This is a genomic window from Ideonella lacteola (assembly GCF_038066555.1).
GTDB classification, from domain to species: domain Bacteria; phylum Pseudomonadota; class Gammaproteobacteria; order Burkholderiales; family Burkholderiaceae_C; genus Ideonella; species Ideonella lacteola.
On the sequence record NZ_JBBUTG010000032.1, the window covers coordinates 1 to 56,133 of the forward strand.

General features: G+C 66.9%; 56 protein-coding genes (1 of these 56 only partly in view). 14 read left to right on the forward strand and 42 right to left on the reverse strand.

Annotated features, from left to right (window positions below; all coding sequences use genetic code 11):
• Positions 1-1,191: diguanylate cyclase domain-containing protein (locus tag AACH06_RS27700; protein ID WP_341429047.1), on the reverse strand; the 1,191-nt coding region annotated here is incomplete at its 3' end.
• A 47-nt stretch (positions 1,192-1,238) separates the two neighbouring features.
• Positions 1,239-1,697 (reverse strand): Hpt domain-containing protein, encoded by a 459-nt coding sequence (locus AACH06_RS27705; protein ID WP_341429048.1) that lies wholly within the window; start codon positions 1,695-1,697, stop codon positions 1,239-1,241.
• Positions 1,698-1,959: 262 nt separating this feature from the next.
• On the opposite strand from AACH06_RS27705, the gene AACH06_RS27710 reads away from it, so the two are divergent.
• On the forward strand, positions 1,960-3,567 hold the full coding sequence (locus tag AACH06_RS27710; RefSeq protein ID WP_341429049.1) for a PAS domain-containing sensor histidine kinase: 1,608 nt from the start codon (positions 1,960-1,962) through the stop codon (positions 3,565-3,567).
• Positions 3,568-3,630: 63 nt separating this feature from the next.
• Here the strand turns inward: AACH06_RS27710 and AACH06_RS27715 are convergent, their stop codons facing one another.
• The 13 genes from AACH06_RS27715 to flgA form a co-directional block, all read right to left on the reverse strand.
• The gene (locus tag AACH06_RS27715; RefSeq protein ID WP_341429050.1) at positions 3,631-4,272 is read right to left on the reverse strand and encodes a response regulator; all 642 of its coding nucleotides are present in this window, start codon (positions 4,270-4,272) and stop codon (positions 3,631-3,633) included.
• A gap of 55 nt (positions 4,273-4,327) precedes the next feature.
• Positions 4,328-6,571: a PAS domain-containing sensor histidine kinase gene (locus AACH06_RS27720; RefSeq protein ID WP_341429051.1), complete on the reverse strand. Its 2,244-nt coding sequence runs from the start codon at positions 6,569-6,571 to the stop codon at positions 4,328-4,330.
• Positions 6,572-6,694: 123 nt separating this feature from the next.
• On the reverse strand, positions 6,695-7,909 hold the full coding sequence (locus AACH06_RS27725) for an HDOD domain-containing protein (protein ID WP_341429052.1): 1,215 nt from the start codon (positions 7,907-7,909) through the stop codon (positions 6,695-6,697).
• A gap of 8 nt (positions 7,910-7,917) precedes the next feature.
• Positions 7,918-9,114, reverse strand: coding sequence for a flagellar hook-associated protein FlgL (gene flgL, locus AACH06_RS27730; protein WP_341429053.1), 1,197 nt, complete (start codon positions 9,112-9,114; stop codon positions 7,918-7,920).
• A 15-nt stretch (positions 9,115-9,129) separates the two neighbouring features.
• Entirely contained in the window at positions 9,130-11,091 is a 1,962-nt protein-coding gene (gene flgK, locus AACH06_RS27735) for a flagellar hook-associated protein FlgK (protein ID WP_341429054.1), read from the reverse strand.
• Between the two features lie 30 nt (positions 11,092-11,121).
• On the reverse strand, positions 11,122-12,000 hold the full coding sequence (gene flgJ, locus AACH06_RS27740; RefSeq protein ID WP_341429055.1) for a flagellar assembly peptidoglycan hydrolase FlgJ: 879 nt from the start codon (positions 11,998-12,000) through the stop codon (positions 11,122-11,124).
• A 16-nt stretch (positions 12,001-12,016) separates the two neighbouring features.
• Complete coding sequence (locus AACH06_RS27745) at positions 12,017-13,159, reverse strand: flagellar basal body P-ring protein FlgI (protein ID WP_423222092.1); 1,143 nt, start codon at positions 13,157-13,159, stop codon at positions 12,017-12,019.
• Positions 13,160-13,282: 123 nt separating this feature from the next.
• On the reverse strand, positions 13,283-14,014 hold the full coding sequence (locus AACH06_RS27750; protein ID WP_341429056.1) for a flagellar basal body L-ring protein FlgH: 732 nt from the start codon (positions 14,012-14,014) through the stop codon (positions 13,283-13,285).
• A 20-nt stretch (positions 14,015-14,034) separates the two neighbouring features.
• Entirely contained in the window at positions 14,035-14,817 is a 783-nt protein-coding gene (flgG, locus tag AACH06_RS27755; protein WP_341429057.1) for a flagellar basal-body rod protein FlgG, read from the reverse strand.
• 114 nt (positions 14,818-14,931) lie between these two features.
• Positions 14,932-15,876, reverse strand: a complete 945-nt coding sequence (locus AACH06_RS27760; RefSeq protein ID WP_341429058.1) for an AraC family transcriptional regulator — start codon at positions 15,874-15,876, stop codon at positions 14,932-14,934.
• 179 nt (positions 15,877-16,055) lie between these two features.
• Positions 16,056-16,466, reverse strand: coding sequence for a hypothetical protein (locus AACH06_RS27765; RefSeq protein WP_341429059.1), 411 nt, complete (start codon positions 16,464-16,466; stop codon positions 16,056-16,058).
• A 128-nt stretch (positions 16,467-16,594) separates the two neighbouring features.
• Positions 16,595-16,900, reverse strand: coding sequence for a flagellar biosynthesis anti-sigma factor FlgM (gene flgM / locus AACH06_RS27770; protein ID WP_341429060.1), 306 nt, complete (start codon positions 16,898-16,900; stop codon positions 16,595-16,597).
• A 121-nt stretch (positions 16,901-17,021) separates the two neighbouring features.
• Positions 17,022-17,774: a flagellar basal body P-ring formation chaperone FlgA gene (gene flgA / locus AACH06_RS27775; protein WP_341429061.1), complete on the reverse strand. Its 753-nt coding sequence runs from the start codon at positions 17,772-17,774 to the stop codon at positions 17,022-17,024.
• A gap of 162 nt (positions 17,775-17,936) precedes the next feature.
• Between flgA and flgB the strand changes: the two genes are divergently transcribed.
• The 5 genes from flgB to flgF all read left to right on the forward strand — a co-directional run bounded on the left by flgB (position 17,937) and on the right by flgF (position 21,672).
• Complete coding sequence (gene flgB, locus AACH06_RS27780; protein ID WP_341429062.1) at positions 17,937-18,356, forward strand: flagellar basal body rod protein FlgB; 420 nt, start codon at positions 17,937-17,939, stop codon at positions 18,354-18,356.
• An 11-nt stretch (positions 18,357-18,367) separates the two neighbouring features.
• Positions 18,368-18,814 carry a flagellar basal body rod protein FlgC gene (gene flgC, locus AACH06_RS27785; protein ID WP_341429063.1) on the forward strand — a complete coding sequence of 149 codons (447 nt, stop codon included), beginning with the start codon at positions 18,368-18,370 and terminating at the stop codon, positions 18,812-18,814.
• 45 nt (positions 18,815-18,859) lie between these two features.
• Entirely contained in the window at positions 18,860-19,510 is a 651-nt protein-coding gene (locus AACH06_RS27790) for a flagellar hook assembly protein FlgD (protein ID WP_341429064.1), read from the forward strand.
• Between the two features lie 78 nt (positions 19,511-19,588).
• A complete protein-coding gene (gene flgE, locus AACH06_RS27795) occupies positions 19,589-20,842 on the forward strand; it encodes a flagellar hook protein FlgE (RefSeq protein WP_341429065.1) in 1,254 nt (417 codons plus the stop codon).
• Positions 20,843-20,931: 89 nt separating this feature from the next.
• Complete coding sequence (gene flgF, locus AACH06_RS27800) at positions 20,932-21,672, forward strand: flagellar basal-body rod protein FlgF (protein WP_341429066.1); 741 nt, start codon at positions 20,932-20,934, stop codon at positions 21,670-21,672.
• A gap of 37 nt (positions 21,673-21,709) precedes the next feature.
• Here the strand turns inward: flgF and AACH06_RS27805 are convergent, their stop codons facing one another.
• The 14 genes from AACH06_RS27805 to fliF all read right to left on the reverse strand — a co-directional run bounded on the left by AACH06_RS27805 (position 21,710) and on the right by fliF (position 34,450).
• Positions 21,710-22,624 carry a hypothetical protein gene (locus tag AACH06_RS27805; protein ID WP_341429067.1) on the reverse strand — a complete coding sequence of 305 codons (915 nt, stop codon included), beginning with the start codon at positions 22,622-22,624 and terminating at the stop codon, positions 21,710-21,712.
• Positions 22,625-23,012: 388 nt separating this feature from the next.
• Positions 23,013-23,774, reverse strand: coding sequence for a flagellar biosynthetic protein FliR (gene fliR, locus AACH06_RS27810; RefSeq protein WP_341429068.1), 762 nt, complete (start codon positions 23,772-23,774; stop codon positions 23,013-23,015).
• 50 nt (positions 23,775-23,824) lie between these two features.
• Positions 23,825-24,094 carry a flagellar biosynthesis protein FliQ gene (gene fliQ, locus AACH06_RS27815; RefSeq protein ID WP_341429069.1) on the reverse strand — a complete coding sequence of 90 codons (270 nt, stop codon included), beginning with the start codon at positions 24,092-24,094 and terminating at the stop codon, positions 23,825-23,827.
• A gap of 2 nt (positions 24,095-24,096) precedes the next feature.
• Positions 24,097-24,828 carry a flagellar type III secretion system pore protein FliP gene (gene fliP / locus AACH06_RS27820; protein ID WP_341429106.1) on the reverse strand — a complete coding sequence of 244 codons (732 nt, stop codon included), beginning with the start codon at positions 24,826-24,828 and terminating at the stop codon, positions 24,097-24,099.
• Positions 24,829-24,868: 40 nt separating this feature from the next.
• Positions 24,869-25,234 carry a flagellar biosynthetic protein FliO gene (gene fliO / locus AACH06_RS27825; protein WP_341429070.1) on the reverse strand — a complete coding sequence of 122 codons (366 nt, stop codon included), beginning with the start codon at positions 25,232-25,234 and terminating at the stop codon, positions 24,869-24,871.
• A gap of 95 nt (positions 25,235-25,329) precedes the next feature.
• Entirely contained in the window at positions 25,330-25,755 is a 426-nt protein-coding gene (fliN, locus tag AACH06_RS27830; RefSeq protein WP_341429071.1) for a flagellar motor switch protein FliN, read from the reverse strand.
• Positions 25,756-25,766: 11 nt separating this feature from the next.
• Positions 25,767-26,771: a flagellar motor switch protein FliM gene (gene fliM, locus AACH06_RS27835; protein WP_341429072.1), complete on the reverse strand. Its 1,005-nt coding sequence runs from the start codon at positions 26,769-26,771 to the stop codon at positions 25,767-25,769.
• Positions 26,772-26,875: 104 nt separating this feature from the next.
• Positions 26,876-27,505, reverse strand: coding sequence for a flagellar basal body-associated FliL family protein (locus AACH06_RS27840; protein WP_341429073.1), 630 nt, complete (start codon positions 27,503-27,505; stop codon positions 26,876-26,878).
• Between the two features lie 250 nt (positions 27,506-27,755).
• Positions 27,756-28,916 carry a flagellar hook-length control protein FliK gene (locus AACH06_RS27845; protein ID WP_341429074.1) on the reverse strand — a complete coding sequence of 387 codons (1,161 nt, stop codon included), beginning with the start codon at positions 28,914-28,916 and terminating at the stop codon, positions 27,756-27,758.
• A 71-nt stretch (positions 28,917-28,987) separates the two neighbouring features.
• Complete coding sequence (gene fliJ, locus AACH06_RS27850; protein ID WP_341429075.1) at positions 28,988-29,449, reverse strand: flagellar export protein FliJ; 462 nt, start codon at positions 29,447-29,449, stop codon at positions 28,988-28,990.
• A gap of 56 nt (positions 29,450-29,505) precedes the next feature.
• Entirely contained in the window at positions 29,506-30,909 is a 1,404-nt protein-coding gene (gene fliI / locus AACH06_RS27855) for a flagellar protein export ATPase FliI (RefSeq protein WP_341429076.1), read from the reverse strand.
• Complete coding sequence (locus tag AACH06_RS27860) at positions 30,906-31,703, reverse strand: FliH/SctL family protein (protein ID WP_341429077.1); 798 nt, start codon at positions 31,701-31,703, stop codon at positions 30,906-30,908. The genes fliI and AACH06_RS27860 overlap by 4 nt, the downstream gene beginning before the upstream one ends.
• Before the next feature lie 35 nt (positions 31,704-31,738).
• Positions 31,739-32,749 carry a flagellar motor switch protein FliG gene (gene fliG, locus AACH06_RS27865; protein ID WP_341429078.1) on the reverse strand — a complete coding sequence of 337 codons (1,011 nt, stop codon included), beginning with the start codon at positions 32,747-32,749 and terminating at the stop codon, positions 31,739-31,741.
• A 24-nt stretch (positions 32,750-32,773) separates the two neighbouring features.
• Positions 32,774-34,450 carry a flagellar basal-body MS-ring/collar protein FliF gene (gene fliF, locus AACH06_RS27870; RefSeq protein WP_341429079.1) on the reverse strand — a complete coding sequence of 559 codons (1,677 nt, stop codon included), beginning with the start codon at positions 34,448-34,450 and terminating at the stop codon, positions 32,774-32,776.
• 185 nt (positions 34,451-34,635) lie between these two features.
• Between fliF and fliE the strand changes: the two genes are divergently transcribed.
• Positions 34,636-34,968, forward strand: coding sequence for a flagellar hook-basal body complex protein FliE (fliE, locus tag AACH06_RS27875; protein WP_341429080.1), 333 nt, complete (start codon positions 34,636-34,638; stop codon positions 34,966-34,968).
• A 144-nt stretch (positions 34,969-35,112) separates the two neighbouring features.
• Here fliE and AACH06_RS27880 read toward each other — a convergent pair whose 3' ends face one another.
• The 7 genes from AACH06_RS27880 to AACH06_RS27910 all read right to left on the reverse strand — a co-directional run bounded on the left by AACH06_RS27880 (position 35,113) and on the right by AACH06_RS27910 (position 41,710).
• A complete protein-coding gene (locus AACH06_RS27880; protein WP_341429081.1) occupies positions 35,113-35,868 on the reverse strand; it encodes a flagellar brake protein in 756 nt (251 codons plus the stop codon).
• A gap of 45 nt (positions 35,869-35,913) precedes the next feature.
• Positions 35,914-36,213, reverse strand: coding sequence for a flagellar protein FliT (locus tag AACH06_RS27885; protein WP_341429082.1), 300 nt, complete (start codon positions 36,211-36,213; stop codon positions 35,914-35,916).
• Positions 36,214-36,249: 36 nt separating this feature from the next.
• Positions 36,250-36,681: a flagellar export chaperone FliS gene (fliS, locus tag AACH06_RS27890; protein ID WP_341429083.1), complete on the reverse strand. Its 432-nt coding sequence runs from the start codon at positions 36,679-36,681 to the stop codon at positions 36,250-36,252.
• Positions 36,682-36,874: 193 nt separating this feature from the next.
• Complete coding sequence (gene fliD, locus AACH06_RS27895) at positions 36,875-38,293, reverse strand: flagellar filament capping protein FliD (protein WP_341429084.1); 1,419 nt, start codon at positions 38,291-38,293, stop codon at positions 36,875-36,877.
• A 178-nt stretch (positions 38,294-38,471) separates the two neighbouring features.
• The gene (locus AACH06_RS27900; RefSeq protein WP_341429085.1) at positions 38,472-39,320 is read right to left on the reverse strand and encodes a flagellin N-terminal helical domain-containing protein; all 849 of its coding nucleotides are present in this window, start codon (positions 39,318-39,320) and stop codon (positions 38,472-38,474) included.
• A gap of 346 nt (positions 39,321-39,666) precedes the next feature.
• Complete coding sequence (locus tag AACH06_RS27905) at positions 39,667-40,512, reverse strand: flagellin domain-containing protein (RefSeq protein ID WP_341429086.1); 846 nt, start codon at positions 40,510-40,512, stop codon at positions 39,667-39,669.
• 352 nt (positions 40,513-40,864) lie between these two features.
• Positions 40,865-41,710 (reverse strand): flagellin N-terminal helical domain-containing protein, encoded by an 846-nt coding sequence (locus AACH06_RS27910; RefSeq protein ID WP_341429087.1) that lies wholly within the window; start codon positions 41,708-41,710, stop codon positions 40,865-40,867.
• A 264-nt stretch (positions 41,711-41,974) separates the two neighbouring features.
• On the opposite strand from AACH06_RS27910, the gene AACH06_RS27915 reads away from it, so the two are divergent.
• From AACH06_RS27915 to rfbD, 4 genes are all read left to right on the forward strand, one after another.
• Complete coding sequence (locus AACH06_RS27915) at positions 41,975-43,078, forward strand: glycosyltransferase (RefSeq protein WP_341429088.1); 1,104 nt, start codon at positions 41,975-41,977, stop codon at positions 43,076-43,078.
• A gap of 78 nt (positions 43,079-43,156) precedes the next feature.
• Positions 43,157-45,061: an O-linked N-acetylglucosamine transferase, SPINDLY family protein gene (locus tag AACH06_RS27920; protein ID WP_341429089.1), complete on the forward strand. Its 1,905-nt coding sequence runs from the start codon at positions 43,157-43,159 to the stop codon at positions 45,059-45,061.
• A 37-nt stretch (positions 45,062-45,098) separates the two neighbouring features.
• The gene (locus tag AACH06_RS27925) at positions 45,099-46,364 is read left to right on the forward strand and encodes a CDP-glycerol glycerophosphotransferase family protein (RefSeq protein ID WP_341429090.1); all 1,266 of its coding nucleotides are present in this window, start codon (positions 45,099-45,101) and stop codon (positions 46,362-46,364) included.
• Between the two features lie 140 nt (positions 46,365-46,504).
• On the forward strand, positions 46,505-47,401 hold the full coding sequence (gene rfbD, locus AACH06_RS27930) for a dTDP-4-dehydrorhamnose reductase (protein WP_341429091.1): 897 nt from the start codon (positions 46,505-46,507) through the stop codon (positions 47,399-47,401).
• A 6-nt stretch (positions 47,402-47,407) separates the two neighbouring features.
• Here rfbD and AACH06_RS27935 read toward each other — a convergent pair whose 3' ends face one another.
• Positions 47,408-48,409: a sulfotransferase gene (locus AACH06_RS27935; RefSeq protein WP_341429092.1), complete on the reverse strand. Its 1,002-nt coding sequence runs from the start codon at positions 48,407-48,409 to the stop codon at positions 47,408-47,410.
• A gap of 169 nt (positions 48,410-48,578) precedes the next feature.
• On the opposite strand from AACH06_RS27935, the gene AACH06_RS27940 reads away from it, so the two are divergent.
• Genes AACH06_RS27940 through AACH06_RS27950 form a run of 3 tightly spaced genes read left to right on the forward strand, consistent with a single transcriptional unit; the run spans position 48,579 to position 52,076 of the window.
• Positions 48,579-50,144 carry a glycosyltransferase gene (locus AACH06_RS27940; RefSeq protein ID WP_341429093.1) on the forward strand — a complete coding sequence of 522 codons (1,566 nt, stop codon included), beginning with the start codon at positions 48,579-48,581 and terminating at the stop codon, positions 50,142-50,144.
• Between the two features lie 2 nt (positions 50,145-50,146).
• Complete coding sequence (locus AACH06_RS27945; protein WP_341429094.1) at positions 50,147-51,280, forward strand: DegT/DnrJ/EryC1/StrS family aminotransferase; 1,134 nt, start codon at positions 50,147-50,149, stop codon at positions 51,278-51,280.
• 10 nt (positions 51,281-51,290) lie between these two features.
• Positions 51,291-52,076 carry a sulfotransferase gene (locus tag AACH06_RS27950; protein WP_341429095.1) on the forward strand — a complete coding sequence of 262 codons (786 nt, stop codon included), beginning with the start codon at positions 51,291-51,293 and terminating at the stop codon, positions 52,074-52,076.
• Between the two features lie 14 nt (positions 52,077-52,090).
• Here the strand turns inward: AACH06_RS27950 and AACH06_RS27955 are convergent, their stop codons facing one another.
• From AACH06_RS27955 to AACH06_RS27975, 5 genes are all read right to left on the reverse strand, one after another.
• Positions 52,091-53,359 (reverse strand): putative Na+/H+ antiporter, encoded by a 1,269-nt coding sequence (locus tag AACH06_RS27955; protein ID WP_341429096.1) that lies wholly within the window; start codon positions 53,357-53,359, stop codon positions 52,091-52,093.
• A gap of 138 nt (positions 53,360-53,497) precedes the next feature.
• On the reverse strand, positions 53,498-54,325 hold the full coding sequence (locus AACH06_RS27960) for an NHL repeat-containing protein (RefSeq protein ID WP_341429097.1): 828 nt from the start codon (positions 54,323-54,325) through the stop codon (positions 53,498-53,500).
• The gene (locus AACH06_RS27965; protein ID WP_341429098.1) at positions 54,322-55,059 is read right to left on the reverse strand and encodes an HAD family hydrolase; all 738 of its coding nucleotides are present in this window, start codon (positions 55,057-55,059) and stop codon (positions 54,322-54,324) included. The genes AACH06_RS27960 and AACH06_RS27965 overlap by 4 nt, the downstream gene beginning before the upstream one ends.
• A gap of 59 nt (positions 55,060-55,118) precedes the next feature.
• The gene (locus AACH06_RS27970) at positions 55,119-55,340 is read right to left on the reverse strand and encodes a tautomerase family protein (protein WP_341429099.1); all 222 of its coding nucleotides are present in this window, start codon (positions 55,338-55,340) and stop codon (positions 55,119-55,121) included.
• Positions 55,341-55,366: 26 nt separating this feature from the next.
• A protein-coding gene (locus AACH06_RS27975) for a hypothetical protein (RefSeq protein WP_341429100.1) crosses the window boundary here: on the reverse strand, positions 55,367-56,133 show its 3' portion. It continues 79 nt past the right edge of the window; the window shows 767 of its 846 coding nt (coding positions 80-846); the start codon falls outside the window, past its right edge — the gene reads right to left on this strand; the stop codon is at positions 55,367-55,369.

Genomic DNA, 56,133 nt, shown 5'->3' on the forward strand with positions numbered 1-56,133 from the left:
TTCCTGGCCGCCGGCGTACACCGGCTCGCGCAGCACGTCGAGGATGCGCTGGCCGACGCGCTCCGCGTCGTGCTCGTCGCCCACCTCGGGCAGCAGGGCAATGAACTCGTCGCCGCCCACCCGGCCCACCGCTTCGAGCGAACGGTGGGTGCGGGTGCCGGCGGATTCGACCACGCCCTCGACGATCTGGTCGGAATGCCGCACGCAGCTGCGCAGCCGCGCCGCCACCTCGATCAGCAGTTCGTCACCCGCCGAGTGGCCCAGCGTGTCGTTGATGTTCTTGAATCGATCCAGGTCGATCATCAACAGCGCCACCTGGTGGCCCAGGCGACGCGCGTACTCCAGCGCCCTTTCGGTGCGCCAGACCAGCTGACGTCGATTGGGCAGGCTGGTCAACGCATCGTTGTTCGCCAGGCGGCGCACGGTGTCTTCGGCCTGCCGGCGGTCGGTCACGTCCTGAACGATGCCGGTGTAGCCGATGCAGTGCCCATGCTCAGCAAACTCGGGCTCGGCTTCCACATGCAGGATGCGGAACCGCCCGTCCGGGAGGTTCATCGGTACATCGGTGGCGAACACCGACACCTGCTGCAGCACCTCACGCGCCGAACGCAGCAATGCCCGCCGATCGGACGGCGGGATCGAGCGCATCAGGTAGTTCAACCCCGGCTGGTCGTCCGGCCCGAAACCGAACACCCGCAGCGCCTCTTCAGACAGATCGAGCCCGTGGCTCAGCGGCAGATGCGGGTCGTACCACCAGTCAAAGCTGCCCATGCGGGCCAGGTCTTGGGCGCGGGCGAGCTTCGACTTGCTGCGGGCCAGCTCGAGATTGGTCCGCGACGCACGCAGCATGTAGCGCAGCCGCCCCGCCAGCAGGCTCCATTGGTTGGATTTGACGAAGAAGTCGGTCGCACCCGCCTGGTAGGCCTTGTTGATCGAGCCTTCATCGTCCAGCCCGGTGAGCATGAGCACCGGGATGTTCTCGAAGCCGTACATGCGGCGAAGCTCGCGGCAGGTCTCGAAACCGTCGAGGCCGGGCATGCGCGCATCGAGCACGACGAGATCCGGCGTCCAGTCACGCAGAAGCCGGAGCGCGGATTCGCCATCTTTGGCTTCGGTGATGTCGAAACCATGCTGCGTCAGCGCGGCCGACACCAGCATCAGGTTCACCTCGTCATCATCGACGAGCAGCACCCGAGGGCGCTCAGAGTGGCTGAAGCCGAAGGACGTGCCCGCTGTCGTCATGAAGCTGCCGGCCCGTCCGCGGACATCTGGCCGCCTCCGAATCCCACGCCCGAAGGAGGGGCAGAGGGCTCCAGTTGCGCCTGAATCGCCCCGCGCACCCGCCCAGCCTCGGCAAAGAACCGATCGAGCAGGCCATCGAGCTGGTCGACTTCCTGCCGGCGAACCAGCCCTTCGATGTCGGCACACAGTTGCGAGAAGGCCAATGCCCCCACGCTGGCCGAGGCCGATTTCAAGGTGTGCGCTGTGCGCGCCAAAGCGTCCCACTGGGCGGCCTGACGGGCTTGCTGCGCCTCGGCCTCATGGCGCTCGAGCGACTTGAGGTAGGTGCCGAGCACGCGGGCCAGAAAACCCGTGCCGCCGGTCGGGTCCAACTGGCGCAGCTGGTCGAGGCTGGCCGAATCGAGCACCGAACGGTGTGGATCGTCGAGATCAGGCGTAGGCCGAGCTTCTAGCATGGTTGTCGAACGATCTGCCTCCCGTGGCCCCCAGCAGCTGAAGCCGCTGCGGGTTGGCGACCCGCTCGCGGCATATGACGGCGCCAGGGAGCGAGGCCAATATACATCCTGTAAGCATCGGTCGTGCCGCCTTGTGGCGTCAAGCCCGAATTGCTAGACGAAATCCCGGCCCTCCAGGTTTTTTGACACGTCCGGCCCCAGTCCGGCCGCCCTGGTTCGCCGTGAAGGCGTGGCCCACGATGTGCTCCGTACAATGCATCGCATGGCCCGCTTCAATCGCCTGCACCGCCATCGCCTTCGAGGCCGCGGGCTGGCGATGGCTCTGGTGGTTTCGGCACTCATTTCTGGTGTCGTCGTGGCGTTGTGGCAAGTGGCCGTGCCGTCGTCACCGGGCGCACCGGCCTCTGCCTATGCCTGGCTGGCCATGCTGGCCTTCGGCGCTGCCTGTGCAGCCGCGGGCCTGGCGTGGGGCCACCAACGCACGTCGGCGCGCCTGCGTGAAGCCCGGTTGGGCCAGCAGTTGGCCACGCAACTGATCGACGCGTGGCTCTGGGAAACCGACAGCCAGCACCAGCTGCGCCAATGGCGCCCTCCCCCGGCCGCAGAAAGCGGGGCCTGGGCCGAGGCCAAGCCGCTGGGCACGGCGCTGTGGGAGCAATTCGACCTGGGCGATTCGCAGGGTGCGGCGCTGAAGGCGCGGCTCGATGCGCACGCCCCGCTCGAAACGTTGCGCGTCAAGCGCCATGGCGACCCCCAGCCCTGGCTGCTGCGGGCCTACCCCCTGTTCGATCACGATGGCCGGTTCGCCGGCTATGTGGGCACGGTGCAGCCCCGGGGTGACGAAGAGCACGGGCGCTACGCGCAGGCGCTGCTCGCCAAGGTGTGGCCCGAGCTGGATCTGCCGGCCATCGCCCTGCGGCCCTCCTTGCCAGGCGACGATTGGGAGGTGGCCGCGCTGTCGACTGACGCGGCCCGCTTGCTGCAGCTCGGCCCCCAAGACGCCCCGGCCGCCTGGGCCGCCACCCGCGGCCGACTGCCCTCACCGTTGGCCGAGGCAGCTGCCAAGCTGCAGCCGGGGCAGACGCGCGAAGAAGGCGACTGGACGCTCAGCCTGCAGCCGGTTGGCGACGAGGGCTCACCCGCCGGTGGCCGCCTTCTGTTGATGCGCCCGAAAGCCCCCGAGGCGCCGCCCGATGGCAGCGCGGCGGAAGACCAGGCCTCGTTCGCCTACTCCATCTCGCATGACCTGAGAGCGCCGATCCGGGTCGTCGAAGGCTTCGCCCGGATCCTCAAGGAAGACTACGGCCGCTTCCTCGACCGCATTGGCAACGACCACCTCGAACGGGTGCTGGCGGCGGCGGCGCGCATGAACAGCATGATCGACGCGCTGCTCGCGCTGTCACGCCTGCAGCAGCAACCGCTGTCGCGCAAGCCCGTGGACCTGTCGCAGTTGGCCACCTACATCATCGAAGACTTGCGCCGCGAACAGCCCGAGCGTGTCGCCAAGGTGAACATCGAGCCCGGCATGCTGGTGCAAGGCGATCCCACCCTGTTGCGGATCGCGCTGGAGAACCTGCTGGGCAACGCATGGAAGTACAGCAGTCAGACCGCCGTGACGCAGATCGAGTTTCGCCATGACACCCACCAGGGCCAACCGGTCATGGTGGTGTCGGACAACGGCGCCGGCTTCGACATGCGCTTCGCTGACCGGCTGTTCGGCGTATTCCAGCGCCTGCACAGCGCGAACGACTTTCAGGGCACCGGTGTGGGCCTGGCCTCGGTGCGTCGGATCATCCGCCGGCATGGTGGTGACATCTGGGCCGAAGCCGAAGTCGGCAAAGGCGCGCGCTTCTACTTCACGTTGGGCTGACGCCGACAGGCACGACGTGCCCTGGCGACGCGCCGCCGAGCTGGCTCTATCCCTCTCAGCTCCTCAGCCCGCCGCCGGTCGCGACAGCAGCTCGACCGCATCCAACAGCGCGCTCGCCTGAGCATGCAACGATCGGCCGTCCGCCTCGGCCAGGCGATGCAGCCGGGTCAGGGCCTCTTGCCGAGGCAGTGAATAGCGGTGCATGAGGATGCCGACGGCCACCGGCACAGGATCGGCAAGTGGGTGGCCACTGGCCGCCGGCTGCGCCAGGCTCGTGCCTGGGCGCGTGGCCGCCGGCAGCGGGGCGCGGCGCGACCGAACGCTCGACAACGCGGCCTCGACCGTCGGCACGATCTGCGCAATGTCCAGCGGCTTGACGAGGTAGGCCACCGCGCCCAGCGCCTTCACCTGCGCCACCGTGTCGTCGTCGGCAAACGCCGAGAGGAACATGAACGGGGTGCCGAGCGACGTGCGCAGGTAGTCGGCCACGTCAAAGCCCGACTTGCCCTCCATGCGAATGTCCAGCAGCGCCAGATCAGGCTTGTGCTCACGCGCCAGCAAGATCGCATCGTCGCCGTTGTCGGCATCGATCACGTCGTAGCCCGCGCGCGCCAGCCCGTGGGTGACCGTCGCCAGCACCAGCCGGTCGTCGTCAACGACCAGGATCTTTCCTTTGGGGCTGGCAGGGGCACTGGCAAGGTTCATGGGCAGACTCTTTGCCTCGATTCTGGCTCACGCCGGCCGTGGCAATCGTCAGAAATCACAACGGTTCCAGTACCGTCACCGCCGGCGGCTCCAGCCTCAGGCTGGCCTCGACCTCGTCGCCACGCTGCTCCAGCGTCATGGCCGAACCCTTGCGCGGCAGCAGCGCGCGCACCAGGCCCAGCCCCGAGATGCCCGGCGGCACCTGCGCTAGGGTGAAGCCCGGGGGCAAGCGGCTCGCGCTGGCCACGGTCACCCGCACCGCCGCCGCTTCGCATTCCAGCCGGCAGCGCACTTCGCCCTGTGGGCTGTGCTTGATGGCGTTGGTCAGCAGCTCGTTGACCGTGAGCGCGATCGGGATCGAATCGGCCTCGGTCAACGCAAATCGGTGTGGCGCGGGCCCGGCCACATCGAAGCGGATCGGCCGACCGAACATGCGTTGCACCGATTGGCTGATCGCCTCGATCACGCCGCGCACCCGCAACGGACCGGTCATGCCCACCTGCAGCCCGTGGACCTGGGCGATGGCATGCACCTGGCCCACCGCCTCGGTCAGTGCTGCGGCGGCTTCCGGGTGGCGGTGCGCGTTCTGCTGCAACAGCCCGGCAACGCCCTGCAGGTTGTTCTTGATGCGGTGGTGCACTTCCTTCACCAGCATCTCGCGCTGGGCGATGGCCGCCTCGAAGCGGGCTTGCTCGGCGGCGCGCTGCTCGGTGACATCGCTGGCCACCAGCAGCAGGTGCTCTTCCTGCTCGTCCCCCGCATCGCGCAGTGCCACGATGCGCACATCCCATTCGCGAGCCGGTTCGCCCGTGTCCGGATCGGCATCGCGGTGCAGCTCGCGCCGCACCATCTGCCGGCTGGCGATCGCCTGGTGCAGGTCGGCCGACAAGGCCGCGGCTTCGGGGCCGGGCAGCCACAGCGAGGGTGGACGCCCGATGATCTGGATGGCCGGCCGCCCGGCGAATGCCGAGAGCTCTTGGTTGAGCTGAAGCACCTGCAGCCCTCGCCCATCGAACAGCGCGATCGCCAGCGGTGCCGTCTCGATGATGCGCTGCAAGCTGGCCTGGGCGCGGGCGATCTGGTTTTCGGCCTGGCGGCGGCGCTCAATGTCGAGCAGCGCAAAGGTCAGCTGCGCAGCCCCCGCTTCGCGCCCGGTGACCACCGCATTGCCCACGACCCAGAATTCGCGGCCGTCGCGCGCCACCAGCCGGCACTCGAACGTCTCGGATTGCCCCTCATCCAGCACATTCAGCCAATCGGTGCGGCGCAGCGGGTGGTTGGCCTCGGCAGACGCCACCACGGCGATGGGCAGCCCCTGGAAATCGGCCAGTTCACCGCCGAACATCCGCCGGGCCGAGCGATTCATCCACTCGATGCCACGCGGACCGACGGTGACGATGCCCACCAGCACCGAATCGAGCACCGCGCGGGTGCTGTCACTTTGCTGGACGAGAGATTCGCGCGCCTTCGCCTGCTCTTGCAGCAGTTGTTCGTTGTGTCGACGAGCGTTTTCCTCGTCGGTGATGTCCATCGTCACCACGCTCATCGCGGGCCGCCCGCCGCCGAGCTCGGCCGGCTCGACGCGCGTGAGCAGCCAACGCCGTCCGGTGTCGGGGTGGCGCACGGCATAGCGGACTTCGGCACGTTCGCGCTGGCGAAGCGCCTGTTGCAGACGCGCGTAGTCGTTCAACGATTCGGTTTCGACCACGTCGCGCCCGATCGACAGCTGCGCGGCCGAGGCGCCCTGGCCCGGCTTGGCATCGCTCAAGGCCGGGCTGCTCATCGATGCGGCCGAGGTCCAGCCCTGCTCGGCATCCCACGTGGCCACGCCAACACCGGCCGTTCCCATCAGGGCATTGATCTGCACGGCGGCGCGGGCGGCGTCGTCCTGCAAGGCGAGGTCTTCGATCTGCAGCAACCAGCGCGACGGTGTCACTGGCATCGCGCCCGACAGGCGGCGCACCTGGGCACGCACGTGGATGCGTCGTCCGCCGCGGCCTTCGATCCAGGCATCGACCGCTTCTGTCTCGGCCTGGATGGTGGTCGACGGCCAGTGGTCGCTCCAGCCCAGCAGGCTTTGCCAGCTCTCAGGCAATGCCGACATGCCGTGGGGGTCTCCACCGGCCGGGCTCAGCGCCTGCCAGGCGACGTTGCTGCGCAAAAGCCGACCGCTGGCATCCGCCAGCGCCAGCGCGACCGGGCTGATCTCGAACAGGGCTTTCAGCTCGGGCGACACCTCGCTGCTCTCTTCGAGCATCGGGCGCGCCACAGATCGACGGGAAGAGAAGATCGGCGGCATCGGGCAGTGCTTCACCCAGGCTGGGCGCTCACATGAACGGCGCGGCCGAGTGTACGGTGCGCCAAGAGCGCCCTCGGGCACGCCAGTGCGTACAAGTTGGCGGACGGGCGCCCGCCAGGACGCTCAATCGGCACGCAATTGCCGTGCCGTGCCCATCGCCTTCAAGGCCGCGCGGTTGACTTCACCGGGCGTCAGCAGCATGGCCTCGGTGTGCTCGCGGATGTCGATCGGTGACTCCATCTCGACGGCAATCGCCAGTTCGAGATAGGGGCGATACGGCCCTTCAGAATGCACCAGCGCCTGGGCCACCCGCTCAGGCACGGGCAGCGAGCCCAGCAGTTGCCCGAAAGTCTGGCCCAACATGCGATCGAGCAGCGAGAACACGCCGCAGAGGAAGACCTCGTTGCGGGTGGTCTCGTCGCCATGCGCGCGGGCAAGCTCTTCCATGAAGAGGCCGCGGCGCACCGCCAGGAACATCATCGGCTTCAGGTCGGGATCATCGATCGCGCTGGTCATCAGCAGCGCGAGCCAACGCTTCAGGCGGCCATAGCCCAGCATCATCAGCGCGTGCGAGAACGAGTTGATCTCCACCGACAAGCCAAAGCCCGGCGAGTTGATGTAGCGCATGAGCCGGAACGCCAGCGACGGATCGCCTCGCAGCACCGCTTCCAGCTTGGCCGCCGGCTCTTCGCGCTCGACACGCTGGATCAGGTCCATCACGACCTGCACGCTGCCAGGCACCCCCTTCTTCGGCTTGCTGCCGTCGGGCGGATCACCAAGCGGCCAGCCCAGCACGGCGTGGGCGCCTCGTTTGAAGCTGTCGCCCGCCTCGGCAGGGTTCGCATTGCCCGACTGCACGAACGGCACGGTGCGCACCGCACCGCCGGGTGGCGGGTTATTGGCCAGACGCCGGTCGTCGGCACGATCGACGATCGCCAGCTTGAAGCAGCTCATCAGATCAGCCGGCAGCGGGCTGAGCGGCCGGCCCTTGAGGACCATCGCTACCCCATCGGCGGCGCGAGCGCGGATGCGTTGTTCCCAGGCGGCGTCGGCCGCGAGGAACGCTGGCACCTCGATCATCAGGTGCGTGGGCGGCGTGATCTCCATCAGCGCCGACAGCCATCCCTCGCTCGTCAGGTTGAGCGACATCGGCCCGCAATCCGCTGGCCAGACATCGGCCAGCATGGCCAACAGGCCATCGGGATCGGGCTTGACCTCATCGGTGGCAGGGTGCACCGTGAGTCGGGTCGACATCGGGGCTCGGCGGGCGTCGAACAGCGCGCCACAACCGAGGATCACATGTTCAAGAATCGCGTGCGTCCCGGCGACTGAGCTCATGAGGTGGACTAGGTCTTGAGGTAATCGAACAGCGACATGCGTTGCATGCTCGAATAGGTTTGCAAGGCGGCTTGGTAGCCGGTCTGCCGATTCTGGAAGTCTGAAATGGCCTGGACCATGTCGAGGTCTTCCGCATCTGAGCGGGTGGATTCGCCGAACAGTTTCAAATCATCCAGGCGGCCCGACACGCCGTCAATCCGGTTCAGCACTTCACCGGTCATGCTACGGGCCGCTTGGAGATGGTCACTCAGGTTGCCCAGGTCACGCAAGCCATTTTGCACAGTCTGTGTGATTTGAGCGGTGGTGCGCAACGGCGTCTTCAACTCATTGACCACACGGTCCAATGCATCGAACACGCTGAGGTTCGACTCGGCCGGCACCAGCTCGAAGCTGTCGCCATCGGCCGGGTTGCCGCTGACGGTGACGGCCATGCCATCGATCTCGATCGCCTCGCCCGCCGTGTAGGCGGCATTCGTCACGCTGGTGGGCAGACCATCTTGCAGGATCGAGTAGGTCGTCGTACCACCGCTGACCGTGAAATTGATGGAATAGGTCGATCCGGTGATTTGATCGGGCGCGGTGACGCGGCCCGCGTCGATCCACGAGCCGGTGCCAGTGACCGTCCGCGCCTCGAACACCCCGTTGCCGGTGGTGCCAGCCAACCACACGTCACCCCCGTCGAGCGTGAGCGGCAACGGCTCTTCCGAGGCGACCCGCACTGCGCCGCCGGTGCCGACATAGTCCACCCCGCCCGGCCGATCGAGGAACGGCGGGCGCCCCGCGCCCTGCCCTGAGAACACATAGCCGCCGGAGCCATCGCTGCGGTTGGCCACGCCCATCAGCTGCTTGCGGATCTCGGCCAGTTGGTTCGCGACGTCGGCGCGCTCTGCATCGGTGTAGCTGGCATTGCCGGCCGCGGTGATCAGCTCGCGAGCCTGCTGCAGCAGCTCGCCCGCATCGGAGAGCGCCGCTTCGGTGAGCGTCATCGAATTGCGGCTGGCATCTACCGCGCGTTGGGTCGACTCGGCGCGTTGCGTCAATGCCCGGGCCCGCTCGGCACGGGCCGCCGCGGTGGGGTCGTCGCTCGCGTGCATCACCCGCAAGCCGCTGGTCAGGCGGGCCTGCGCGTCGCTCATCTCGCTCTGGCGACGTTGCAGGTTGGCGATCGATGTCGCGTAGCTGTTGAATGTGGAAGTGCGAATCATGTCGGTTCAGCTCCTTCAGCTTCCGATCTGCAGCATGGTGTCGAACACCGACTGCGCGACCTGCAGCACTTTGGCCGCGGCCTGATAGCCCTGCTGGAACTGGATCAGCCGGGCCGCTTCTTCATCGAGGTTCACGCCCGTCTTCGAGGCCAGCGCCTCGCTCATCTGCGTGGCGGTCGCGTTCGAGATCTGCGTCGAGACGCGGGCGCTCTGCACGCGCACGCCGATGTTGGCCATCGTGTCGGCATAGGCGTCGGTGGCGGTCGCTCCACCCACGTAGTTGCCACTGCCGTCGAGCGTGCGTCCCACGAAGCTTTCGTCCGCCAGGCGAGATTGCGCCAGCGCATTGCCATTGTTGGTGGCCGGAAAGAGCGTCTTGTCGACCGTGACGGTGTCCCCCGTCAGCGGGACACCGTTGAGTTCCAGCGCAAAGCCATTGAGCTCGATCGGCTCACCCGCCGTCCACTGACCTGTGCCGCTGCTGGCCAGCGCGCCGGTGGTGCGATCGCGCAATTCCCAGGTGTAGGCGCCGGTGTCGTCGCTGAAGGTGATGGTGGCCGTCAGCTCCGGGTCGACGGTGCCGTCGGTCATGCGCAGCAGGTCGATCGTCGCTGTGCCGGTGTTGTCCAGGCCAAGTGTCGCCTGCACAGGCAACGCGGCGGCGACACCGTTCGGATCGTCGAGCACACGGTGCATGCCGCTCGCGGCCTGGCCCACCGGCTGCAGCAGGAAGCGGTCGGTCGCGGTGGGCGCCGGGGTGCCGATGTGAACGGTGAAGCCATCGATCGTGTCGCCATCGGCCACGCTGCGCGTCAACCCATCGGACAGACGCACCAGCTCATACTGGCCGGCGTTGTTCGGATCGGCCTGCAGCGAGTAATCGCTCGCCTGCAGCAGGCTCGCATCGGCGATGTCGATCGAGACGTTCGAGATGAGTTGGCCGTTCACGTCGCGCGCATTGGTGGCAGCAGGCAGGGCCAACGGGGCGCCGACTTCGAAAATGTCCGAGCCGGTGTTGCCGTTGAGGTCGATGCCCATCGACTGGGCATGATTGACTTGCGAGGCAAAGGCCAACGCCATCTGACCGAGGCGGTTGCGGGCGGTGACCAGGTCATCGTTCTGGAACCGAAGCAAGCCCGCGATCGAACCGGAGGTCAGCAAATCGTCGGACAGCGGCAGCGCCGAACCGTTCGAGCTGATCGCCAGGCCGACGCGCGACGCATCGAGGTCGTCCGCCCGCACGGTCAGCTCGGCCGACTCGCCGCCCAGCACCAGCCGGTGGCCTCCGGCGAGGAAGACCCCGACCGTGCCGTCCGACGCCGGAATGGTCGTCACGTTCACGTACTGACTGATCTGCGAGATCAACTGGTCGCGTTGATCGAGCAGGTCGTTGGGCTGCTGGGTCTGCCCTCGGTTGGCGGCGATCTGCTTGTTGATGTCGGCCACGCGGGCGGCCAGCGCCGTCACCGTCTGCGCCGAGTTCTCCATGTCGCTGCGCACGCCGGCTTGAAGCACGTCCAGCCGATTCGAGGCGTTCGAGAACCGGTCACTCACGTCCGCGGCACGGGCCAGCACCGCCTGGCGCGCCGAGCTGTCGCCGGGCGAATTCGCCAGGTCGACCATGGCCGCAAAGAAGTCGCCCATCGCATAGCCCAGGCCCTGGTCGCCCGGCGGGAACACATCTTCGAGTTGCGACAGCTGGGTGTAGCGCGATTCGTCGGCGGCGGCCATCGACTTGGCAGCCGCGGCCTGCATGGTCAGAAACTGGTCGTGCGCGCGCTTGACGTTGACGACATTGACGCCCTTGCCGAAGAAGCCCGCACCGGTGAACTGGCCGCTGGCGGTGGCCAACTCGACCTCTTGGCGCGAATAGCCCTCGACGTTCGCATTGGCGATGTTGTGGCCGGTGACATTGAGCGACGCCGTGTTGGCGAACATCGCTCTCATCCCGATCGACATGAGGGTGGAACTGGCCATGGTGGGCTCCCGTCAGCGAGCGCGCGGCACTCAGGCGGTGGCGCTGCGTTGCAGGCGCAGCGTGGTGTTGATCACCTTGGACAGCTTCTCGGCATACGCCGGGTCTGTCGCATAACCGGCCTTCTGCAGGCCATGGGCAAAGCCGTGCGCGTTGCCACGTGAGGCCACCACCTGCTCGTAGCGCGGGTTGCTCTTCATCAGCTGCGCGTAGTCGGCAAAGCTCTCGGCGTAGCTGGCATAGGCGCGGAACTTCTGCACCATCTTGCGCGGCTGGCCGTTGACGTACTCGGTGGTCACCACGTCGGCCGTGGGCCCGTTCCAGTTCGAACCGGCCTTGATGCCAAACAGGTTGTGCGCCGGCGTGCCGTCGGTGTGGCGGATTTCCTTGCGGCCCCAGCCCGTCTCGTGGGCGGCCTGCGCGATCATGAACGACGCCGGGATGCCGGTGGCCGCCTCGGCCTGGCTGGCCGCCGATTGGTGCTGCTGCACGAAGCCCAAGGCCGATTTTTGCGGGATGTTCACTTCCGCGTTCGGCTTCAGCGGGTTGACCGGCGTGCGGTTCGCGCTTTCGTACTTGGGGATCGGGCCGGGGTTCATGCCCATCTGCCGTTCGAGCTGACGCGCGATCACGTCCGACAGCCCGCCCGGCTGCCCTGAGAGCTTGCCAGACCACTGCGTATCGAGCATTTCCGAGCCGAGCTTGGTCGCCTCGTTGTCCAGCATGCCGGACGACTGCGCCGATTCGCGCATCGTCTTCAGCAACTGCTGCATGAACAGGGATTCGAACTGGCGCGCGGCTTCGCGCACCGCGGCCTTCGGGTCTTTGGCCGCCGAGGTCTTGAGCGACTCCAGGCCACGGGCGTCGCCATAGCCGGTGCGGGCGAGTGCAGCAGGGTTGTTGACGCTCATGATCTGCCTGCCTTCGTCAGATGACTTCCAGTTCGGCCTGCAGGGCGCCGGCCGACTTCATCGCCTGCAGGATCGCCAGCAGGTCTTGCGGTGTGGCCCCCAGCGAGTTGAGCGCCTTTACCACATCGGCCAACTGCGCGCCCGCCGGCAGCGTGATGATGGAGCCCCCCTGCTGGGTGATCGAGATGTCGGACTTCTCCTTGACCACTGTCTCGCCGGACGACAGCGCGCCCGGCTGGCTCACCACCGGCGTGGAGCTGATCGTCACCGACAGGCTGCCGTGCGCCACGGCGCAGGGGGCCAGCGTGACCGCTTGGTTCAGCACGATCGAGCCAGTGCGGGGGTTCAGCACGATCTTGGCGGCCGGCTTGGCCAGCTCGAGCGGCAAGTTCTCGATGTCCGCCAGAAAGGCGATGCGCGAGTCACTGTCCATCGGCGCCTTCACCCGCACGACGCGGCCGTCCAGCGCCTGCGCCGTGCCCGCCCCCTTGGCCGTGTTGATGGCTTGTGCCACCGCGCGTGCAGTGGCGAAATCGGCCGAGTTGAGGTCGAGCTGGATCGAGTCGCCCTGGTTCAGCGGCGTGGGCACCGAGCGCTCCACCGTGGCGCCCTGCGGCACGCGGCCGCCCGACAGGTGGTTGATCTGCACCTTCGAGCCGTTGGCGGATGCGCCGGCGCCGCCAACGATGAGGTTGCCCTGGGCGACGGCATAGACCTGGCCATCGGCGCCCTTCAAGGGCGTGGCGATCAACGTGCCGCCGCGCAGGCTCTTGGCATTGCCGATCGACGACACGCTGACGTCGATCTGCTGACCCGGCTGTGCAAAGGCCGGCAGCTGCGCCGTGACCAGCACCGCCGCGATGTTCTTCAGCTGCATCGCGGCGCCCGCCGGCACGGTGATGCCCATCTGCTGCAGCATCGAGGTGATGCCTTGCTGCGTGAACGGGGTCTGCTGCGTCTGGTCACCCGTGCCGTCCAGGCCGACGACGAGGCCGTAGCCGATCAGCTGGTTGGAGCGTACCCCCTGCACTGCAGCGATCTCCTTGATCCGCTGCGACGCTTCGGCAGGCCAGGGCCACCAGAGGGCGGCGCTCGCGACCACGGTGGCCAGCACCATCGCGGCGCGGAGGAGTCGGTCAGAGGCGGTGGTGGTGTCCATGAGCGTCGGAGAGCAGAAGGCTGGGAGCCCGTTCCTGCCCGACGCATCGAGCGTCGGCAGGTCAAGGAACCCGGGTGGGCCCGGTGGTCCTTCGGGAACCCTTCCAACGCATTCTGTGGAAACTTAAACCGGCCAAAGGCTCAAAAAGAATCGTGCCAACCAGCCAGTTCCCTGCGCATCGGCCATGGCACCGCGACCACGGTGCTCGACCCGCACATTGGCCACCTGCGCGCTCGGCACGGTGTTGCCCGGCTGGATGGCCCGCGGGTCGACCTGGCCGGTGAAACGCAGCACGTCCACATGCTGATTGATGCCGATCTGCTTCTCGCCCGCCACGATCAGGTGGCCATTGGGCAGCACGCCCACCACCATCGCGGTGATGGTGCCGGTGAAATCGTTGCTGCTGGTCGTCTCGCCCTTGCCGGTGAAGGCGTTGCCGCTGGTGGCCGAGGCGTTGGCACCGGCCAGGTGATTGGCGCGAACACCGGGCAGGGCCGAGATGCCGGCCGTGAGTTCACCCGTCTTGTTCACCGTGCTGTTCGCGCTTTGGCTGGCCGCCACCTTCTCGACGATCTGGATCGTCAAGGTGTCGCCCACCAGGCGGGCCCGGTGGTCTTCGAACATCGGCCGGTAGCTCGCGGCCTGGTAGATCGAGCCCGTCACGGGCGGCTGGGGCGCCGCCGCGTAGGCGAAGTTGGGCATCATCGCCGGGATGGGGGTGGGCCCGGAGGCTGGCAGCTCCGGCGCGGTGGCCGTGGGAAAGTCGACCCGGGCCTCGCTGGGCAGCACCGACTCGCAAGCGGCCAGCGACAACAACGGCAGCGCGAGCGCCATCGATCGAATCAAGGGGGTCATGGCGTCACTCATCGAAGTCATCACAGCTGAGACAGGCGCTGCAGCATCTGATCGGAAGTGGAGATCGCCTTCGAGTTCAGCTCGTAGGCGCGCTGCGTCTGGATCATCGACACCAGTTCCTCGACGACGTTGACGTTGCTCGTCTCCACGAAACCCTGCTGCAGCGTGCCCAGGCCCGAGTTGCCCGGTGCGGCACTGGTCGGGGTGCCCGATGAGGCCGTCTCACCGAAGAGGTTGCCACCGCGGGGCTCGAGGCCGCCCGGGTTGATGAACGACGCAATCTGCAACTGGCCCACCGCCTGCGGCTGGGCCTGGCCGGGCAGCGCCACCGTCACCGTGCCATCGGGTGCGATGGTCACGCTTTGCGCGGTGGCGGGAATGGTGATGCCCGGCTGCACGAGGTAGCCGGCATTGGTGACGATCTGGCCCTGGGCATCGAGCTGGAACGAGCCATCGCGCGTGTAGGCAGTGCCGCCATCGGGCGTCGTGATCTGGAAGAAGCCGTTGCCCTTGATGGCGACATCCAGGTTCCCGCCGCTTTGCTGCAGGTTGCCCTGGGTGAAGTTGCGCGCGGTGGCCACCGCACGGGTGCCGAGCCCGACCTGCAGGCCGGTGGGCAACTGGGTCTGTTCCGAGCTGGCCGCCCCGGACTGGCGCAGGTTCTGATAGATCAGATCCTCGAACTGCGCATGGGCCCGCTTGTAGCCGCTGGTGGCGACATTGGCCAGGTTGTTCGAGATGTGGTCCAGCTGGGTTTGCTGGGCTTCCATCCCGGTCTTCGATATCCAGAGCGAGCGAATCATGAGCGTGAGCTCCCGGTGTACTTCACGCCGATGATCCGCCGGGCTTGAGGGCGCCAAGCCGCCGAAAAGAAGGGGCTTTGGCCGCCTGATGCGGCAGCCGGCCGACGCAGGGGCCTACACCCAGAGTCGATAGACCCAGAACGACTCGTCGTGCACGAAGCGGTGCGCGAACTCCGACGGCGTGAAGCCACAGATGCGACGGCAGATCCGGATCAGGTGAGACTGGTCGGAGAAGCCTTCGTCCTGCGCCAGCGCGGCCCAGTCGAAGGGCTCGCCAGCTTCATGGCGGGAGCGGGCCGAGAAGAACAGGCCTTCGGTGCGCACCAGCGTCTCCCAATCGCGCAGCGACCGTCCGCTGTACGACTTGATGCGCCGCTCAACCTGCCGCGGGCTCTGCCCCCGGCGCCATTCATTGGCCTGCCAGGCCAGGCGGTTCACCCATTGGCGACCGACCTGTCGCAACGACGGTGTCGAGCCGGAGCGCCCCAGCACCGCCTGCCAGCGCGGCGCGACGTGGCGCCGCACCACGGCCATCGATTCGGCATCACTCCGGGTGGCCAGCAGTTCGTCGAACATCGGCCGCCAGGAGCTGTCCATCACCTCGTCAGCGGGCAAGTGCCGGTCGATGACGGTCGCCGGATCGATGCCGAACAGGTGCTGCGCCACATCGGCGGTGAAGCAGATCAGGCAGCCGCGCCCGTGATCGGGCGTCCAGAAGGACGATGGCTCCGACTGGCTGCCGGTGACCACCATGTCAGAGCCGAAGGGCTGCCACTGAGCTGCATCGCCGGCACCATGGATTCGGCCGGAGCGCAGCCCCTGGTACCAGCTCAGGCTGAGCAACACCGAGGCAGGGAAGTGCGTCATGCGCTGGGCATCGCTGAGCTGGATGCCTTCTGCTGCCGTGTCGCGGCCGATCATCGCCACGATCGCGCCTTGCAGCGCCGCGGGCGGCAGCAGGAGACGGCCCCGCGTGGGTGAATCGTCGCCGCCCCAGCGCGGCGCCCGTGTCAATGGATCAGGACAGCGGGCCGATGTAAGGGTCTCGGCGGTCTCCATGGCTGCGCAGTTTAAAAGCGGCACCGCCTCCACTCGGCCGGCGGGTGCCACACGTGGGCCCCGGGCGACAGCCGATGTCGCTTTCGTTCAAGCCAGGCCAGCTGGAGTTCGGGTAAGAGGGCCACCGGGCGAGGCCGCGGTTCCCCATGGAACCGGTACGCCCCAGTCGGCCGAAGCAGTCAGGCTTCTGCCACGCCGCTCGACGCGGCTCGCCACGGGTTGCCCTGCGCACCGTAACCGGTGGCGGCCTTGGCGGCCCCCGCTTCGGGCAGCAGGATCTCGATGGATTTGTCCAGCGAGGCCGAAGCGCGGGCGATGGCCTCGCGCAGCGCTGCCACCTGGCCGCCGGCCATCGCGAGGCGACGGCGCAACGCGGGGGGCATGCCTCCGTTGCGGGCTGCGCGGGTGGAATGGTCCACCGCGGCCAGCAAGGCGCGGTGCAGCGCTGTCGAGGCGATCTCGGTGCTGTCGGCGTCGCGGTTTTTCAGCGCCTCGGCCAATTCGGCCAGGCGGGCCTCCACGGCCGTCAAGGCGTTCTCCAGGTCGGAGGTCTGGCGCAGCGCGTTCTGTTCGGCGGGAGAGCTCAGCATGGTGCGGCAAGGTGCTGTGGCGCGCGGCCAGGGTGAATCGGCCCCGCCGTCGCGCCAAGCGCGTACCGGCCGGGGTGACAGTCACTCAGGCGGCTCGCGGGTCGACGAGCCGCCACGTCTTCAAGCGATCAAGACGAATACTTGCGCAAGATTTCTTGCGTGTTGGCGATCAGCTTGTCGGCGATGGCCTCGGGATGGACCTCGAACTTGCCGTCGCGAATGGCCTGCGCCATCCGTGCGACCTTCTCGGCATCGAAGGTGCCATCGTTGTCGACACTGCTCATCAAGCTGGCGGCCGACGAGATGCTGACGGTCGCGCTGGGCTGTGCAGCATCGCTGGCAGCGGTGCCGCCAGTCTTTTCTGCACTGCCAGACTTGCGATCGTTCTGCATCGGCGCCACCGCCGCCTTGTTTTCGAACGAACCGATTTTCATGGTGCTCTCCTGGAATCCGAAACGGCCCGGGCGGGAACTTTCGGCATGGATCGGGTTTCGACAGTGCCCGACGGAACTTTAGGACTATTTTTCACGGGCATCAAAGCACATCGAGCCGGGCTCAAAGCGCCACCTCCACCTGTCGGTCGCCCACCGGGCGGCCCTGCAGCAGGCGGCCGGACTCGACGCGCACCCGCACCGTCTGCCCTTCCAGCCCGGGATTCATCGCTTCACCCTCGGTCACCACCTGCCAGCCGGGGCCGACGGCCACGACCCGCACGGTTTCACCGGCCGCAAACCACTGGCGGGCCTTCAAGTCGCTGACACGCAGCGCCGCACCGGCGGGCAGCGACCGCGCCAGTGTGCGCCCCACAGCGAGCCCTGGCTGGCCGATCGGCGCCCCGGGCGCGGCTGCCAGATCGACCTCGGCTTCGGTGAAATGCCCCGGTTCCAGCACCGTTCCGGCCGGCAAGGCAGCCTGGGTGACGAGCGACCGTGACCAGACCCGCACGGTGATCGGCAGTGTCACATTCCACAGCTTGGTGCCCTGGGTGCATTTCAGGCCGATGCGGGTGCGCCCCCACACCGGCAGCCCCGTGGGCAGATAGGGTTCGATGCGCTGACATGGCGCAAGCTTCAACCGAGGGTCCAGCGAACCCACTTCCACTTCGACGCGGGCATCAGGCAGGCCTGCGCGGCCGGCGCTGTCGCGGGCCATTTTCTGCACCTGGGCACCGATGGCCGACCACTCGGGCGCCGCGGCCGCAGCGCTCGCTTCCTGGCCCCAGGCACAGCCCGCCCATGTCGCGACCGCCAAGACGGCCAGGCACGGCCGGGACGAACGCAGGGTGAACGGGAAGGCAAAAGGCTTCATGCCCGTGACTGTAGGCAAGCCCTGCCCGCGCCAAGGCACGAAATGGGGGTGGGGCCGGGTGCTATTCGACGCTTTGCGGCCAGGGCCGACTTTCACAATCGGCGAACGCGGCGTCGTGTCTGTTTATCGGCCCACCGCGACGAATCTGAAGGGTGCCTCGCCATGAACGTCAACCGCCTGACCCAGAAGCTGGACTTCCATGCCCAGGCCCTGACGCTGCGCGCCGAGCGCCAACGGGTGATTGCCAGCAACATCGCCAACGCCGACACGCCGGGCTACCAGGCCCGCGAGATGGATTTCACCACCGCCTTGCAGGCCGCCACGGGCCGGCTGCCCGCCGCCAGCCAGATGGCGACCACCGAACGCGGCCACATGGCGCTGCCGGGCGGCGCCACCATCGAGCAAGCCACGCTGCGGTATGCCACGCCAAGCCAGACGAACCTGGACAGCAACAGCGTCGACATGGACCGCGAGCGCGCCAGCTTTGCGGAGAACTCGGTGAAGTACGAGGCCACGCTGCGGTTCATCAACGGTCATGTCCGCGAAATGCTGGATGCGATGAAGAGCCCTAGCCAAGGCTGAGGAGTCCTGCCATGAGCATGTTCAAGGTCTTCGACATTTCCGGCAGCGCTGTCAGCGCGCAAAGCCAGCGCCTGAACGTGGTCGCTTCCAACCTGGCCAATGCCGACAGCGTGGCCGGGCCCGACGGCCAGGCCTACAAGGCCCGTCAGGTGGTCTTCCAGACGATGCTGATGGGCGCCTCGGGTAGCGCCGCCGGGGCGGACCCGGGCAACCCGGTCGATGGCAGCGCCGGCGTGCGCGTCTCGACGATCACCGAAGACCAGACGCCCGGCCGCAAGGTGCACCAGCCCGGCCACCCTGCCGCCGACGCAGAGGGCTACGTGACCTTCAGCAACGTCAATGCCGTCGAGGAGATGGTCAACATGATCTCGGCCTCGCGCTCGTACCAGAACAACATCGAGGTGATGAACACCGCGAAGACCTTGCTGCAGAAGACCCTGCAACTGGGCCAAGGCTGACGCCACCGCCGGCGACGCCCCCACCGACCACGGACACCCCGCGCCATGACCACCGCCGTCAGCAACACCCAGAGCAGCCAGACCACGGCCAACAACGTCAGCAACGCGGCGACCAGTGCTGCCGAGCAATCCGACCGCTTCATGAAGCTGCTGGTGGCGCAGATGCAGAACCAGGACCCGCTGAATCCGATGGACAACGCGCAGGTCACCACCCAGATGGCGCAGATCAGCACCGTCTCGGGGCTGGAGAAGCTCAACACCACCGTCAATGGCTTGAACAGCCAGTTCGTTCAGCTGCAGGCCATGCAGAGCGCAGCGCTGATCGGCCACGATGTCGCCATCGAGGGCAACACGCTGCGGGTTCAAGATGGCAAGGGCGATGGCGGCTTCGAGCTGAGCGGCGCCGCGAAGGACGTCAAGATCGAGATCCTCAACAGCTCGGGCAAGACCATCGGCACCGTCGAGCTGGAAGACCAGACCGCCGGCCGACACACCTTCAGCTACGACGTGCCCGACGCCTACAAGGACAGCACCCTCAGCTTCAAGGTCACCGCCACCAATGGCGAGACGGCGGTCGAATCGATGACGCTGTCGCACCAGCGGATCAAGGCCGTCAGCACCTTTGGCGACACGCTCGCGCTCGAGCTGGCCAACGGTGACCGGCTGGCCTACGACGCCGTCTGGGCGTTTCTCTGACGCCATCCCTCACGAACCCCACTTGATTCGCCTCCGCGGCGCCGACCCCTCACACCTTCCCCGTTCCAGGAGCAGTCCATGAGCTTCCAGCAAGGTCTTTCAGGCTTGAACACCACGTCCAAGAGCCTGGAAGTCATCGGCAACAACATCGCCAATGCCAATACCTACGGGGCCAAGGGCTCGCGCGCAGAATTCGCCGACGTGTATGCGGCGACGCTGAACGGCACCGGCACCAACAACATCGGCATCGGGGTGCGGCTGGCCTCCGTCTCGCAGCAGTTCACCCAGGGCGGCATCACCGCCACCGAGAACCCGATGGACCTGGCCATCAACGGCGGCGGCTTCTTCCAGCTGACCGACACCGCCGGCAGCACGGTGTACAGCCGCAACGGCCAGTTCAAGGTCGACCGCAACGGCTACATCGTCAACAACGAGAGCATGCGGCTGATGGGCTACCTGGCCGACAACAACGGCGTGATCCAGCCGGGCGCCGCGGTGCCGCTCACCCTGCCCACCGCCGGCATCGAACCGAATGTGACCAGCCAGGTGGCGCTTGAGCTGAATCTCGACAAAGGCGACCCCATCACCCCCACCGCCAGCCCGTTGATCGACTTCAACGACAAGGACACCTACGCCGAGGCGACCGAGGTGTCGGTGTATGACACCGCAGGCCAGCCGGTGACCCTCACCTACTACTTCCAGAAGACCGCGGACGACACCTGGAACGTGTACGCCCGCGCCAATGGCACCACCTGCGCCGGCACCGACGCGCTGCCGGAACCCGTCACGACGCTGACTTTCTCAGCCGACGGCAAGACCTTCACCTCCAGCAACGCCACCTTCGATGTGCCGGCGACCACCGACGCCGATGGTGCGTCGACGCTGGCCATCCCCGGCATCGCGCTCGACTTCAGCGGCTCGACGCAGTACGGCGCCTCCTTCGGCGTCACCAACCTGAGCCAGGACGGCTACAGCGCCGGCTCGCTCAGTGGCATCACTTTCGATTCGTCGGGCATCGTCATGGCCCGCTACACCAACGGCCAGACCAAGCCGGCCGGGCAGCTGCAGTTGGCGAACTTCCGCAATCCGCAGGGCCTGCAGCCGCTGGGCGGCAATGGCTGGCGCACCACCTACGCCTCGGGCGACCCGATCGTCGGCACTCCGAGCACCGGCGCCTTTGGCGCGTTGCAGGCGGGCGCGCTGGAAGAGTCGAACGTCGACCTCACGGGCGAGCTGGTCAGCATGATCACCGCGCAGCGCAACTACCAGGCCAACGCGCAGACGATCAAGACGATGGACCAGGTGATGCAGACCTTGGTCAACCTCAGATAACGACCGCCAAGACGCCTTGGGCGTCGCCCCCCTAGGGGCGGCCCGTCGCCGAACATCCATTCACCCTCGGACCGCCGCAGGAGAGCCCGATGGACCGCATGATCTACCTGTCGATGTCCGGCGCCAAGGCCGCGATGCAGCGGCAGGACGTGCTCGCACACAACCTGGCCAACGCCTCGACCACCGGGTTCCGGGAGGAGCTGGCGGCCTTTCGTGCGGTGCCGGTGCGCGGAGATGGCGCCTCGACCCGGGTCTACTCGCTCGAAACCACCGTCGGCTACAAGTCGGACGCTGGCGCCGTGCAGCCCACCGGCCGCAACCTCGACGTGGCGATGAAGGGCAACGCGTGGCTGAGCGTTCAGGGGCTGGACGGCACGGAAGCCTACACGCGCGCAGGCTCGCTGCAGGTGAACGCGGAGGGGCTGCTCGTCACCCAGAGCGGGCTTCAGGTGCTCAGCGACAGCGGCCCGATCACGGCGCCCACCAATGCCGAGTTGCAGATCGCTCCCGATGGCACGGTGAGCGCCACCGTCCCCGGTGGCCGGCCGCAGTCGATCGGCAAGCTGAAGCTGGCGACGCCCGAAACCGACAACCAGCTCAGCCGGGGCGCCGATGGCCTGTTCCGGACGGCCAACGGCGACCCCCTGCAGGCCGATGCGAACGCCCGGCTGCAAGATGGCGTGCTCGAAGGCTCGAACGTCAGCCCGGTCGAGACCATGGTGGCCATGATCTCGGCCGCTCGTCAGTTCGAGCACCAGATGAAGCTGATCCAGACCTCAGAGCGGCAAGAGCAGACCGCCGCCAAACTGCTGTCAGCCAACGGCGGCTGATTCGCCTCATGATCCCCCTTGAGCAGCCGCGCGTCGATCAAGGGCCATTGACGCCGAACACGATGCCGGCGTTGCGGGCGTCGGTGCCCCAAACGCAGTAGTCATAGCGCCCGGCCACCGCCTGGCTCACCCACTTGTTGCCGATGCACGCACCGGCGTGCAGGCCCGCCGGGAAGTCGCCACCGATGCCCCAGGGCACCGCGCACCCGAGCAGGTCGATCCCCCGCAGGTTCTGGGTCGACTTGCCCACCAGAGCCAGCACCGATGCCTTGGTGGAGAACCCCGGCGCGATCTGCTGATCGCACTCGCCGTACAAGCCTTGCGGGTCACCCGCGCCACGCACGTGCAGCACGCCCAGCAGGACGGCATTGCCGTGACCATCGTTCGAGGTTTGCACGCAGTAGTTGAACGGATGGCGACCCGCTGGGCAGTCCACCGCGGTGGGCACCATGGCGCGAGCCGTGGTCGCAGCGGCGCACGCCAGCGTCACCATCCCGCTGATGGTTCTCGGGTCTCGGCCCGCGGCGATCAGCACCCCGATCTTCGGCTGCGGCGATGCGCCATTCGGGCAGCCTTCGTAGAGCGCGTTCGGGTCGCTGCGTGGGCTGACCTTCAGCACACCCAGGTCGACCGAATTGCCGCGTCCGTCGTTGCCGGCGCCCAGACAGAAGTCGAAGGCACTGTCACTCGGGCAGGGTCGCTTGGCGAAGCCGCCGCCCCCACCGAAGTGATCGCAACGCAAGACCTTGATGGCCAGCACGTCGGTGACCGGCTCGCCCACATAGGGCAGCGTCTCGAGCTTGCTGCCCAGGGACGAGTTGTTGCCGCAGTGGCCGTACGGCGCCACCGGTTCGGCCGATGCATTCCAGCGAGACACCGAATCGTCGGCCATCGCCGACGAGACCGACAAACAGCCCAGCGCCACCCACGGCGCCCACGACACCTTGCGCATGACGATCCTCCTGTGATGCGAAATGCCGCGGCGCGCACCGTCGCGGCCATGCATCCTGCGCCCAGGGAACCTGCCCCACTTTGATGCAGTACAAGGCTTGGGTGCGAGGCGAATGAAGCCGTCAGTCCGGCGGACCAAGGATGGACGGCGCAGGGGCTCTTCCCGAGCCGTTCCTGCGCCGCCACTCGACGCTTGGAGCCTTGACCCCGGCCGGCTTGCGGCCGCCTCCGGGAGCTCTCTACCCACCACAACCCACGTGCCAGACGAGGTGGCCGTGCACGAACTTGCCAATCCGCGCCGGCCTCATCTCTTCAATACGGAATCGGGCCGCCGTTTCGGACATGGGCGGCGCCAATTTGTCACGCTTTTGGGGCCGGCGTGCCGCCGTTCAGCGGAAGTGATCGAGCATGCGCTCCAGCGTGGCGATGAAGGGCGTCTCCATCAGCGGCAGGATGAACAGCAGGCTGGCCAGGCCAATGCCCATGGTGATCGGAAAGCCGATCGAGAAGATGTGGGTTTGCGGCGCCACCCGGGAGATCACCCCCAGGATCAGGTTGACGAACATCATGATGGCGATCAGCGGCAGCGCGATCCACAGGCCCATCTTGAACACCTCCGCCCCCCATTGGTGCGGCATCGTGGCGGTGAGGAAGGCGAAGGGCTCCGGGCCCACCGGGAAGGCGTTCAGGCTCTGCACCACCGCTGCGATCACGCTCAGATGGCCATTCAAGACGATGAACAGAAAGCCCACCAGCGTGCCGAAGAAGCGGCTCACCGCGGTGGTTTGGGTGGCGGTGAGTGGATCGAAGAAGCCCGCGAAATTCATGCCCATCTGCAGGCCGGCGATTTCACCGGCGAACTCGACGGTGGCAAAGACGATGCGGACGGCAAACCCCAACGACAGGCCGATCAGCAGTTGCTGCACCACCAGGAGCACGGCCTGCATCGAATCCAGCGGCACCGGGGCGATCTCCGGGCCCACGCCGCTGGCGCACACCGCCACCAGAAAGGCGAGCGCCACCCGCACGCGCATGGGCACCAGGCGCTGCCCCATCACCGGCATCGCCTGGAACAGCGCCAGCACACGCAGAAATGGCCAGAGCACCGGCGTGATCCATGCCAGCAACTGGGCCTCGGTGAAGGTGATCATCGCGGTGACGCGTAGGGGCCGTCAGCGCCGGGCTGCGCCCAGGCGGCGGGTCAGCCGGCGGCCGACGGAATCGCCAGCAGCATGTTGCGCAGATAGTCGACCAACGAGCTCATCATCCACGGCCCCGCGATGGCCATCACCGCCACGGCGGCGACCAGCTTCGGCACGAAGCTCAGCGTCGCCTCGTTGATCTGGGTGGCGGCCTGGAAGATGCTGACCAGCACCCCCACCACCAGGATGACCAGCAGCAGCGGTGCCGACACGGTCAGCAGCATCATCAGGCCCTGCTGGCCAAAGGTGAAGACTTGAGCGGAATCCATGGTCAGGTGACGAAGCTGGCAGCAAGGGAGCCGAGCAGCAGGTTCCAGCCATCGGCCAGTACGAACAGCATCAGCTTGAACGGCAGCGCCACGAGCACCGGCGACAACATCATCATCCCCAGGCTCATCAGCACGCTGGCCACGATCATGTCGATGATCAGGAACGGCACAAAGATCAAAAAGCCGATCTGGAAGGCGCTTTTCAACTCACTGGTCACGAAGGCCGGCACCAGCACCTTGAACGGCACGTCTTCGCCCTTCACAGCCGGGTCGAGCTTGGCCAACTTGGCGAACAGCTGAACGTCGGACTGACGCGTCTGCTTGAGCATGAATTCCCGCATCGGCACCTCGCCCCGCTTGAGCGCCTCGTCGAAGGCGATCTGGCTGGCGGAATACGGCATCCATGCCTGCTGGTAGACCTTGTCGATGGTCGGCGACATCACGAAAAAGGTCAGGAACAGCGACAAGCCGATGATGACCTGGTTCGGCGGCGCGGCCTGCGTGCCCAGCGCCTGGCGCAACAGCCCCAGCACGATGACGATGCGGGTGAAACCCGTCATCAGCAGCAGCACCGCCGGCAGGAACGACAGCGCGGTGAAGAACAGCAACGTCTGGATGGGCACCGAATAGCTGGTGCCGCCAGCGCCCTGCCCCACCACCAGTGGCAGCGTCGGGCCCGAGGGGGCCGCCTGGGCCTGTGCCTCGGTCGGCACCAGCCATGCGCCCAGCAGCATCAGCGCCACCGTGTACAGCGCGCGGCGCCAGGGTTGGGGATCACTCATGGGTTGCGCCTCCTCCCGGGGCGGGCCCGGAGCGCCATTTGGCAATCAGCTGGGTCACCGTGGCGGCCTGCGGGGTGCGCAGGGCCGGCGGCACCTCGAGTGGCGCCTCCAGCTGGGTCAGGTGGGTGATGTTCTCTGGCGTCACGCCCAGCACCAGCCAGCGCGCGGTCGCCCCTTGCCCCACCTCGACCACCACCACCCGTTGCGAGGGCGACAGCGAGAGGCTGGAGACCGTGCGCATCAGGCCGTCCTGGCCGGCACCGGCATAGCCCGAGCGGCGCAGCAGCCACAAGGCCACGGGAATGAGCGCCACGACGGCGATGAAGGCGAGCAAAGGCGTGAGCGAAGAAGGTGTCATGGTTTCCGGACAAGCGACTTGCGTGGATCCGGCCCCGCCGGCCCACCGCAGACGCTTCTTCGAGAAAAGCGGACCGCAGGGAGCGCGGAGCCCCGTCAGGTACGGCTGAGACGGCGCATGCGTTCGCTGGGCGTCACGATGTCGGTCAGGCGGATACCGAACTTGTCGTTCACCACCACCACTTCACCCTGGGCGATCAGAAAGCCGTTGACCAGCACGTCCATCGGTTCACCGGCCAGGGTCTCGAGTTCAACGACCGAGCCCTGGGCCAGTTGCAGGATATTCTTGATCGGAATGCGTGTGCGGCCCAGTTCCACGGTCAGCTGGACGGGAATGTCCAGGATCATGTTCAGGTCATTGCCGGCGCCGGCCACCCCGGTGGGCGCGAAATTGGCGAAGGTCGCCGGCGACACCTGCTCGGCCGGCGAGGCCAGCTCGCTGGCCACGTTGTCACCGCCGCCCTTGGACTCTGCCAGTGCCGCCGCCCAGGCATCGGCCATATCGTCTTGGTCATTGGCCATCAGCGGCTCCTTCAACTCACGTTCGTGTCGCCCAGCCAGCCCAGCGACGAGCTGGACAGCAGGCGGTCAATCTTGATCGCGTAGTGGCCGTCGGACGTGCCGTACTGGCAGTCGAAGACGGGCACCCCATCCACCTTGGCCTGGATCATCGGCAGCAGGTCGAGCTCGACGAAGTCGCCCGGCTTGAACGCCAGCAACTGCTCGACCGTGGCCTGCGCCGTGCCCAGCTCGGCCACCAGGTCGACCTCGGCCGACTTGATCTGCTCTTTGAGCAGGTTCACCCAGCGGCGGTCCGGCTCGGAGGAATCGCCCTGGATCGACGAATACAGCACATCGCGGATGGGCTCGAGCGTCGAATAGGGAATGCAGAAGTGGATCGTTCCCGAGGTCTCGCCGATCTCCAGCGTGAACGACGACGACACCACGATTTCACTCGGGGTGGCGATGTTGGCGAACTGCGGCTGCATCTCCGAACGCTGGTAGTCCAGCTCGAGCGGATAGATGCCATGCCAGGCGCGACGGTACTCGGCGATGATGCAGTCGACCAGGCGCTCGATCACGCGCTGCTCGGTGGCCGAGAAGTCGCGCCCCTCGATGCGGGTGTGGAACTTGCCCACGCCACCAAAGAGCGAATCGATCACCGCGAAGACGATGCTCGGGTCGCAGACGATCAGCCCTGATCCACGCAAGGGGCGCACCGAGACGATGTTGAAGTTGGTGGGCACCACGATCTCGCGCAGGAAGGCCGAGTACTTTTGGACCTTGATGCCGTTGATCGAGACTTCCGGGCTCTTGCGGATGAAGTTGAACAGGCCGATGCGGATGTTGCGTGCGAACCGCTCGCCGATGATTTCCATCGTCGGCATGCGGCCACGAACAATGCGCTCCTGGCTCGCAATGTCGTAGACGCGTATGCCGCCCTCGGGCAGCTCCTCCTGCTCGAGCTTCTGACTCTCGCCGGTGATGCCCTGCAGCAGTGCATCGACTTCGTCTTGCGAAAGAATCTGCTGGTTCATGCTGACTCAATGGCCCGGCCACATGGCACACCACGCCCACACGGCGCAGGTGGCAGTGTGGCGTGGCGAAGGGCCGGCAAGGATCACGACTGCCCGCCTGTCGGTCACTGGATGATGAACGACGAGAACTGAACCGACTTGATCGGCAGGTCGTCTTCGTGGACCTTGGGCTTCTTCTTCTTTTTCTTCTTGCTGCTGGACGCTTCTTCCTCGTCTTCGTCGGGCAGATCCACGCCCATCGGCCGCAGTGCTTCACGGCGCACCTCCTTGGCCAGCGTTTCCTTGCCTTCCTGGTCCATCAACTCCGACGAACTCTTGTGCGAAAGCAGCAGCAGGATGTTGTTGCGAATGGCCGGCATGTAGGCCTTGATCTCGTCGCCCACGTGGGCATCGGCCACTTCCAGCGTGATGCCGATCTGCGCGAAACGGTCTGCTTCACGGTCGGCCAGGTTCACGACGAACGGGTCGAGCGGCACGAACACCGGCGGCACGTGCTTCTCATCCTTCTTGTGGGTGTCCTTGGCCGCCGGCTTGTGGTGCGACTCGCCATCGTCGCCTTCGTCTTCAGCCTCGGCGGCGGCGGCCGCCTCGGCGGCCTTCTTCTTCATGTAGACGACGGCGCCCCCGCCGCCGATGCCCAGCAGCGCGACCAGCGCGCCGACGATGATGATCAGCTTCTTCTTGCCCTTCTTGGGCGCTTCAGCGGCATCGGTGGCAGCTGCGGCAGCGGACATGATGGAGGCTCCTTGCTCGAATCGGGTCGCTCACCGCGCGGCCGCCCAGGGCGACGCGACACGGTTGCGTTATCGATGATTATTGGGAGCAAGGGTTGCGCGCGAAGGCGCAAAAAGCGGGTGATTTTCGGCCGTCCTGCCAACTAAGTGGCGGCTGCCGGCGAGCGGGATAGACGCCTGGGCGACACACCGGCCCGGCGCTGGCGCTGGCCCCCGGCCTACGGTGCGATCGCAGGGGCGTTGCGGCCCGTCAGGCCACCAGGTCGATCAGGCCCCGCTGGGCTGGGCGGGCGGCGCGGCTGGCGGTATCGGCCGTGGCGTCGCCGCGGGCCGGTGCGATCCAGCCGGGCAGCGAAAAGGCGCGCTGCCCCTCGGGATCGCCCTGGCGGGCGTGCTGCCCCGTCTGGTCAGAGACACTGCCGCCCGACAGGGTGAGCCCCACATCGCCGAGCGCCTCGGCCAGCTCAGGCAGGGCTTCGGCAAGGGCGGCGCGGGTCGCCGCCACATCGGCCCCCAGTTCGACCTGGGTGTGGCCATCGCGGAGCGCGATGCGCACGTCGATGGGGCCCATGTCGCGCGGGTTCAACTCGAGTGTGGCGTACTGCACGCCATCCTTGAGCCAGGTGTTCAATTGCGCCCCGAGCGCAGCCGGGAAGCCCGCGCTGCCCGGTGGCGGGGCGAGCGTGGCCTGCGCGGGCGGCGCCTCGGCAGGGGCGGCCGGCGCCGCCGGTGCCTCGCCCAGGCTGGGCAGCGAGAAGTCGGCGCCTGCTGCCGCAGCCGCGCCTATTGGCTCGGTGCTGGCCGGCGCGAGGTTGACCGGCAGGGCATCAAGCGTCGGCGCCATGCCGCGGATGTCGATGCCCTGGGCCGCGTCGCTGGCGGCGGCCAAGCGTGCGCCGAAGCCGGCGGCCAGGCCGGCAGCGCCCGCCTGGCTGGGGTCGGCAGCGCCTGCCGTGGCGGTCTCTGCCGATCCGGCAGCGCGCGCGCGGCCTTCCACCCCCAACCGTGCCCGCGCCGCGGCGAGCAGGCCCGCATGGCGCAGTGAAGCCACCAGTTCGGCCGGTGTCTGCGCCGGCTCGGCTTGGGTCGGGGTGTTGGCGCTGCCGGCGTCGTCTGCCGGATCGCGCGAGGGCCGGTGGGCCTCGGCGCGGTGTTCGTGCTCGGCGGGTTCCTCGGCCGCGTCCTTGCTTCCGACCTCGTCGTGGCCCTGCGCCTGCGCGGCGGTCGGTGTGGTGTCTTCATCCACCGCGCCTTGCAACAACTGCGCGAACCCCGAGGGCTTTCCAGCCGCGCCTTGGCCGCCTGCCCCATGAGGCGTGCCCGCCGACGATCGGGCGCGGGCCGCGGAGTGGGGGGCGGAAGTAGCGCCGGAAGCAGCGTGCGTGGCCGGGGTGGGGGTGTTCAGGCTCATGGTGGGGAACCGTCAGGCAAAGGGTGTCGGGGTGAACGGCAGGCGCGGTGCATCGGGATGGCCCAAGGCCATCAGGCGGGCGCGGCCATCGAGACGGCCCGGGCCCAGCCGAGGCGCTGGGCGGCTTCGTCGACCGTCTTTTGTTCGCGCCGCTGTTCGCGGGTGGCCTGGGCTTGAAGACGACGCTCGATCAGGCGCTGCACAGTGGCCACCTTGGTCTCGCGGTGGCGCAACCGCAGCCGAGCCGCTTCGACCCGGCCATGCGCCAACTCCACCTGGCCCTGCTGCGCCGAGATGGCCTGCTCCAGCCGCTCGATGAAGCCCTGGTAGCAATGAAGAATCTCGATGGGCGCGCGCTGCGAGAACTGGGCTGCCCAGCGCTTGCGGTACTCGCCTCGGTAGGTGACCAGCGAATCGGCCTGTTCACGGGTGGCGCGCTCCTGCGCCTCGGCCTGGCGCCACTCGGCCAGCGCGGCGTCGCGCTTCTCCTTCTCGCGTTCCAGCAGGGTGTGCAGCAGGTCGAGTCGGTCCATGTTTCAGTCAGCGTTGGTGCGGTGGGCCGTGGAGGGGGATGAGCCGTCCCGGGCGATCAAGCGGGGTTCAGAGCCAGCAGTTGCCGGCGGCTGGCTTCGAGCGTGGCGCATTCGTGCATGCCTTGTTGCAGCAGCGCGATCAGCTTGGGGTTCACCTTCACGGCGGCGTCGAGCTCCGGGTCGGCCCCCGGCGTGTAGGCGCCGAGCTGGATCAGGTCGCGCGCCTTGTTGAAGCGGGCCAGCCACTGGCGGGCACGGCGAGCACCGTCAAGGTGATCGCGCTGAGCCACCGAGGTCATCACCCGCGAGATCGACTTCTCCACATCGATCGCCGGGAAGTGGCCGCTCTCGGCCAGCTCGCGCGAGAGCACGATGTGCCCGTCGAGAATGCCTCGTGCCGCATCGGCGATCGGGTCTTGCGGGTCGTCGCCCTCAGTCAACACCGTGTAGAAGGCGGTGATCGAGCCGACGCCATTCAGCCCATTGCCTGAGCGCTCCACCAGCTGCGGCAACTTGGCGAAACAGCTCGGCGGGTAGCCTTTGGTGGCAGGCGGCTCGCCGATGGCCAGTGCGATCTCCCGCTGGGCCATCGCATAGCGGGTGAGCGAGTCCATCAGCAGCAGCACATGCTGGCCGCGGTCGCGGAAGTGTTCGGCGATGGCGGTGGCGTAGCTCGCGCCCTGCATGCGCACCAGGGGCGGCGCGTCGGCTGGCGCAGCGACCACGACCGCGCGTTGCCGGCCCTCTTCGCCGAGGATGTCCTCGATGAATTCCTTCACTTCGCGGCCACGCTCGCCAATCAGCCCGACGACGATCACATCGGCCTTGGTGTAGCGGGCCATCATGCCCATCAGCACCGACTTGCCCACGCCCGTGCCGGCGAACAGGCCAATGCGCTGGCCTCGGCCCACGGTGAGCAATGCGTTGATGGCCCGTACCCCGGTGTCCAGCGGCAGGCGCACCGGGTCACGGTCCATCGCGTTGATCGGGCGCCGCACCATCGGCTCGTTGTGCACATCCGGGATCGGGCCGCCGCGGTCCATCGGTTGACCATGGGCATCGACCACCCGGCCCAGCAGCCCATCGCCCATCGGCAGGTGCAAGCCGCGGTCTTCGCTGCGCCGCCACGGGTGGTTCTCCACCCCGAAACGCGGCGGAATCTGAGGCACCGGCAGCGGCACGACGCGGGCACCGCTGGCCAGGCCATGCAGTTCACCCGTGGGCATCAGGTAGGCCCGATCGCCATTGAAGCCCACCACCTCGGCCGTCACCGGTTGCTCACCGGGCGTGCCCACCGCGCACACGGCCCCCACCGGGGCGCGGACGCCGGCGGCCTCCAGCACGAGACCGGTCACGCGCACCAGCGATCCCTGCATCTCCAGCGGTTGGGGCAGGCTGGCGTAGTTCTTCATGTCGCCCATGAAGCGCTGCCATTGGCTCTCGCGTTTGGCCACGCTCATGCGTCACCCTCGGTCTCTGGAGCCGGGTCGACCAGCGGAATGTCGCTGCCGAACACCGCTGCGGCCTGAGCCCAGCGCGCCTCGATGCGGGCATCCACCTGCCCCAGATCGGATTCGACGATGCAGCCGCCCGGCTGAAGGCTGGCATCGGCCTGCAAGAGCACGCCGCGGGCCTGCAGCAAGTCCGCCGAGCCCTCTTCAACGAGCGGCAGGTCTTTCGGGTTCAACCGCAAACGCAGGTGGCGGGCGGACAAGATCACCGCGCCCACCGCGTCCTGCGCCACCTGCACGATCAGATCCGGCCGTTGCTCGATCTCGCTGCGCACCACCTGGCGAGCCAGGGTCACCGCGGTGTGCACCAGTGTCTCGGCCATCTGGGCGTCGAGCGCTTCCGTCTGGCTGTCGAACGCGGCCACGATCTGCCCCATCTGGGCGCTGATCTGCTGCGCGAACTGGCGCTTGGCGGCCTCCAGCGCCTCCAGCCCATCACGATAGCCCTGCTGGTAGCCCTGGCCGCGGGCCTCTTCGATGCGCGCGAGCCACTGTTCAGCCGTCGGTTCGGGCGGCGCGGCGGGGGGTTGCTGGGCCTCGGGCCGTGCCTGGGGCTTGGCCGACTGCGGCTTGGCACTCGCATTCGATGCGGCGCCGAGGTCACCGAAGGCGCCAGGCGTCCACGCGGCGAAGTCCTGCAGCTCTTCGCGCGGAATGAAGCGCGAGTAGGCGTTGGTCGCCTTGTCCTTGCTGCCGGGCGGCGGCGGCACCTGGCGGATGCCGGATTTGGAACTGCTGGACATCTCAATCCTGCGGACGGTTCATGGGCAGGTGCGTGTCACAGGAAGTCATCCGCGCCACCAGAAGCCAGCACGATCTGGCCTTCATCCACCAGGCGGCGGACGATCTTCAGCATTTCCTTCTGCTCGGCTTCGACCTCGCTGACGCGCACCGGGCCGCGCGATTCGAGGTCTTCGCGCAGCGTCTCGGCCGCGCGCGACGACATGTTGCGGAACACCTTGTCGCGCAACTCGGGTGTGGCGCCCTTGAGCGCGATGACCAGCGACTCGCTCTGCACTTCCTTCAGCACCGCCTGGAAGCCCTTGTCGTCGAGCTTGTTCATGTCCTCGAAGGTGAACATGTTGTCCATGATCTTCTGGGCCAGGTCGCCATCGGCTTCACGGATGTAGTCCAGCGCAGAGGTTTCGACCGCCGTGCCCATCAGGTTGATGATCTCGGCCGCGGCCTTCACGCCACCGAGCGACGCCTTCTTCAGCTTGTCGCCACCGGCCAGCACCTTGCTCAGCACCTCGTTGAGGTCCTTCAGCGCCGCCGGCTGGATGCCATCGAGCGTCGCAATGCGGATCAGCACCTCGTTGCGCTGCCGCTCGGTGAAGCACTTCAGCACATCCGAGCTCTGGTCGTTGTCCAGGTGCACGAGGATGGCCGCCACGATCTGCGGGTGCTCGTTGCGCAGCAGCTCGGCCACCGAGCCCGGGTCCATCCACTTCAGGCTTTCGATGCCCGAGACATCCGAGCCCTGCAGAATCCGGTCGATCAGCAGGTTGGCCTTGTCATCGCCGAGCGCCTTGCGCAGCACCGATTTCACATACTCATCGGTGTCGGGCACGAGGATGTGCTGCTCGGCCGCGGTGTGGGCGAAGCGCTCCAGCACCGCCTCCACGCGTTCACGCGGAATCACCTTCAGCTTGGCGATCGTCTCACCCAGCTTCTGCACTTCCTTCGGGCCAAGGTGTTTGAACACCTGCGCAGCTTCTTCCTCGCCAAGTGACATCAGCAGAATGGCCGCGCTCTCCAGGCCATCGTCGTTGTTGCTGTTATTGGGCATGACAGACTCTCCCGGGGCGCGGCATCAAGCCGCCGCCTCGCCATTGACCCACTCGCGCATGATGTTGGCCACCGCGGCGGGGTTGTCCTTCGCCAGTTGGCGTGCGCTTTCGAGCTTGCGGTTCTCCAGCGGGGCTTCCAGCGCCGGCAAGGCACCTTCGCCCGGCAGAGCGTTGGCATCGTCGACCACCGCATCGAGCTGCTGACCTCGCTTGTCGTCGGCCGCTTCCACCACCACCGGCGGCCGCAGGGCCGGCCGGATGACACCGAAGATCAGGCCGAGCGCCACCAGGGCGAGTGCCCCCGGCACGGCACCTGCACGCACCAGGTCGAGCACCCAGGGCTGCTTCCACAACGGCAGGTCATCGGCCTTTTCGGGAGCCTCGATCTGGAACGGCGCGTTGACGACGCGCACCGAATCGCCGCGTTCCTTGTTGTAGCCCACCGCCTCTTGCACGAGTGTGGTGAGCTTTTCGATCTCTTCAGCACTCAGCGGCGTGGTCGACGATTTGCCCTTGGCATCGACCTTGGTGCGGTGGTTCACCACCACCGCGGCATTCAGGCGCTTGACCACCCCCACGGCGTTGCGCTTCATCTGCACCGTCTTGTCGACCTCGTAGTTGGTCGTGGCCTCGCGCCGGCCCGATCCACCCTGGGCGGCGTTGGTGGCCTGCAGCGGGGCAGCGCTGCCGTTGATGGGGGCGGTGGCCGGCACCGGGGGTTGGTTGCTGGCCGCGCCAGGCACACCGGACGGCGTGGCCGAGCCCGCGTTGTTCGCCTCGCTGGTGGATTGGCTGCGCACGGCGGCCGGCTGGTCGCCCTGGTTCGGGCGGAATTGCTCGCTGGTCGATTCGATCTGGGTGAAGTCGATGTCGGCGGTGACGGTGGCTCGCAGATTGCCTCGGCCGACCACCGGCTCCAGCAGGTCGTTCACCCGCGCGAGATAGCTCTTCTCAACCTGCGCCACGTACTGCAGCTGTTGCTCGTTGAGCGACTTGCCGTTGTCCTCCTCAGGGCCCGAGAGCAACGCGCCACGCTGGTCCAACACGCTCACCGCCTTCGGGCTGAGTTCGGGCACGCTGGACGACACGAGGTGCACGATGCCGGCGGCCTGGGCGCGATCAAGCTGGAAGCCCGGATGCAGCGTGAGCATCACACTGGCACTGGGCTTCTGCTGTTCGCGGAAGAACCCATTCTGGTTCGGCAGCGCCAGGTGCACGCGTGCATCCTCCACGCCTTCGAGCTTGCTGATCGTGCGAACCAGCTCACCCTCGAGGGCGCGCTGCATGTTGGCCCGCTCCTGCCGATCGGTTTGACCGAAGCGATTGACATCCAGAAGTTCGTTGCCGACCACCGAGGCCTTCGGCATGCCCTTGGCCGCGAGTTTCATCTTGGCGTCGTACAGGCGATCGGCGGGCACCTTGATGGCCCCACCGCCATCGGTGTAGCGGTAAGGAACGCCCATCGCGCCCAGCTCGGCCACGATGGCACCAGCTTCCTTGTCAGGCAGGCCGGCATAGAGCACGCGCCAGTCGCCCTGGCTGGCCCACATGGCCATGGCCACCACCACGGCCGCGAGTGCGGCCAGGCCGATACCGAGCTTCATCTTCGTGCCGGCAGGCATCATCGCCAGGCGCCCCATCAACCCCGTCGACGGTTCGGCGGGGACCAGGGGAACAGGCACTGCGGCGTTGGCGTCCATGAGGTGGGCGATCGGGGGTGTGGTACCCGGCCATTGTTTGGCAACCCACCTGCGCCACAAGGCGGGAGAAGGCTTCAAAACGCCCTTCAGTTTTCACCATCGCTGCCGAGGCCCCTTGCCTAGTATTCAGTCCCAGCAAGCTGCGCCTCATGGCGCTCCAACCTGGCCGCATCGGAGGCCCCACCATGGACTTGAAGCTCAAACCGTTCGACTTCTCGCAGGCGGTCGCCCGTGCCGGCCTGGCGCGCGACGGCACGCCGCTGTCCAAGGCGCGCGGCAGCGAAGGCGTGGCGCAGCCCAGCTTCACGACCGCGATGAGCGACGCGATCAAGTCGGTGAGTGCGCAGCAGCTGAAGACCGAGCGACTGCAGCAGGAGTTTCAGCTCGGCAACCCTTCCGTCAGCCTCGAAGACACGATGGTCGCGATGCAGAAGTCACAACTCGGCTTCCAAGCCGCGCTCACCATCCGCAACCGCTTTGTGCAGGCCTACACGGATGTGATGAACATGCAGGTGTGAGATGGAGCCCCCACGCCCGCTGCCGCGGGCTGCCCCCCGAGGGGGCTCGCGCGGCCGACCGGCGAAGCCGAATCCGCGCACGCCCTGGAGGGCGCACCCATGCAAAAGGCCACCGCGAGGGTGGCCTGTTGCATGGTGCGCGGTTCAGTCCAACGACAGCATTCGTCGGCGCTTCTGGGTTTGGTCGATGTAGCGCTGCAGGGCGCGGGTGGCTTCGGGTTCGAGGTGGCGCAGCTCGCAGCCCAGCCGCACGCCGCGGGCGTGCGGCTGGATGGATGTGACGTGGTGAACGATCAGGCTGCCGCGCAGCAGGGTGCCGGAATCCAGCTCGATCACGCAGTCGTTGATCTGCACACCGGGCTCGAACATCGGCATGTCCGAAGGCATCAGCAAGGCGCAGCCGCCCACGCTGACGTCCAGCACCCGCAGCTCCAGCGCCATGTCCGGGATCGATGGATGGCGAAAGCGGGCGGTGGGCGCACTGCGCTCGAGCGTTCGCACCCGGAAAGCATTGCGCCGCTGGAAGCGGAACAGTTCACGCGGCATCGCAGCCTGCAACACGCAATGCTGGCGACCATGCACCAGCATCCGATCGGCCACGTCGAACTGAACCTTGATCTGGTCCAGGTACCCCACGGCCATCGCTTCTTCGGCCTCCACCAGACGGTGCACGGCGGGCGCCATCATGTCGGCGGCGAAGGCGATCTTGCCCTGGGCCGCGTCGAGGGCCCACAGGGTGGTTGAGTATGCCGCGCCGTCAGACCCGTTCAGGTTGACGGTGACGCTGCGGTCCATCAACGACTTCAGCAGCGAGCGCACCTCGACCGGATCGCTCACGCGAAACGATTCGTGGACGCCCGCCGGAACGTCCAGCGCCGCTGATGCCGTGTCGGTAGTCATGTCGGTTACTCGCTTGGCTTCGCAGGAAACTTGTCCGACCCGGGCTCAATGAAGCGTCTTGGTCTTGCCGTGCATCATCTTGTCCAGGTCTTCCAGCCAGGGCTCGGCCAGATGACGGATCTCTGCGTCGTTCAAGAGGATGCGCTGCATGATGCGCGACTTCAACTTCGCCTCCTCGGCTTGCAGCGACTTTTCTTTCGCCGCATGCTTCAACTGTGAAATCAGCACGGCGCAAGCGCCTTCCAGCTTGACGACTTCATCCCAATTGCCGTTTCGGGCGGCTTCGAGCATGTCGGCACTGGCCCGCTCGATGGCTTCGTAATAGTTCAGAAGGGTGTGGCTCATGGTCGCAACTCTCGGCGATGACAGCAATGAAACGGATCAATTCGCCTTGGCGACCTGGCCGCCGATCTCGCGCCAGGCTTGGCGCAGAGGCTCGACCAGCGAAGCGCACTCGTCGAGCATCGCCTCGTCATTGCGAATGTTGGCCAGCGTCAGGCGGCGGGCCAGGTAGTCGTACAAGGCGTGCAGGTCACGCGCCAGTGCGCCACCTTCCGCCACGTTCAGGCTGGCCTTGAGCCCCTCTTCGACGATGCGGGCCGCCCGGCTGATCGCCTTGCCCTTCTGCTCGATCTGGCCGGCACGCATCGCGCCGCGCGCCTGGCTGATCGATTCCATGTAGCCATCGAACAGCAAGCTGATGAGTTTGTGGGGCGACGCGTCTTCGACGCTGGTCTCGACGCCGACCTGTCGATAGGCGTTGCTCATGGCGCCACCGCGGGCGAAGGGCGAAGCGAATTGCGGGCTGTACATGGTGTCGGTGGGTAAATCAGTGACCGTCCCCACAGTTATCGGTCCGCCCGGCCCTGACCTTGAGGTCGCGGCAGCCTGGGAACTGGCTGGGGTTTTCAACCAGTGAGTGCCTCAAGATTTCCGCCCATCTGCCCTTGACACGGCCAAGAAAAAGGCGCCCCGTGGGGCGCCTGAGCAGTGGGGTCGCCGAATGTCAGCCGAGCGCGGCCAACTGCTGCGACACGTAAGACGACAGAGCGTTGAGCTTGGCCATGGACGTGTCCAGCGCCTCGTACTGGGCTCGGATGCGTGCCTCGGTGCGCGTCAACCGGTCTTCCATCTGGGCCTGCCGGTCGTCATTGCGCTTGATGTGGTCTTCTAGGCTGGTCTGCAGGGTTTCCAGGCTGCCGTCTTCGCCGAGCACCGCGTTACCCAGGTCTTTGAAGCGGTCCATGAAGCCCGAGGCCCCGGTGGTGGTGCCGTCTGTGGCCAGCAGCTTGCGCAGCTCATCGGGGTTGGCGAGCGCGTCTTCCAGCTTCGATGTCGAGGTGGTCAGCGTCCCGTCTTCTTTCATCGAGATGCCGATCTCCGACAGTCGGCTCCAGGTGCTGGACGCGGTGGTGCCCTGGTTGATGACACCGCGCAGTTGCCATTGCAAGCCGATCGTGGTGCGATCCCCCTGCAACGGCCCACCGGTCTTGGTGGACGCGTTGTACTTGGTCTGGTCCTTGATGTAGGTGGCCAGTTCATTGAAGGCGGTGACGAATTCGTTGATCGCCGACTTGACGGCCTCGTTGTCGTTGGCGACCACCACCTCGACCGGGCTGGCCGTCGTCTTCGTCAAGGTCAACGTCAGGTTGTCGGCCACGCCGCTGAGCGTGTTGGTCTTCGATTCCACGGCGATGCCATTGACCGTGGCTTTCGCATTGCCGGCCGCCTGGTTCAGCGCCATCGGGGTGTCTGCCACCGCAGCGTCGTAGCCCAGCACGGACAGGCCGGTGGTGGCGTCGTTGTCGTCCACGTTCTCGGTGGCGGTGATCTTGAAGCCGTTCTCGGCACCAGTGGCATCTGATCGGATGGACAGGCGGGCGCCGTTCGCGTCATTGACGATGGTCGCGGTGACACCCGCGTCGGCATCATTGATCTTGTCGCGGATGTCGGCCAGGCTGGTGTCGTCCGAGCCGATGGTGATGCTCACCGGCGAACCCTTCCCGGTGAAGGTGGTGCCATTCCAGGTGCCCAGCTCGATCTGCAGTGTGCCGTCGCCCAACTCGCTGCTGGAACTGGCCAGGGCCGTGGCGGTGGTCACCGTCTGCGCTGACGCCAGCTGCGACACAGTGACCGAGTAGCGGCCCGGCGCCGCGCCCGACGTCGTGCTGCCGCTGACGATCGTGCCATCGCTGGAGGTGACCGATGTCTGCCCCCACAGGCTCAACGAGCCGATCGCGCCGGCTTTGTCCCGCATGGCGGACACCAGGCTCTGCAGCTTGCCCACCGAAGACAGTTGCGTCTTGATGCCAGTGGTTTCAGCCGCCAGCAAATCCACCGGCTTTCGCTCGGCGCCCATGAGGGCCGAGATGATGGCTTCCGACTGCAAGCCGCTGCCGACGCCGAGTGAGCTGATGGTGGGCATGGTGGTTCCTTGGGGTTCTGAACGGGTGATCGGCGGGTGGCGCGAAAACTTGAGCGCTCTGCGCCAGGCCAGGAATGAAAACGCGCCGCAAGAACCCGGGGCGCTATCGGTGCATCCCTCGGGCGCCGGCGGCGCGCATCAAAAACGGTTCAGGCCGGCTGTCGACCGGGCTGATTCATCAACCCTGGAGCAGGCGCAGGACCTGCTGCGGCAGCGTGTTGGCCTGGGCCACCATCGCGGTGCCGGCCTGCTGCAAGATCTGCGCTCGACTCATGGCCGCGGTTTCCGCCGCGAAATCGGCATCCATGATCCGGCTTCGGGCGGCCGCCTGGTTCTCCACCGACTGTTGCAGGTTGGAGATGATGGCGTCGAACCGGCTCTGGGTGGCACCGAAGGTGGCCCGCGTGTTGTTGACGCTGTCCATCGCCAGGTCGATGTTGTCGATCACCGTGGCAATGTCGCCGATCGTCGCTGCGGCGTCGATCGCCGCGGTCGTCGAGGTGACCGCCGTGATGTCGGTGGCGGTCGTCAGGTCGACGGTCGTGATGTTGATCACGTCATCGGCGGTGGTGTTCGCACCGATCTGGAACGTCAGCGTCGTCGCGTCAGAGCCCAGGATGTGCTTGCCGTTGAAGGTGGTTCCGCCCAGCACGCGGCCGATTTCCGACTGCAGTTCCTGGAACTCCTTGTTCAGCGAGTCCTTGTCCGAGCTGGAGTTCGTCGCGTTGCGGGCCTGGATCGCCAGTTCGCGCATGCGTTGCAGCGCATCGCCCACCTTGGAGAGGGCGCCTTCAGCGGTCTGCGCCAGCGAGATGCCGTCGTTGGCATTGCGGATGGCGACGTTCATGCCGCGCACTTGTGCGTTCATGCGCTCGGCGATGGCGAGGCCGGCGGCGTCGTCCTTGGCCGAGTTCACTCGCATACCGGACGACAGGCGCTGCATGGCGGTGGCCAGCGATGTCTGAGACGCGTTCAAGTTGCGTTGCGCGTTCAGCGACGCAAGGTTGGTGTTGATGGTCTGTGGCATGTGAGCACCTATTCAAAAGTCGACCACGCCCGGCGAACTTGCCGGCTATCCAGAAAAGGCGGCGTACAACCGCCCCCTCCACAAAGCCCGGCACGCTTCACCGTCGATCGAGGTCACTTCGAGCAACCTGGTCTCGGCAGTGTTTGTCGGACCGCGTCTTCGCTTGGCAGCTGAAGACGTTGGATCGAATTCTGAAGAGGCTTTACCCCTTGCAATACCGGGAAATGAAGCCCCTAAGCCCGCCAATTCAAGCCCCCAAATGACGATGCCCCCGTCGGCTCGGCGCCGGCGGGGGCATCTGGGAAGGGTGGGCGCAGCGGGCCGCGCCGCGCCTCTTTGAGCGGCCTCAGCGAAGCAGGCTCAGCACCTGCTGGGGCAACTGGTTGGCCTGCGCCACCATCGCACTGCCCGCCTGCTGCAGTATCTGGGATCGACTCATGTTCGCCGTCTCCGACGCGAAGTCGGCATCCATGATCCGGCTTCGGGCGGCACTCTGCGCCTCGACCGACTGCTGCAGATTCGCAATGATCGCGTCGAACCGCCCCTGCGTGGCACCGAAGGTGGCGCGCTGGTCGTTGATCGTGTCGATCGCCGTGTCGATGTTGTCGATCACCGTGGCGATGTCGCCGGTGGTGGCCGTCGAATCGATCACGGCTGCCGTGCCCGTCACCGCCGTGATGTCGGAGTTGGCGGTCATGTCCTCGGTGGTGAGGTTCACCGTGTCATCGGCCGTGGTGTTGGCGCCGATCTGGAAGGTCAGCGTGGTCGCGTCCGCACCGAGCACCTTCTTGCCGTTGAAGGTGGTGCCACCCAATACGCGGGTGATTTCAGATTGCAGCTCCGAGAACTCCTTGTTCAGAGAGTCCTTGTCCGAGCTCGAGTTCGTGGCGTTGCGGGCCTGCACCGCCAGTTCACGCATGCGTTGCAGCGCGTCGCCCACCTTCGAGAGGGCGCCTTCAGCGGTCTGCGCCAGCGAGATGCCGTCGTTGGCATTGCGGATGGCGACGTTCATGCCACGCACTTGCGCGTTCATGCGCTCGGCGATGGCCAGGCCGGCGGCGTCGTCCTTGGCCGAATTGATGCGCAGGCCCGAAGACAGGCGCTGCATCGACGTGGCGAGAGACGACTGCGACATCGACAGATTGCGCTGGGCATTCAGCGATGCGACGTTGGTGTTGATGGTCTGAGGCATGTTGATAACTCCACTAAGGTTCCGAAAGTCTTCCGGTAAAGCACCGGCGTCCGATACACGCTAATGCCGGGGCCCCACCAGTCGGTCGGCATCCTGTATGCCGCCAGATCCGTGGTCATCTCACCGGACCGCAGGGTTTGCGTGATTGCTTGCCCTGTTGGTTTGGGTATCGGAATGGACTCGGGAAACCTTGAGAGTTTTTTTGCCTCGGTGGGCCAGCACCCGGGGGTTCCGGGGGCTGTCTCACTCGAGCGGGGGAAGAATCTTTGGAACTGCGGTGTGTTTCACCGCCAATTCTTCCCCCGCTGTCGCGCCTCGCTCACTCGTTATTCACTCGGCGCGGGCCGCTGGGTCATCGAAGCAAGGACAGCACGCTCTGCGGTTGCGAGTTGGCCTGCGCCACCATCGCTGTGCCGGCCTGCTGCAATATCTGCGCTCGACTCAGGTTTGCTGTTTCTGCCGCGAAGTCCGCATCCATGATCCGGCTTCGTGCCGCACTCTGCGCCTCCACCGACTGTTGCAGGTTCGAGATGATCGCGTCGAAGCGGCCCTGGCTGGCACCGAAGGTGGCGCGCTGGTCGTTGATCGTGTCGATCGCCGTGTCGATGTTGTCGATCACCGTGGCAATGTCGCCCGAAGTCGCCGTGGCATCGATCACCGCGGTCGTTCCGGTCACCGCCGTGATGTCGGAGTTGGCCGTCATGTCTTCGGTGGTGATCGAGACGGTGTCGTCGGCCGTCGTGTTGGCGCCGATCTGGAAGGTCAGCGTCGTGGCGTCCGCGCCGAGCACCTTCTTGCCGTTGAAGCTCGTGCCGCCCAGCACGCGGGTGATTTCAGACTGAAGCTCCGAGAACTCCTTGTTCAGCGAGTCCTTGTCCGAGCTGGAGTTCGTGGCGTTGCGGGCCTGCACCGCCAGTTCACGCATGCGTTGCAGCGCGTCGCCCACCTTCGAGAGGGCGCCTTCCGCGGTTTGCGCCAGCGAGATGCCGTCGTTGGCGTTGCGGATCGCCACATTCATGCCGCGCACTTGCGCGTTCATGCGTTCGGCGATGGCGAGGCCGGCGGCGTCGTCCTTGGCAGAGTTGATGCGCAGGCCCGAAGACAGACGTTGCATCGTCTGAGCCAGCGAGGCTTGCGAAGCCGACAGGTTGCGCTGAGCGGTCAACGAGCCGACGTTGGTATTGATGACGGATGACATGTGAGTTACTCCTTCACGGGGGTTCCGAAAGCTGACCCTTACCGGGTCTTGGTTGCGCCCCCGTTAGAAAGTGGTTGGGGCCGTGATTTGCTTTTCGGAGCCTTGATCGAAAGACTTGAGCCTTTTTTTGCCCGCTTATCGATCGATTGACTTGCCGGGGGTGGGTCAAGCCAGGCCGGCGAGCGCCGGCGGCAGCGAAAGACACGCCGCCAAGTTCTGTCTTATCGGCCGATGCCGCCGCCGCCATATATCTAAAGTGCGCGCATGAGCCACGCACCCGTGCCGCCTGTGCAGAGCTGCGCACCGCGCCGCTTCCGCGTGGCCGCGGTGATGATCGTGCGCAACGAAGCCGAACGAATCGGCCGAGCGCTGGCCAGCGTGCTGCCTTATGTCGACGAGGTGCTCGTGTTGGACACCGGATCGACCGACGACACCGTTCGGCTGGCCCAAGCGGCAGGCGCCCGTGTCGAACACTTTGAATGGGTCGACGACTTCTCGGCCGCGCGCAACGCGGCGCTCGATGCCGCTGGCGCCGACTGGCATGTGGTGATCGACGCCGACGAATGGCTGGTCGAAGGCGCCGACGCATTGGATGGCCTGCGACAGCTCGCGCCAGATGTCGTCGGGGCCGTCCGCATCGACAGCGTGGACGACCATGGTGCCGCAGAACAGCAGGTCACCAGCTGGATCAGCCGGGTGCTGCCCGGGCCGGTGCGCTATGCCGGCCGGGTGCATGAGCAACCGCAACACCAGCACCCTGTTCGCCGGATGCCAATCAGCTTCGGCCACGACGGCTATCGCCACGAGGCCTTGAAGACCAAGGCCGGGCGCAACCGGCGGCTGCTCGAACGCGACGTGGCCAATCGGCCGGGGGATGCCTACGCCTGGTATCAGCTCGGCAAGGATCACGATGTTTACCAGCGCTACGAGGAGGCCCTGGGTTGCTTCGATCGCGCAGAGGCCTTGCTGGCCGCGGCCACGTCCGAAGCCGACGCGCCCGCGCCTGCCTGGATGCACGACCTGACGGTGCGCAGCCTGCACGCCCTGAAGTGCACGCGTCGCCACCCCGAGGCCTTGATGCGCGCCGAGGCCGGGCTGGCCCGATGGAGCGACTCGCCCGACTTCTTCTTCGCCTTGGGCGATCTGCTGCTGGACTGGGCCGCCGACGCGCCCGATCGCGCGAGCGAACTGGTGCCGATGATCGAAACCGCCTGGCAACGCTGCCTGGCGATCGGCGAGCGGCCCGAGCTGGAAGGTGCCGTCGCCGGCCGGGGCAGCCACCTGGCCGCCAGCAACCTGGCGCTGCTGTACGACACCCTGGGCCAGCCCGACACGGCCGCCGAGTACCGGCGCCTCACGAAGGCCTGATCTGCAAGTGCGAATTGCGCGGCCCTGGCCCGCTTTTTCGCAGCCTGGCCCGAAACCGGCGCCGCCTACATTGGCGTGATGAAGAATTCCCGCCAGCGCGCCGAAGCGCATCGCCAGGCCGGCCTCAAGGCGATGCAGGCCAAGCGCTGGCCCGCCGCCATCGCCGAGTTCGAACGCGGCGCCGCCCTGTCGCCCCGCGATGCCCTGTTGAAGCTGAACCTGGCGCGGGCCCACATGCAGGCAGGCGACCTGGACCGCGCCATCGGCGCCGGCCGCGAAAGCCAGCAGCTCGACCCCACCAGCCCGGTCACCTGCCGCCTGTTGGGCGAATGCCTGCTGCAGCAGAACCGGGTGCAAGAGGCGGCCGCCGTGTTCGACCACTTCCCCGCCCAGGCGCCCCGCGACCACGACTGGTTCAACGCCTACGGCAATGCCTTGTTCCAAGCCCAGCGGCTGCAAGACGCCGTGGGCATCTTCTTCCAGGCCCTGTCGATCAAGATCGACGCGCCGCTGGTTCACTACCGGCTTGGCCTGTGCTTCAAAGACCTGGGCATGACGCGCGAATCGACCGAGTGCTTCCGCACCGCGATCTCGCTCGATTCGGGCTCGGTGCGCGCGCTGGCACTGTCGCTGCTGGTGCACGAAAGCCGCCAGACCTGCGATTGGAGCCTGCTGGAGCAGGACACGGCCCAACTGCTCGCGGCGCTGGAAGGCAGCGACGACCAGACCGGCCAGAAGCTCTCGCCTTTCGCCCTGCTGGCGGTAGACGCCACGCCCGAGCAGCAACGCCGCATCGGTGCCCTGCGGGTGCGCGGCCTCACGCCGGGGCTGAAGCCCCTGCCCCCGGCCGGGCCGCGCCGGCCCGGGCGCATCCGCGTGGGCTACCTCTCGTGCGACTTTCATCAGCACGCCACCTCGGTGCTGATGGCCGAACTGCTGGAGCGCCGAGACACCGAACGCTTCGAGGTCACCCTCTATTCACACAGCCCCGACGATGGCAGCGAGATCGGCCGGCGTGTGCGCGCCGCCTGCGATCACTTCGTCGACGTGACGCACCAATCGAACGCCGAGGTCGCCCGCCGCATGCGCGAAGACGACATCGACATCGCCATCGATCTGAAGGGCCACACCCGCGGCAGCCGCTTCGAACTGCTGGCCTACAAGCCGGCGCGCGTCTCGGCCGCCTTCCTGGGCTACCCGGCCACCACGGGTGCGGACTTCATCGACTACATGATCGGCGACCCGGTCGTCACGCCACTGGCCCATGCCGCACAGTACAGCGAGCATTTGGCGCAGATGCCGCACAGCTACCAGCCGAACGACCGCCGTCGCGCCTTGCCGCCCGCGCCGACGCGCTCGCAAGCCGGCCTGCCGGACGACGCCGTGGTGTTCTGCTGCTTCAACCAGACCTACAAGATGTCGCCGCGCATGCTGGACCTGTGGGCCCGCATCCTTGCCGGCGCCCCGAACGCCGTGTTGTGGATGCTGGCGTGGAACCCGCACGCCCAGGCCAACCTGGAGCGCGAACTGGGCCAGCGCGGCGTGAGCGCCGACCGCGTCTTCTGGGCGCCGAAACTGCCGCTGGCCAAGCACATCGCCCGGCTCCGCACAGCCGACATGTTCCTCGACACCTGGCCCTGCAACGCCCACACGACCGCCAGCGAGGCGCTCTGGGCCGGCGTGCCGGTGCTGACGGTGCCGGGGCGCACCTTCGCCTCGCGCGTGGCCGCCAGTCTCGTCAGCGCCTGCGGCCTGCCCGACCTGGCCGCGGCCGACGAAGACGCCTATGTGGATCTGGCCATCGGCCTGGCGAGCGAACGCGAGACGCTGCAAGGCCTGAAGCTGCACCTGGAACAGCAGCGCATGGCCTTGCCCCTGTTTGACACCGACCGCTACGCGCGCGACTATGAAGCGTTGCTGCAGCGGATGTTCGACCGGCACCAGGCCGGGCTGCCCCCAGATCACCTGCTCGCGCTCGCCTGACCCGGCGGCTTGACACTCTCCCACGGAGGAACGGCTCTTGACTGCCCAGAACCCAGAGCAGGATGGCCTGCGCAAGCTGGTTGCTCGACACGATGATCAGCAACTCGGCCGTGAATTTGCAGAGCTGTCGCACAAGGTGAAGAAGCGCCCCATGGTGCTGTTCTTCGGGCGCACCAGCTTCGCTGACAACAGCAAGTACCTTTTTCTTCGCGCCTTGTCGGCGCAGCGCGGCTATGACGTGATGTGGTGCACCCACAGCACCGATCTGGCCGTGCAACTCACCGAACGGGGCCTGCCTTGCCTGCTGCTGGGTCTGGACGCTGACCAGACCATCGACACCCTGTTGCACGCCGCTGTCGCGGTGTTCACCCTGAACCCTTGGGAAAGCGTGGGCATGTCGCAGCCACTGCTGGGATGCCTTGCCGGCGCGAAGCAGGTGCAGTTGTGGCACGGCGTCTCGGTGAAGCGACTGACGTTGCAACTGTTGCCGCACTTCGGCGCACGCTCCAGCGACATCCGTCCCTATTGGCTCTCCAGCATCGCCGCCGACCACGTGTTGTCGACCGCCTCACATTTCGACGCTTACTGGCGCGAGGTGTTCGGTTGCAGGTCGCTGGTGAGGGCGGGCCTGCCGAGAAATGAAGTGCTGCTGAGATCGGCCACCGAGATGGAACACTGGGGCGCCGAGCTCTCGCCACGCGCGCGAGAGGCGCTCGAATCGGGCCGCCCCTCGGTGCTGGTGGTGCCCACGTGGCAACGCAACAAATGGACGGAACTGACGGGTTCGACCTTTCTGGCCCACGCGGTGAAATTCGCCCGCGACCACAAGGCCAACATCTTCTTCAAGGCGCACCCCACCTACTTCGGCCACTGGAACCAGCAAGATCAGGAGGTGGATGGCCTGCACCTGATCGACCCGGGCCTGGACATCTACCCTTGGATGTCGCGCTTCTCCGCGCTCGTCACCGACTATTCGTCGATCATGTTCGACTACCTGCTGACCGGCAAGCCGGTGCTGACGTTGGACCTGAAACCCGGCGACCACCAGAAATACGAACCCGACTACAGCCTGGTGCCCGAGGGCGACTTCCGCACCACCTACACCACCGAGACGCTGGCCGCGAAGCTGAAGAAGGCGGTGTTCGACGACAAGCGCCAGGACTCGCGCCAGGCCTATGCGCGCCAGATCTTCGAATCCGACCCCTTGAGCGCCAGCGAAGATCTGCTGCAACTGATCGACACCTTGGTCGATCGTTCGCAGCAGCCCGATTTCAAGGTGTGGCAGCCCGGCTCGGCACTTTGAGGGTCACCCCACAGCGACAGGCTGCGCGCAGCTGGGCCGCGCGTGGCATGTGAGACATGCTCGCCACGCCGGTTTCGCCGATGAGGCGAGAGAATCACGGGTTTGGCGACAAGCCCAATTCGGGCTGGAGGGAGACACGCATGAAGATCCTGCTGTTCGGCAAGGACGGCCAGGTCGGCTGGGAGTTGCAACGCGCACTCGCCCCGCTGGGCGAGGTGGTGGCCGTCGATCACGACAGCGCCGAACTGCATGGCGACTTCAGTCGGCCGGAGGCACTGGCAGCCACCGTGCGTGCCGTCCAGCCCGAGGTCATCGTCAATGCCGCGGCCCACACCGCGGTGGACAAAGCCGAAAGCGAACCGGACTTCGCGCGCGCGCTGAACGCCACGGCACCCGGCGTCATCGCGCGTGAAGCCGCCGCGCTGGGAGCCACCCTGGTTCACTACAGCACCGACTATGTCTTCGATGGCTCGGGCCACGCGGCACGCGACGAAGGCGCCGCCACGGCCCCTCTGTCGGTCTACGGCCGCACCAAGCTCGAAGGCGAGCAGCAGGTGCAGGCCAGCGGCTGCCGCCACCTCATCTTGCGCACCAGTTGGGTCTATGCCGCGCGTGGCGGCAATTTCGCCAAGACCATGCTGCGGCTGGCCGGCGAGCGCGATCAACTCAAGGTGATCGACGACCAGATCGGCGCGCCCACCGGGGCCGACCTGCTGGCCGACTGCACCGCCCATGCCCTGCGCACGATGGCAGCAGCGCCGGCGCTCGGCGGCCTCTACCACCTGGTGGCTGGCGGTGAGACCAGTTGGCACGGCTATGCCCGCTTCGTGATCGAGTGGGCCCGGGCACACGGCCAGGCCATTCAGGTGCCGGCCGACCAGATCCTGCCGATACCGACCAGCGCGTACCCCACCCCGGCCACCCGCCCCCTCAACTCGCGCCTGGCCACCGGCCGTTTCCAGCACGATTTCGGGCTGCAACTGCCCGATTGGCAGCAAGGCGTGCAGCGCATGCTGCGGGAAGTGCTCGCGCGCTGAGCGAGCTCACGCCGTGGGCAAGGGGCCCGAAGCCGGGTGCTGGTAGAAGCGTTTTTTCGCCTCCACATTCGCACGCACGCTGCCCGGCGGCTCGTGCCGCTTGGCCTGGTTGTCGGCCTGCTCGAAGGCCGACAAAGCCTCGGCCGCGAAATGGTCCAGCACCTCGGGCGCAAAGTCGCAGGCATAGCCCAGCGATCGCATCTCATGGCGGCAGATGCACTCGACCGCGCGGATCTCGTCGGCCGTCAGGGCCTCTCGGTATTTGTGGCGGTTGTCGGCCATCAAGGCCTTGTCCAGGTTCGCCCAGGCGTGCTGCTGACCCGCGTTGGCCCGCGTCAGCTCTGACTCATGGAAGGCCAGCATCCGCGGCTCCCAGGCCAGCCCCATCATCGCCAGCACGGGGCGCAGCGCTTCTTCAGGCGCCGAGATCAAGGCTTCGTAGTGCAGCAGGCGCGCCCGCCCGAGGCGCCGAAGGTCGTTGTAGAGCTTAAGGCTGTGCTGCTGGTCCGCCTGCCATTGGCGCGCGGCCCGGCACACCCCGCCGGGATGGCCAGGGTTGTTCTTCCACGACAGCGCCATGTCGCGCGGGTCGCGCACCTGGTAGACATAGTGAGCCCGTGGAAAGTGGATCAGCAAGAAGGCCACGAACTCGTAGACCTGGTTTTCCTTCACGAACACCTGCTGCTTGCCATGGGCCTGCGCCTCGGCCTCGAACACCCGCCGGATCAGGCCTGGCAGATCGCCAGGCTCGGCCAGGCCAGCCAGCGATTCACGGCTGAAGGCGTGGCGCCAATGCGAGAAATCGGCATTCAGCAGCGCGTGGATGTCATCGAGCATCGCGCGCCAGCCCTCGGGCTGCTCCAGCGGCTCGTAGCGAAACGCGTTGCGCGCCACCGGGTTGATCAGGTGCTTGGTGGCGGGCCCGCACACCTGCGAATGCGCGTCCAGCATCCGGGTGATCAGGTTGCTGCCGCTGCGCTCGGAGCACATCAGGAAACTGAATTGCACGGGCACCTCCCGGGACCTCCCGGCACCGTCCGGGATCTGTGGGCCGCAGGCCACCGCCAGCCGCATCCGGAACGATAAGCCACCGGGCCCCGGGTGGGGGTGAGATCTGGCAGGCAAGCGCCCCTCTTATCAACCCAACGGCCGGCATGGGCATCCCTACAGTGCCTCCATGCACGCTCACCCGTTCCCCGCCGTCGACGGCGACCTGCCCGGTCTGCTGCGCCGGCTGCATGGACAGGCGGGCGATGGCGGCGATGCGTCCGACACGCTGCGCGCCATCGGCCCGAGAGCGAAAGCCATGCCCACGCTCGTCGGCGCGATGTGCATCGGGGGCGCCGGCCTGGCCCGGCGGCTGTTGAGCCACGCCTACCCCGGCTCGATCGCCGACGAACAGACCGGTGCCCTGCTGGAAGCCTTCAATCAAGTGCTGATGCCGGCCGCCGATACGACGGATCCCGCCGAGCATGAGCAACGTGCGGCGCAATGGTTGATCGACAGCTTCGGGCTGGACGCCCCCACCGCAGCGGTGTTCGACATCGTGCGCGCCGGGCTGTTGATCGATCTGGGCCCCTCATCGGAACTGCCGGTGGCGATCAAGGGCGCCATGGACCTGGAGCAATGGGCGCTCGCACTGCGCGGCCTTGAGCGGCAACGATCGGAAATGAAGGAGCGCACGCCGCGCGGCTGTTTCGGCCGGGCAGCGATGTGCCTGCACCGGCTGGGCCGCTTCGAAGAGGCGGACCGGTGGGTGCGCACCGGGCTGGGGGAAAAGCAGGCGGCGTTGATCACGATTCCCCCGCTGCAGACGGAAGCCGAATTGCTGGCCCGCTGGGGTCACGTCGATCGGCCGGTGATCAGCATCATCTGCACCACCTACAACCACGAGCGCTACATCGACAGCGCCATCCGCGGATTTCTCAGCCAGGTCTGCGAGTACCCCTTTGAGATCCTGATCCACGACGACGCGTCGACCGATCGGACACAAGAGGTGGTTCGCGGCTGGCAGCAGCGCTACCCGAACATCATCAAGCCACTGCTGCAGACGGTGAACCAGAAGTCTCAAGGCGTGCGGCCCTTCGAGACGATGCTGGCGCGGGCGCAAGGTGACTTCGTGGCCACCTGCGAGGGCGACGATTTCTGGATCGATGCCGGCAAGCTGCAGCGCCAGGTCGGGTTCCTCATCGCGAATCCCGACTTCTCCTGCACGACCCACAACTACCACCACTTCGTCGAATCCTCTCTGACGGTGAAGCCGTGGCGGCGCGCGGCTCAAGACTTCGTCATGACTCGGCGTCAACTGATGGGAGTTCGCTGGCTGCTGTGGCTGCCCACCCTGGTGTTTCGCAAGACCTTCTCGGTGTTGCCCCCCGAGCGTTCGCTGGCCGCCTTCGGTGACCAGTTCCTGACTTCGTACCTGGGCACCTGGGGCCGAGGCATGTACTTCGAAACCTTGTTCGCGGCCGTGCGACGCGAGAACGAGTTCAGCACCTGGAGCCCACTGCCCGAGGCCGAGAAGGAACGCCGCCGCGTCAAGACCTGGCTGGCGATGGTGCGGTTGCACCAACGACTGGGCCACGCCCATGCAGTGGACGAAATGATGGCCAAGGTCATCGCCTCACCGCTGGACTCGATGGTGAAGGCAGCCTTGATTCACGACACCGCTTCCCACGATCCGGCCGCGACCTCCGCTGCCGCGCCTGTCTCCACGTCTCCCACCCACTTCGCGGCGGCCTAACGATGAAACCGATCTTCGTCACCCAACCCTACCTGCCTCCGCTGGAGGAGTTCGTGCCCTACCTGGAGCAGATCTGGCAGAGCAAGACGCTGACCAACCGCGGCCCGATGCACCAGCGGCTCGAGACCCAGCTGTGCGAGCACCTGGGGGTCGAGCACATCTCGCTGTTCGCCAACGGCACACTCGCCCTGGTGACTGCGCTGCAAGCACTGCGCATCACCGGCGAGGTGATCACCACGCCCTACTCGTTCGTGGCCACCGCGCACTCGCTGCTGTGGAACGGCATCACCCCGGTATTTGCCGACATCGACCCGCTGACGCTGAACCTGGACCCGCGCAATATCGAAGACGCCATCACCCCGCAGACCACCGCCATCGTGCCGGTGCACTGCTACGGCACGCCTTGCGACATCGACGGCATCCAGCGCATTGCCGACAACTACAACCTGAAGGTGATCTACGACGCCGCGCACGCGTTCGGCGTGAAGCGCGACGGCCAGAGCATCCTGAAGGCCGGCGACCTGTCGATCCTCAGCTTCCACGCCACGAAGGTGTTCAACACCTTCGAAGGCGGCGCCATCATCTCGCCCGACGCCAAGACGAAGCAACGCATCGATCACCTGAAGAACTTCGGCTTCGTCGATGAAGTGACGGTGGTGGCCCCCGGCATCAACGGCAAGATGAGCGAGGTCAATGCGGCCTTCGGCCTGCTGCAGTTGCAGCACATCGACCGGGCCCTGGCGCGCCGCGCCGAGATCGATGCGATGTACCGCGCCCGGCTCGACGGCGTGGCAGGCATCCGCCTGCTGCAGCAGCCGCTGCCCGGCAACACGAGCAACCACTCGTATTTCCCCATCCTCGTGGGCCCGAACTTCTCGATGACCCGCGATGAGCTCTATCACCTCATGAAAGAGCAAGGCGTCCACGGCCGCCGCTACTTCTACCCGCTGATCAGCGAATTCCCGATGTACCGGCACCTGCCTTCAGCCCAGCCGGGGTTGATGCCGGTGGCGCACGAGGTGTCGCGCCAGGTGCTATGCCTGCCGATGTACCCGGCGCTCACCGACGAAGAGGTGAACCGCATCGCCGACACCGTCCGCTACGCCGCCACGGTGCAGCGCCAGGCCGCGGCGTAAGCTGCGCGCCATGGCACCCCGGCAGGTTGCGATCTTCGGCTGTCCCCGCAGCGGCACCAGTTGGCTGGGCCAGCTGTTCAACGCCAGCGAGGCGGTGGCCTACCGCTACCAGCCCCTCTTCTCCTACGAGTTCAAGGACTGGTTCGGGCGCCACGGCGTGAGCGACGCCTCGCTCGCGGCCTTCGGCGAAGCACTGCTCGCCGCGCAATCCGACTTCGTGCTACAAGACCTGCGGCCACCCAAACGAGGCCGCCCCAGCCACCTGGTGTGGAAAGAGGTGCGCTACCACGACCTGATGCCGGCGCTGGCCGCGCTGCCGGGACTGCAGCAACTGATCTACATCCACCGGCCCGCGGTGGATGTGCTCAACAGTTGGTACCAGGCCCCCAAAGAATTCCGCGCCGGGCAGGACATCCACGCCGAATACCTCGACGCGCCGTCCAAGAACACAGACCCTTGCGAGTACAACGGCTTCAACCGTTGGAAGGCATCACTCGCGCTCGCGCTGCAGGTGCAGGCGGCCCACCCGGACAAGCTGTGCTTCGTGGCCTACGATCGCCTGCGCGCCGAGCCCGAGGCACAACTCGGCGCCCTGTTCAAGCGCGTCGGCCTCACGATGACCGAACAGGTGCAACGCTTCATCGCCGCCAGCACCAGCCGCCACGACACCGACGCCTACAGCGTGTTCCGCAGCCACGAGACCGAGATCACCCTGCCGGCCGACATCGTGCGGCACCTGCGCGACGACGCCTCGGGCCGAGATCTCGCAGAACAGGCCTTGCAGCGATCGTTGTAGCGCACTTGACGGCGCTAAAAGAGTAAAAACGCGCCCACGGCCACCGCAGTGGGAACCGCAGCACCGGCCAGGAGGCCGAGCGCACTGATCGCTCCGTCGGCAAAGCCGGTTCGAAGCAAGGCCACGCCTGCGGGATTGGGGGCATTCGCGATCACCGTCAACCCGCCGCCGGCCACGGCACCGGCCACCAGCATGTACTTGGCTTCGTCGGTGATGTGGGGCAGTTGCGAGCCCAGGTAGGTCAGCGCGGCGTTGTCGGTGATGGCCGTCAGGCTAACCGCACCGAAGAACAGGGCCTGCGGCGACAGGCTGGAAACGATGGGCTCGAGCCACCAGCGCTGCATGCCGCCCAGGATGACCAGGCCGGCCAGGAAGAAGCCGACGAGCAGCGCCTCTTTGAGGATCAAGGGGCTTTGGTAGCGCTCGTAGGCCTGGGCAAAGCCGAGAAACATCAGGAAGATGCCCAGAAAAGCGACCGGGTGGTGCGCCAGGGCGATGACACCGGCCAGCAGAACGATGTGCACCCCGACCACCGTCCAAGACATCGAGTCGGCCGCGCCCGGCGCCGCGCCTTCCTGGGCAGGCGAGGCGATGCTCAGGCGGGCACGCAGTGCCACCGTGGCCAGCGTCGCATTCACGACCACCGCCAGCGCCGCCTTCCAGCCGAACTCGTTCAGCATGAACGCTGAATCCCAGTTCCAGGTCGAGGCCACCATCAGCACCGGCGGCGCGGCATAGGAGGTCAAGGTGCCGCCGATCGAGACATTGACGAACAAGGTGCCCAGCAGCAGGTACTTGCCCGATTCGGGCACATCACGGCGGAACGCCACCGGCGCAAGCATCAACGCGGCGATGGTCATGGCGGCGGGCTCGGTGATCAGCGATCCGAGCAGCGGCACCGCCCCCAGGCCCAGCCAGGTCTTGGCCAATGCCGCGTGCACCGGCACGACCCGCGCGATGGCATCGATCAGGCGCGAGACGGTGGCCAGAATGGGGCGGGACGCCGCCATCACCATGACCACGACCACGAACAAGGGTTCGGTGTAGTCGCGCGACTCGGCGTAGTCCAGAGCCTGCGCGCCCCCCTGGGCGACCGCCATGACCAACACCAACACGATGGCCCAGAAGCCGAAGACCACCTCCACTTCGCCGAGGAGGTGGAACAGGCCCGCGTGGCGGGGGAATCGGTGTGACAGGCGTTCGAAGAAGCGCGCCGCGAAGGTATGAACCAGGGCGACGGCGAACAGCATGGCGGCGACGTGCCGGATATCGATTTCGGGCATGGGACGACAGTTGCAGCTGATCCGCGTGGCGGCCCGACCAGCGCTGAAACCTGCCGCGTCGTCAGCCGTGGCACCCAGCGGGCAGTCTACCCTGGTCCGCGGGGCGCCACGCCCGCCGTGGTCTATCGCCGCTGCGCGTCAACCGCCGGCCAGGCCCATCTCGTAGGCGGTGTTGGTGCCCCAATCGGCAACGATGGCGCGTCGCTTGTCCGCCGTGAGCACCAGGCCCACGGGGCTGCTGAAGCCTTCGGCCACGACGCGCGTTCGGCCCTCGCGGTCGACTTGCAGCACCGCCGTGCCGCCGTAGTCGACCACGTAGACCGAGCGTTCATCGGCCAGCGCCAGGCCGGGCCCGGGCCGGCTCAGCTCGCGAGAGACGGTGCGTGCGCGGCCATCGGCGCCGGCGAAGGCGATGCCGCCATCGATGTTCGATACCGCGTAGCTGCCGTCCGCGAACTGCACCGCACCGACCGGCGTCTGCAGCCCCCCTTCGACCGCCACCTTGACGCGCCCGCCCGCATCGGCCACCAGCACCTGGTTGGTGGCGCGGTTGGCGATGAGCAGTTGGCCCTGCTGATCGAACGACAGGCCCGCCGGCGTGGCCAGGCCCCGCACGAACTCCTCCTTGGTGCCCCCTTCAAGGATGCGCCACACCACGCTCTGGCTGTAAGAGGCGACGAACAGCTCGCCTGCGGGCGATAAGGCCAGGCCCGAGGGCCCGGGCAACCCCGATGCCAGCACCATGGGCGCGGCACCCGCACGGTGGGCCGTGACGGTGCCTGCGCTCCAGTTCGCCACCAGCAGGCGACCGTGGCGATCGATGGCCATGCCCACCGGCGAGGACAAGCCGGTGGCTGCAATGCCCAGGCGCCGCCAGGGGGCCGCGCTCGCAGACGAGGCCGCACTGGCCCCCCACTCGGGTGCCAAGGCGCCTGCCGCGGCCAGCACGTGTCGCCGCCCGATCACATCGTGGCTCCGACCAGCGCCGTGAGGCTGGAACGGATGAGCGAGTGGTCATCCGCGGCATTCAGGTGCATGCAGCGCCAGCCTCGGTCGCGCGCCAGCTCATGCAGCGCCGGATCCCCGATCACCGCCACCGGGTGGCCCACTGCCGCCAACATCGGCAGATCGGAGCCGTCGTCGCCAAAAGCCCAGCAGTCGGCGGGCTTGACCTGGCGCTCGGCGAGGAACTGGTGAATCGCCAACGCCTTGCCCTGCCCGATGGTCTGCGGCGCATCGAAGCGGCCGGTGTAGCGACCACCCGACTGCACCAGGCGAATGGCCAGCATCTGTTCGACACCCAGCCGCTCGGCCACCGGTTCGAGGATCTCGCGGAAAGACCCCGACACGAACACCGGCTCGACGCCGCGGCTGCGCAGCGCGTTCAGCTCATCGACCACTTCGCTGATGAACAAGTTGGGGTCGGACAACGCGCAGCGGCCCCAGGCCTGCGCACAGCGCGTCACCTCGTCGACCTGACGGCCGGCGAAGAATTCGTAGTAGCGGCGGTTGATCAACTCACGCGGCGCGTCGCTCTCGGCCAGCGCGCGCAAGATGGCCGTGACATCGCGGTACTCCTCGATGGTGGTCTCGTCGTACAGGCCCTTCCAGCGGCGATACCAGAAGTCGTGAAAACTGAACATGCTCTTGATGCGCAGCAGCGTGCCGTCGACATCGAAAAAGGCATAGGCGGTGGTCATGTGTTTCCCCTCTGAAGTTTTGGGTGTGTGTCGGTGGTGCGTCAGGTCGGCGGTGGGGCTCAGGCCGGGTCGCGCCGGCGGCTCAGCTCCGGGAAGCCGGGGTTCGAGCCGAGCACACCGCCCTCTCCCCAGCGGTTGCGCGGGATCTCGTTGATGACGACGATGATCTTGTCCATCGGCGCGCCGGTGACCTCGCGCACAGTGTGTGTCAGGGCCTCGATCAGGGCCTGGCTCTTCTCATCGCCCAGCGTGGGCCAGGTGGTGACGGAAATGAATGGCATGGGGTGGGTCCTCGTGGGTCGACGGATCAGGGGTGGGTGGTGAACTCGGCAAACGACGGTGCCTTCAGCTTGAGTTGGGCGTGGATGTCACCGCCCAGTCCAAACCAGCCGATCGCGCCACCGCGGTTCATCTGGTAGCTCATCCACAGCACCACCACGTTCACCACACGGTTGGCCCCTGGGCTGCCGGCCTCGGGGAACGGATTCGGCAGCCGCGCGTGGTAGCTCGCCTGTCCGCGCCCATCGGCGACGAACACGTTCGGCACCCCCAACGGGCCCGGCCGCGTCGGCCCCGTCGGGTCGAGGTCGCGCTGGCGCAGTGACATCACCGTGTAGACGCTGTCGGGAATCAGCCCCGTGAACTCGAAGCGGAAATCGGCACTTCGCCGATCCGCCGTCAAGCTCACCGCCAACTGGCCGCGCGCCTTGCACCATTGGCCCAGCGTGATCGGCTGGGTGACCTTCGGGCCGTCTTCGGGCCGAAGATCGGGGATGGGCACCTGGTGGAAGGGGTAGCTGGGCCGGCTCAGCGTGTGGGCTTCGGGGCACTGCTGCGGCGCGAACAACATGGGGTAGTTGTTGCAGGGCAGCGGCAGCGGCAAGGTGTGCAACACCAGCGCCTCGTCCTCCGGCGTCAGGTGCTCGGGCAGCTCGCGAACGATGCGGTAAGGCAGGTTCTGGCCGAAGCGTGGCAGTGGGCTGTCGGCCGCCACGATCGCGCGCGACCATTCAGACCGCGTGATCCCATCCGGGCTCTCGCGGTTGACACGGCCGATGACGACGAAGTGGCCCT

Coding starts and splice junctions, on each gene's coding strand:
- AACH06_RS27705 (WP_341429048.1), bottom strand. CDS start 1,697: ATGCTAGAAGCTCGGCCTACGCCTGATCTCGACGATCCACACCGTTCG.
- AACH06_RS27710 (WP_341429049.1), top strand. CDS start 1,960: ATGGCCCGCTTCAATCGCCTGCACCGCCATCGCCTTCGAGGCCGCGGG.
- AACH06_RS27715 (WP_341429050.1), bottom strand. CDS start 4,272: ATGAACCTTGCCAGTGCCCCTGCCAGCCCCAAAGGAAAGATCCTGGTC.
- AACH06_RS27720 (WP_341429051.1), bottom strand. CDS start 6,571: ATGCCGCCGATCTTCTCTTCCCGTCGATCTGTGGCGCGCCCGATGCTC.
- AACH06_RS27725 (WP_341429052.1), bottom strand. CDS start 7,909: ATGAGCTCAGTCGCCGGGACGCACGCGATTCTTGAACATGTGATCCTC.
- flgL (WP_341429053.1), bottom strand. CDS start 9,114: ATGATTCGCACTTCCACATTCAACAGCTACGCGACATCGATCGCCAAC.
- flgK (WP_341429054.1), bottom strand. CDS start 11,091: ATGGCCAGTTCCACCCTCATGTCGATCGGGATGAGAGCGATGTTCGCC.
- flgJ (WP_341429055.1), bottom strand. CDS start 12,000: ATGAGCGTCAACAACCCTGCTGCACTCGCCCGCACCGGCTATGGCGAC.
- AACH06_RS27745 (WP_423222092.1), bottom strand. CDS start 13,159: ATGGACACCACCACCGCCTCTGACCGACTCCTCCGCGCCGCGATGGTG.
- AACH06_RS27750 (WP_341429056.1), bottom strand. CDS start 14,014: ATGACCCCCTTGATTCGATCGATGGCGCTCGCGCTGCCGTTGTTGTCG.
- flgG (WP_341429057.1), bottom strand. CDS start 14,817: ATGATTCGCTCGCTCTGGATATCGAAGACCGGGATGGAAGCCCAGCAA.
- AACH06_RS27760 (WP_341429058.1), bottom strand. CDS start 15,876: ATGGAGACCGCCGAGACCCTTACATCGGCCCGCTGTCCTGATCCATTG.
- AACH06_RS27765 (WP_341429059.1), bottom strand. CDS start 16,466: ATGCTGAGCTCTCCCGCCGAACAGAACGCGCTGCGCCAGACCTCCGAC.
- flgM (WP_341429060.1), bottom strand. CDS start 16,900: ATGAAAATCGGTTCGTTCGAAAACAAGGCGGCGGTGGCGCCGATGCAG.
- flgA (WP_341429061.1), bottom strand. CDS start 17,774: ATGAAGCCTTTTGCCTTCCCGTTCACCCTGCGTTCGTCCCGGCCGTGC.
- flgB (WP_341429062.1), top strand. CDS start 17,937: ATGAACGTCAACCGCCTGACCCAGAAGCTGGACTTCCATGCCCAGGCC.
- flgC (WP_341429063.1), top strand. CDS start 18,368: ATGAGCATGTTCAAGGTCTTCGACATTTCCGGCAGCGCTGTCAGCGCG.
- AACH06_RS27790 (WP_341429064.1), top strand. CDS start 18,860: ATGACCACCGCCGTCAGCAACACCCAGAGCAGCCAGACCACGGCCAAC.
- flgE (WP_341429065.1), top strand. CDS start 19,589: ATGAGCTTCCAGCAAGGTCTTTCAGGCTTGAACACCACGTCCAAGAGC.
- flgF (WP_341429066.1), top strand. CDS start 20,932: ATGGACCGCATGATCTACCTGTCGATGTCCGGCGCCAAGGCCGCGATG.
- AACH06_RS27805 (WP_341429067.1), bottom strand. CDS start 22,624: ATGCGCAAGGTGTCGTGGGCGCCGTGGGTGGCGCTGGGCTGTTTGTCG.
- fliR (WP_341429068.1), bottom strand. CDS start 23,774: ATGATCACCTTCACCGAGGCCCAGTTGCTGGCATGGATCACGCCGGTG.
- fliQ (WP_341429069.1), bottom strand. CDS start 24,094: ATGGATTCCGCTCAAGTCTTCACCTTTGGCCAGCAGGGCCTGATGATG.
- fliP (WP_341429106.1), bottom strand. CDS start 24,828: ATGCTGCTGGGCGCATGGCTGGTGCCGACCGAGGCACAGGCCCAGGCG.
- fliO (WP_341429070.1), bottom strand. CDS start 25,234: ATGACACCTTCTTCGCTCACGCCTTTGCTCGCCTTCATCGCCGTCGTG.
- fliN (WP_341429071.1), bottom strand. CDS start 25,755: ATGGCCAATGACCAAGACGATATGGCCGATGCCTGGGCGGCGGCACTG.
- fliM (WP_341429072.1), bottom strand. CDS start 26,771: ATGAACCAGCAGATTCTTTCGCAAGACGAAGTCGATGCACTGCTGCAG.
- AACH06_RS27840 (WP_341429073.1), bottom strand. CDS start 27,505: ATGTCCGCTGCCGCAGCTGCCACCGATGCCGCTGAAGCGCCCAAGAAG.
- AACH06_RS27845 (WP_341429074.1), bottom strand. CDS start 28,916: ATGAGCCTGAACACCCCCACCCCGGCCACGCACGCTGCTTCCGGCGCT.
- fliJ (WP_341429075.1), bottom strand. CDS start 29,449: ATGGACCGACTCGACCTGCTGCACACCCTGCTGGAACGCGAGAAGGAG.
- fliI (WP_341429076.1), bottom strand. CDS start 30,909: ATGAGCGTGGCCAAACGCGAGAGCCAATGGCAGCGCTTCATGGGCGAC.
- AACH06_RS27860 (WP_341429077.1), bottom strand. CDS start 31,703: ATGTCCAGCAGTTCCAAATCCGGCATCCGCCAGGTGCCGCCGCCGCCC.
- fliG (WP_341429078.1), bottom strand. CDS start 32,749: ATGCCCAATAACAGCAACAACGACGATGGCCTGGAGAGCGCGGCCATT.
- fliF (WP_341429079.1), bottom strand. CDS start 34,450: ATGGACGCCAACGCCGCAGTGCCTGTTCCCCTGGTCCCCGCCGAACCG.
- fliE (WP_341429080.1), top strand. CDS start 34,636: ATGGACTTGAAGCTCAAACCGTTCGACTTCTCGCAGGCGGTCGCCCGT.
- AACH06_RS27880 (WP_341429081.1), bottom strand. CDS start 35,868: ATGACTACCGACACGGCATCAGCGGCGCTGGACGTTCCGGCGGGCGTC.
- AACH06_RS27885 (WP_341429082.1), bottom strand. CDS start 36,213: ATGAGCCACACCCTTCTGAACTATTACGAAGCCATCGAGCGGGCCAGT.
- fliS (WP_341429083.1), bottom strand. CDS start 36,681: ATGTACAGCCCGCAATTCGCTTCGCCCTTCGCCCGCGGTGGCGCCATG.
- fliD (WP_341429084.1), bottom strand. CDS start 38,293: ATGCCCACCATCAGCTCACTCGGCGTCGGCAGCGGCTTGCAGTCGGAA.
- AACH06_RS27900 (WP_341429085.1), bottom strand. CDS start 39,320: ATGCCACAGACCATCAACACCAACCTTGCGTCGCTGAACGCGCAACGC.
- AACH06_RS27905 (WP_341429086.1), bottom strand. CDS start 40,512: ATGCCTCAGACCATCAACACCAACGTCGCATCGCTGAATGCCCAGCGC.
- AACH06_RS27910 (WP_341429087.1), bottom strand. CDS start 41,710: ATGTCATCCGTCATCAATACCAACGTCGGCTCGTTGACCGCTCAGCGC.
- AACH06_RS27915 (WP_341429088.1), top strand. CDS start 41,975: ATGAGCCACGCACCCGTGCCGCCTGTGCAGAGCTGCGCACCGCGCCGC.
- AACH06_RS27920 (WP_341429089.1), top strand. CDS start 43,157: ATGAAGAATTCCCGCCAGCGCGCCGAAGCGCATCGCCAGGCCGGCCTC.
- rfbD (WP_341429091.1), top strand. CDS start 46,505: ATGAAGATCCTGCTGTTCGGCAAGGACGGCCAGGTCGGCTGGGAGTTG.
- AACH06_RS27940 (WP_341429093.1), top strand. CDS start 48,579: ATGCACGCTCACCCGTTCCCCGCCGTCGACGGCGACCTGCCCGGTCTG.
- AACH06_RS27945 (WP_341429094.1), top strand. CDS start 50,147: ATGAAACCGATCTTCGTCACCCAACCCTACCTGCCTCCGCTGGAGGAG.
- AACH06_RS27950 (WP_341429095.1), top strand. CDS start 51,291: ATGGCACCCCGGCAGGTTGCGATCTTCGGCTGTCCCCGCAGCGGCACC.
- AACH06_RS27955 (WP_341429096.1), bottom strand. CDS start 53,359: ATGCCCGAAATCGATATCCGGCACGTCGCCGCCATGCTGTTCGCCGTC.
- AACH06_RS27965 (WP_341429098.1), bottom strand. CDS start 55,059: ATGACCACCGCCTATGCCTTTTTCGATGTCGACGGCACGCTGCTGCGC.
- AACH06_RS27970 (WP_341429099.1), bottom strand. CDS start 55,340: ATGCCATTCATTTCCGTCACCACCTGGCCCACGCTGGGCGATGAGAAG.